Genomic DNA, 57,671 nt, shown 5'->3' with positions numbered 1-57,671 from the left:
TTCGTTTTGCGAAACTGAAAATATGTGTGTTTTGGAAACTCCCATATATATAATGAAACGACAATTATAATATTATATTGCAATATTACGATAAAACCTTTAAATAAAAAAGCTAAGAAACATTTTCCTAGCTTTTTGATAACCTTTTTATAATCCTTTGAACCAGTTCTGGAACAAATCTCCAACAAGAAATATGGGCTTTTGAGATCCATTTATGGCATTTATCAAACTAACAATCCAAAGCACAAAGCAGAAAAGTCCAACCAAAATACCGAGAAGGGGGATGACGGATAAAATTCCAATTAAGAAAATTCCCAGGGTCTGTCTAATATAGAATGAACCCAGTTCCGATTTATTGCTGCTGTTCATGATAATGGCAATAATCCATCCCAAGAAGGTAATGTGGGCAAGAATGGCTACGGTCTTTCCGCTTTCCGGATTGTTCGCATCAAAGGCCTCTTTGACATCTTCCTTGAATTCTTGAGCGGCTTCCTTTACATCCTCTGCAGCTTCTTTGGCTGCTTCCTTTGCGTTGTCAAAAGCTTCTTCAGCTTTATCTCCCAAATCTTTGTTTTCTTCAGACATTGTTTTAATGTGTTGGTTAATTGTGTTTTAAATGTAACAAATAAATCAATATCTATAGAAAAGCTTTATCAACAGGCTCCCAGAGTTCCAATTTGTTGCCCTCAGGATCCAGAATCCATCCAAATTTACCATAGTCGTACTCTTCCACCTCTCCTACAATGGTTACCCCTTCTTCTTTCAAGACCGCCAGCAATTTCACTAGATTTTCTACCCTAAAATTCATCATAAACTGCTTTTCACTGGGTTGAAAATAGGTGGTGTCTTCTTTGAATGGACCCCATTGGGTGGAGCAGTCCTTGCCCTCTTTGTCCTTCCACCAAAAAGTGCACCCATATTGGTCGGTGTTCAATCCTAAATGGGTTTTGTACCATTCCTTTATTTGGTTGGGATCCTTGGTCTTAAAGAAAAAGCCCCCAATTCCTGTAACTCTGTTTTTCATATTACCTTTTTACGTTTTTTTCATACAATTGAATCCAAGCTTCCGGACTCATTTTTTGACATAATTCCTTAATCAAATCATAGGGAATGGTATCCATCTTTTTGAATCGGATACAGCTCTTGCCCATGTCCAGTTTGGTCTTCACATATTTTGGATATTCCCCCACAAACCAATCCAACAATGCTTTATCGGCATAAATCCCGGAATGATAGAGCGCAACAAAGTGTTTTTGCGATGCGATATTGATAAAGGGCAATGGCAATTTTGGGTCGCAATGGTATCCACCAGGATATAGCGAATGTGGAACCACATAGCCAATCATTTTATAGCTTATGCACTCCTCAAATCCCTTAGGGAGGTTGTCCCTTACAGTTTCCCTTAATTTGGATACTGCCGCTTTTCGTTCTTCTGGGAGTTTACTGATGTATTCATCAGGGGTTTTGGCATCTATTGTCATAATTTCAATTAACAATTAACAATTAACAATTGACAAAGGTTAAGGTTATCTAAAACTTGGAATGCAAACCTATTTTTGTTGCAAGATCAGCGCGGAGATCAGCGAAATGATAAATCCAATTACAAAAACGGTCATGGCCATGAGTCCAAAAGAAAATATGGGATTTGAAAACATTTCCTTTTGCGATTCGATTGCTGCAAGCTGTGCTTCAAATTCATCAGGCGGGAGTGAATCCCTCATACTTTTGACTGTGGCTTCGTAGTATTCTTCCATAAATTCAGGTTCCAACACTTCGGTGAACAAAACGTCCAATAAGCCAAAGGCCACGGCCGTGATCAAACTGATCAGCACACCTACGGTCAAGGCCTTTTTAAAATTCAGCTTTCCGTGGTTCTCCTTATCCCTAAAATGCTTGATCCCAAAATAGACAAAGCCCAGGGAAATGACCATGGAAGCATATCCAATTACTTCCTGTGTGGAAAAGGACAAATCACGAAATCCGTACCAACTTATCAAGAAGAGCAGACAAATGGTTAGTGCTCCATAAAATCCATAGCGGAATACTGTTTTTTTCATAGATGTTGCTTTAATTGGTTGAGCTAAAAGTAGGTTAGGAGGCCAATAAGGTGCTCATACTAAAGTACCAAAAAGCTGATAATTGAATAAAAATTCAACTAGGCGGCCAAAATCTTTAGATTCTTGGCATTTTGAATGGCCTGTGTTCTCCGTTTGGCATCGAGTTTTACCAAGAGGTTGGAGACATGCGTTTTGATAGTACTTTCGGAAACGAAAAGTTGGTCGGCAATTTCCTTGTTGGACAGCCCTTTGGAAATGCAAACCAATACCTCGTACTCTCTTTTGCTTATCCCCAATTTTTCTATCTTCTCGGAATCAATTGGGTTGGCGGTCTGCCTTTCTTGGTTCAAGGTCCTTTTGTTAATGTAAATTCCGATAATAAAAAAAACCACGGCCACAACGGCGATGCCAATTTCTATAGAGAGGTTACCGGAAACGTAAGAATACTTGCCAAGCTGAAATAATACGAGCAAGGCAACAATTAATGCGGAAAAAACAAAGATGGTTTTCTTCACCCACTAAAATTAACAAAATCTGTCTTTGACTTTGTCAACAATGGTCTGTGCCAGCTTTATTTTACTTTCCACGGTCCAACCGGCAACATGTGGAGTCAAGAGTACATTTTTGGCCTTTCGGAGATATTTAAGGGCTTTGGGCTTTTGGGCGAACATGTTCTCGAAGGATTTTTTTTCGTACTCCAAAACGTCCAATCCCGCACCCAGTACTTTTCCAGATTTTAAGCCTTCCACCAAGTCCTTCGTAACCACGCATTTTCCCCGGGCCGTATTGATCAGCCAAAAGGGATTGTGGAAACCTTCAATAAATTCAGAATTGACCATGCCTAAGGTAAGCTCGGTCTGGGGAACGTGCAGGCTTACTACATCTGATTTTTGTTGAAACTCCATAATGCCGACTTGTCTCGCATTTTCATCACCAACTCCCCCAATTATGTCGTAGCAAATAACCTCTACGTCAAAACCCTTTAGCTTTCTGGCAAAGGCCTTCCCCATATTTCCGTATCCTATGATTCCTACGGTCTTGCCTTCCAATTCTACACCTCGGTTGCCCTCACGGTCCCATTTACCTTTCTTCACCTGCCTATTGGCCTTGTTCATCTTGTTCATCAGGGATAGGAGCATTCCAAGTGCGTGTTCGCCAACGGCATTACGGTTACCTTCTGGGGCAGAGGCTAGGAAAACACCCTTTTGTTTGGCGTAAGCGGTATCAATATTTTCCAGTCCGGCACCCACACGACCAATGAACTTTAGGTTGGTTGCCTTGTCCAAAAACTGTTGGTCTATGGTGAACCTGCTGCGGATAACGATACCATCGTATAAATGGATTTTCTTTTCAACTTGTTCCTTGGTGGATTGGTAATCCTCGTCATTTTCAAAACCCAATTCTGAAAATTGCTCTAATAACAAGGGATGGTTGGTATCAAGGTGAAGAACTTTCATCAGTCAATTATGGTTTCCTAAATTTTTGGATAAACAGTTTGGGTTTTTTCGTGTTGCACACTGCCCGTATGTGCGGTACTCAATTTTTCAAAAAGGAGTACTTGCACTTCTTCACCATCCTTGGTTTTGGGATTGTGCTCCACTCCTTTGGGGACCACAATAATCTCCCCTTCCTGCACAATCTCGGTTCGATCCCTGAACTGCATGTATAAAGTACCCTTTATTACTTGGAACAATTCATCTTCATGTTCATGGGCATGCCAAACAAACTCGCCCTGCAATTTGGCGAGGAGTACCTGCATGTCGTCCACCACCGCAATTTGATGGGGGTGCCACTGCTTGGTAAACTCTGCATGTTTTTCTCTAAGGTTAATGGGTTTCATAGATGTTGGCCTAGATTCCAAGAATTAGTTTGGCTATCCAAAAGTAAATAAGGATGCCAAAGATATCGTTGCTTGTGGTTATAAATGGGCCAGTGGCAATGGCTGGATCAATTCCGCGCTGATCTAAAAACAGCGGCGTAAAAGTACCGATGAATCCAGCAACCATGATGACCGCTATTAATGATACGGAGATGGCCAAGGCTGTTGTGAAATCACCTTGCCAGATCCACGTAAAGATCAAAAGCAATGCCGCCAGAATAAGTCCATTCAAAAGAGCCAAGAGCATTTCTTTGACCAGTCTGTTACTAATGCTTCCCTTGAGGTCGTTATTGGCAAGACCTTGAACGATAATTGCGCTGGACTGCACCCCAACATTTCCGGCCATAGCCGCAATAAGCGGTGTGAAAAAGAAGAGAATGGCATGTTTGGCCAACATTTCCTCAAAACCACCCATGATTCCCGCAGCACCCAGTCCACCAAGCAATCCGAGAATCAACCATGGTAAGCGAGCACGGGTAAGTTCCCAAATGCTGTCATCGGCCTCCACATCCTGCGATATACCCGCAGCCAATTGATAATCTTTGTCCGCTTCTTCCTTGATCACATCCACAATATCATCAATGGTAATACGCCCTACCAATCTTCCAATCTCATCCACCACTGGAATGGCTTCCAAATCGTATTTGGACATGATCTTGGCAACTTCTTCAGATTTCTCATTGACGGTCACATAATCCACTTTGGGGATATACACATCTTTGATGTGGGTTTTGGTAGAGGTGGTCAACAGGTCCTTCAATGAAAGTCGACCCTTCAATTTTTGCTCCTCATCCACCACATAAATGGAATGTACCCGTGTTACATTTTCAGCTTGTGCCCTCATTTCTTTTACACAGGTGAGTACGTTCCAATTTTCATTGACTTTGACCAATTCCTTGGCCATAAGACCCCCTGCTGAATCCTCATCATAACGAAGCAGGTCAACAATGTCTGCAGCATGCTCCTTGTCCTCAATTTCCGAAATTACATCCTGGATGATTTCCCTAGGGAGTTCTCCAACAATATCTGCGGCATCATCGGTGTCCAATTCCTCCAATTCCTCCGCAATTTCCTTGATGGATAGATTGTTAAGGACCGATTCCCGAATGTCCTCATCCATCTCGGCCAGAATATCCGAGGTCTTTTCACTATCCAGAAGTTTGATCAGATAGGTAGCCTCCCCCACTTTAAGCTCCTCTGCTATCTCGGCAATATCTGCATAGTGGAATTCCTGCATCATCAACCTGAGCTCGGAGTTTTTCTTGTCCCCAATCAGTTGTTGAATTTCTGCAATTAGCTCGTCTGTGAGTTTAAACGGGGTCATTGGAAATCTTCTGTGTTAACCCAATAAAATCAGCTACACTAAGCTGCTCAGGGCGCTGGTCAAATATAGTGCCTTCTTTTAGATTATCAGAGAGGTTAAAGGATTTAAGGCTATTGCGAATGGTCTTTCGCCGTTGGTTGAATGCGGTCTTGACCACTTTAAAAAACAGATGCTCGTCACAGGGGAGATTTAGATTCTCCCTACGGGTCAATCGCAGTACTCCCGAATGTACCTTAGGAGGGGGGTCAAACACCTGAGGAGGAACACTAAACAGATATTCTGCCTCATAAAAAGCCTGCACCAAAACAGAAAGGATGCCATAGGTTTTACTACCAGGTTTTTCGCAAATACGTTGGGCAACCTCTTTTTGGAACATTCCTGAGAACTCAGGTATCTGTTGGCGCATTTCCAACATTTTAAAAACGATTTGGCTGGAAATATTGTAAGGGAAATTGCCGGTAATGGCAAACTGCTCGTTCCCATACAACTGTTTTAGGTCGAATTTGAGGAAGTCAGCCTCCAAGATATTGAGCCGATTATTTTTCTGAAACACTTCCGGGTGCTCCAACCTAAAACTGTGGTTTAGATAAACGATGGATTCCTCATCAAGATCCATGGCCACCAACTCCAAATCACGTTGCAGCAAATACTTTGTAAGCACTCCCATTCCAGGACCTATTTCCAGGACATTGGAGTATGCATCAAGAGAGAGGGTTTGGGCAATTTTTTCTGCTATGCTTTCATCGGTTAAAAAGTGCTGCCCCAAATGTTTTTTGGCCTTTACCGCACCTTCATTGTGTCCATTCCTACGCTGCTTTGGCTTGCCATTGCCAAGTTTCTTTCTATTTTTTTTGGACACGGGACGTTTTTTTGCAAGTTAGTTTGAATTTTTGACATACAGCCAGGCTTCAATGCCAGATTCCAACACCACTTTTTCACGTATGTAAGCACTGGTTTCGTAGACGTCGGACTTGGCCAAATCCAATGAGGTTACCTCATATACCATACCTTGAACGGTGTCTTTTGGATTTCCACTTCGTATTACAAGGGGATAGCGACCATAGACCGCATTTTCCATTTTTTTAAACCCTGGTAAAAAATCGGAATTACCTGTTAGGATGCGACCAAATATATACTGTTGCACCTGCAAGTCCTGCAGTGTTCCGTAGGTGAAAAGGTATTCCAAGGGTTACGGAATTTGTTGACTGATGATTTCCAATTCTGTTCTAAAGGCAACAAACTTGTTTGGAAATAGTTTTTGCCCATCGGACCTAAGGCGTTCTGCATCTTCCTTATAGTAAGCCTCCAATGTTTTGCGATCTTTTGTGGTGTATTGCACGGAATAAGTGACACCGCCCATTTCTTCTTCCACCAATACCTTGGCCATCTTGGCATGGGAAAACTTTCCAGTGGCCAACATATCCGGAACGTGTTTATCGCGCATCCAGGTCAACCATTCATCATGCACGGTTTCATCTATATTGATGGTTACGTTGTAAATCAGCATAGTCCAACTTTTGATTGGCTCAAAAGTAGGGAAGAATCAATTAATGGCATCGCCCCGCAAACGCCTAAATTGCTTTCTGGCCTTGGGAAAGTAATAACTGTCCTGATGGTTATAAATAATTTTCTCGTATTGTGCCATGGCCTTTTCAGGTTCGTCCAGTACAGTTCTATATAGCTCCCCTAGGGCAAAGAGCGCATCGTCCGCCAAAATATCGTGGGCATAGAATTCAGCTATTTTCTGGTAATTGAACTCTGCATCCTTATATCTTTTTTGGCCCTCCAAAAGCTGTCCCTGCTTTAACAATGCCTCATCCTCGATTTTTTCACCTTTGTGGTTCTGTAAAATATCTTCCAAGGCTTCAATGGCCTGGATATTCTTATTTTGATAAGCCAGCAGATCGGCCCTGGCAAATTTTTTAAGCGCTGTTTGGGTCGAATCTTCCAAGGAATTATCGGATATCAACAAACTCAATTGCATGGCGTCATTGGCAATTAGCTGCGAGGTGGAACCCCTTAACACTTTAAGTTGGGTAAGCGCCCAATCAAAATCCCCTTTGTAAAAACTGGTCTGTGCTACCTTAAAGCGCGCATCTTGACCCAACACATCATTTTTTAATCGCTTTTGTACCTGGGTAAAGTAAATCAAGGCCTGGTTAAATTGTTGATTGTACACCAAAATATCACCTAGGGCCATTTTCACGTAGGCTGTACCCCTGTTGCTCAAAGGAAGCTCCAAGCTCTCTTTTAGCATGCCAATGGCTGGGGCTGGCCGCTCCCTTTTGAAGGTTAGGAAATTGGCGTAGGCAATTTGAAGCTGCAAGGTCTGGCTTTGGTTTCCATACTCCAGCACCAAGGCTTCAAACTTTTTTTCCACAGCATTCAAGGTGCTTTTGTCAGGCGTCTCCAAATCAATATCAATCAGGTGCAATTGCGCATTGAGTTTGGAAACAGGATTGCCGCTATGGTCCACGATGTATTCAAAAATCTTGCTGGCATTGGAAAAATCCTTGTCTTCCAGCGCAATCTGGCCTAGGTTTTCCAACCGATCTAAAGAAACTTCATCCGTACGCTTATAAATGGCCTTTTCTTGACTGAATGCACTACTGTACTGTTTTTGTTGTATGAAAAGCCAGCTTAGCAATTCGTTCCATAAGATATCTGGATTCTTCTGGGCATTTTTTAAGAGTACCTTTCTAAGGAGCACATTGTTCTCGTTGGATGGATCTTCCGAAATAAAATCGTCAATATTCCTTAAAATATTGGAGCGCGAAGTACGGCCTTCCTTGATAAGATTGAGGTAGCTCTGGTACATTTTTTCCACCTGTCCCTGTTCCCCATAAATCCTAGCCAATTGAAAATCATAGTTTAATTCGGGCTTAAGTATCATGGCCTTTTGATAGGCCTGGATGGCTTCGTCAAGCAGAGCATACTTTTGAAAACGGTACCCTACACTATACCCAAAATTGGGGTTTTCCTCTATTTTCTGGATGGCCCTTTGATAATACTCGGCGGCCTTATCGGATTGGTTTTGCAGGGTGTAGTTATATCCCAATTCTATGAAGAAAGTGGGAAAGGCATAAGCATCCTCAACTTTTTTCAGTAAAAACTGCTCCGCATCACCATAGCGTTCCAATTGTTGATAGCAAGCAACTAAACCTTCGGAATAGTCCGTGCGTCTTGGATTTTTTTTCACCAATTTTTCATAAAACACCAAGGCCTTGTCGTAATCCCCATCATTGAAATATTGCTTGGCCAAAAAGTCCTCTTGGCCATAGGAGGAATTGCTAATGGTAAGACACGCTATAAGAAATAAAAAGTATCGCAATAGCTCGTTTTATTTCAAATATAACGTAGAAAAACCCCAATTCCTGTTAAGTGAATCTAAATTAGGAGCAACAAATCTTAATTGATCATATCAAATCCGCAGTAGGGAACCAATACTTCGGGGACTTTAATACCGTCCTTGGTTTGGTAATTTTCCAAAATGCCAGCCAAAACTCTAGGCAAGGCCAGGGAGCTTCCATTTAAGGTATGGGCCAATTGCTTTTTCCCATTTTCATCCTTAAAACGAAGTTTTAATCGGTTGGCCTGGAAGGTCTCAAAATTGGACACGGAGCTTATTTCCAACCAACGATCCTGTGCCGTGGAGAAGACTTCAAAATCAAAGGTTAGGGCAGAGGTAAAGCCCAAATCCCCACCACAAAGACGAAGAATTCTATAGGGAAGTTTTAACTCAACAAGAATCTCTTTAACATGTTCCACCATTTCATCCAGCGCCTGGTAAGAGGCATCTGGGCGTTCAATACGAACCACTTCTACCTTGTCAAATTGATGCAATCGGTTAAGCCCCCTAACATGGGCGCCATAACTTCCGGCTTCTCTTCTAAAACAGGGAGTATAGCCCGTGTACTTGATCGGTAATTCCGAAGCGGTAAGCATGTCGTCCCTATGTAGATTGGTTATTGGAACTTCAGCTGTTGGAATCAGATATAGATCATCAGCTTGAACATGGTACATCTGACCCTCTTTATCCGGTAATTGACCTGTGCCGTAACCAGAAGCTTCATTGATCATGTGCGGTACTTGCAACTCCGTATAACCTGCTGCCGTATTCTTATCCAAAAAATAGGAGATCAATGCACGTTGAAGTCGTGCTCCTTTGCCCTTATATACGGGAAACCCAGCTCCCGTAATCTTTACGCCGGATTCAAAATCGATGATGTCATACTTTTTGGCCAACTCCCAATGCGGTAAAGCACCTTCCATCAGCTCTGGGATATCTCCTTGACGAAAAACTTCCTCGTTGTCCTCATCTGTGTTACCTGCGGGAACAGATTCGTGGGGTATATTGGGAATCAGATACAACTGCTCCTGTAATGCTTCTGCAGTAGCATTGAGTTCTTCACCCAGCTGTTTTGAGGCTTCTTTTAAACCTGCAGTCTGCTCTTTTAAGGTGTTCGCCTCTGCTGCTTTTCCTGATTTAAAAAGTATGCCAATTTCTTTGGAAAGCTTGTTGGATTCGGCCAATGTTGCGTCCAATTCGGTTTGAATGGAACGTCGTTTTTCATCTAAATCAAGCACAGCGGAAAGGATTGGCTCAATATCCAAGTTCCTCTTTTTTAGTGCGGTGATGATCCCTTCCTTGTTCTCCCTAATGGTCTGTAATTGAAGCATGGCCTTGTTTTGAGCCGCAAATTTAATTCAATCTAGGCAAGATGCACAACTATTCTTCAGCTTGTGAGGGCAAAATCCATTCATTATGGCCAAAATGTTTCCACGGCACGCTGGCCAGGTCCACTTCGGGATCAATAAATTCATGAAATTTTCCCTGATTGACTTTTACCTTGTTTTCCACAAAGACCTGAATGTCCTCTCCCTTTTTGGCATATTCCTTTTTAAGGTATTGCGCAAACTGCCAAGTAAAATCTGGATAGCAAGATACTTTGCGGCGTTGCTTTTTGGTAAGATGATCGCCCAATTTTATGACCTCCATTTTGCCAGTTTCCTTGTTTACCGCTTTGACCCGAATAGATCCGGCACGGCTGCGCAACATCATCCGCCAACTCAAGCGATGTCCTTCCTCTGTCCAAAGCACATCATCTTGAAACGTATGGTGGCGTAAGGGAAGCAATAATTGTGTGATGAAATAGATGCTTAATACGGATACGATCAAATTCCTGTTTTCGGGAATGGCCGGGGTATTATCGGTTTTTGCACTTTTTCGTTTTAGGAAAATGTTCCTAATGGTTTCTGGAGGGAAAAAGAACACGATAAATGCCAAGGAGAGGTATGGAAAAATCCCAATTTGGAATACTATGCTGTTGAAGATATGGAAGAAGATGGAAAACGCAAAGGCCACTTTACGGGTGGGTTTCCAAAGCAAGGCGGGAACCACCAACAGATCATAAAAAATCCCGAAAAATGCTACAATTTTGTGCACCCATTTTTGCTGAAGGAAATCCCCAATAATGTAATAATCAGATTTGGATTTCATTAAAATCTCAATAATGCTGAAATCCAACCAGTCTCCGTAGAGTTTGGCTACCGAGGCATATGTGTAGACAATGAAAAGCTGCAGAATTATGGCCCAACGTATCCAGTTGTGCATGGTAGTGGAACGGATACTGGGATTTTGTTTGGCGTCCATGGAAAAATCACGGTTGGCGGGAAAAAATGCCATGATATAGGACAGCAACATCAACAAATAATAATGGTTGTTGTAGGATGTTTTTTGCATGAGGTAGACCCCGGTCCATAGAATGGCAAATGCAAAGGCACTGAATCTATACCGATAGCCCAAAGTGATCAATACCCCAAGGGTGCCCATAATGGCAAAGTAGATATACATTCCACTTCCGGGAAGGGGTTGTAACCATTCAAACCCGATGAAACTGAATGTAAATTTGGGCTCCACCAAGGTTCGCCGTACCCAACCGGTAGCAATGGCGCCATAACATTCCGCGCTGACCAGTAAGCCATAGAATACCCTGAAAACTGTAAGCTGGGCATTATCTATTTTTTTAAAAAGAAACTGGTTCACTTTAGCTCGAGATTAAGTCTAATGAAGTCTGTCTGTCCTTTTTGAGCTGCTCTTGAAGCTCCTGTACGGAATCAAACTTGTGTTCATCCCGAATTCGATGAAGCAGGTCCACTTGGATTTTTTTGTCATAGAGATTCCCATCAAATTCAAAGAAGTTGATTTCGATACTCTTTTTATTGCCTGAAACTGTGGGATTGTAACCAATGTTCATCATTCCAAAATAATCCTTGTCATCCCAACGGCTCTTTACCACATATACCCCATTTTTGGGAATCTGTTTGTATTTCTCAGCAATGTCCAAATTGGCCGTAGGAAAGCCAAATTGTTTACCAAGACCCTTACCCTTTTTTACCGTCCCCGTAAGCATATACGGATAGTTAAGGTAGTTGTTGGCCGTAACGATATCACCCTCCTGGAGCGCATTTCTAATCTTGGTGGAACTTACGGAAACATCGTTGATCTCTTGGGCTGGAATTTCTTCCACTTCAAAATCGAGCGCATTTCCAATGGAAATAAGGTCCTGGATATTGGCATTTCTGTTGCGTCCAAAACGGTGGTCGTACCCAATGATGATCTTTTTGGTTTTAATGCTGTTCACCAAGATGTCCCGCACAAACTCGGTCGCTGAAAGTCTGGAAAACTCTTTGGTAAAGGGATGGACAATGAGGTAATCCAGTCCCATGGCCTCCAAAATCTTGGTTTTCTCCTCCAAGGTATTCAACAGTTTAATGTCCGTATCTTTTTGAAGTACCATCCGTGGATGCGGGAAAAAAGTAAGTACTACGGATTTTAGTCCCGCATTTTTGGCATTATTTATGAGGCGTTCCAGTATCTTGCCGTGCCCAATGTGCACCCCATCAAAGGTTCCAATGGTTACCGCGGTATTGAATGATGTATCTGTAAACTGAGAAATGCCTTGGATTGTTTCCACCTAAACAAGAAATAAAAAAGGCTTATTTTTGAAATTGACCGACGCCCCTTTAGTATGAAAGCTAAATTACATCTTGTTTTATCAATTACCATATTTTTTATCTCATTTTCGATCTACGGTCAACGTTCTTATTGGAAATCGATACCGGTAAAGAGCTCTTTCAAAAGTGCATCCCTGAAAAACAACATGGACAAGGCCAATGCAGTCTATACTTTGGACAAGGGGCAAATATTGGATGATTTGCTTCCTGCGTCCAAAACCAGTAGGGACAAGCGTACGGTATATCTTCCAAACGGTCATGGCGAAATCATCGGATTTGAATTGAAAGAGACCTCGGTACTTCATCCAGACCTGGCCAAGAAATATCCAGGTATTAAGTCATTTACGGGGGTAAGTCAAAATGGGCAGTACAAGGTGAAGTTGAGCAATTCCCATAAAGGGATGGACGGGATGCTGGTAAACCTGAAGAACCAACAGACAACCTTCATAGAACAAGTATCCAATGAAGCGGATACCTACGTGGTATATGAAAAAGGAGCGGAATCTTCCGAAAAAGGCAGCTTTGTTTGTAAAACGGGAGACATTCAAAAGTTGGTTGCCAAAACAATCACTCCTTTGGTGGATGACCAATTGTTGCGCAAATATCGGATTGCGGTTTCCGCCTCGGGGGAATATACCCAGCACCATGGCGGCACGGTTGCAGATGCCCTTGCGGCCATAAATACAACTTTGACCAGGGTCAATGAAGTTTTTGAAACCGATTTGGGAGTGACCCTCGAGTTGATTCCCAATAATGACCTGATAATTTTTACAAATTCCGGTACGGATCCCTATAATGGGAATCTTAATTCTGAGGTACAGAACACTTTGACGTCAACCATAGGAGAGGAAAATTATGATGTTGGACATTTGTTTCATAAGGTAAGTCAAGGCCAGGATAATGGTAACGCAGGGTTTATTGGGTCTGTTTGTTCAGATAATAGAAAGGGGAGCGCATTTTCCGCTGCTTTCAATCCGCAGGGAGATGTTTTTGATTTGGATTTTGTATCGCATGAACTTGGACATCAATTTGGTGCCAACCACACCTGGTCTTTTGAAAGTGAAGGAACAGGAGTACAAGCTGAACCAGCCAGCGGGACTACCATAATGGGCTATGCGGGGATAGTCGGTGGCAATAATGTAGCTCCCAATGGCAGTGATTATTTTCATTTCTATAGCATTCAGCAGATATCCACATATTTGCAGTCCGTTGCCTGTGCAGAGGAAACAGGACTTACCAACAATCCACCGGTACTAACCCCAGTGGGGGATTACGTAATTCCCAAAGGGACTGCATTTGTCTTGGAGGGAATCGCAACGGATAGTGACGTTGGAGACGTACTTACCTATACCTGGGAACAGATTGATAATGGGGTGGTGACCACCGCGACTTTTGGGCCGGATAATCCAAGTGGGGCCAACTTTAGGTCCTTGCCGCCAACTACTGATCCCGCCAGGTATTTTCCTAAGCTATCCAGTGTAATCCAAGGTGAGCTTACCCAAACCGAACCGCAAATTAATGAGGCTTGGGAAACTGTTTCCAATGTGGCCAGAAATTTTGAATTTGCACTTACAGTTCGGGATAATGCTGCTGGAGGGGGTCAAGTTGTTTCTGATTTGCTCAACGTGGAGGTGGTGAGTTCTGCCGGACCTTTTACGGTCACTTCCCAAGGCACCAATGAAGTATACGAAGCGGGTTCTACCCAACAAGTTACTTGGGATGTATCCAATACCAATATTCTACCTGTTAATGCCCAAACCGTTGACATTATGCTTTCTTTGGATGGAGGCGTGACATTTCCCATAACCTTGGCGGATGATACCTTAAATGATGGTGAGGAGGAAATTTTAATTCCCGGGGATGCCACCACAACGGCGAGAATCATGATCAAAGCAAGTGATAATGTGTTCTTTGCGGTAAACGCTTCGGATTTTACCATACAAGAATCCCAAGTGGTTTTGAGCTTTCAGGATTTGGTTTATGAGGTTTGCCAACCCGATGATTTGATCATCCCGTTCACCTACCAAACCTTTGGTGGTTTTGGTGAAACATCCACCTTTTCTGCCAATCTACCAGTAGGTCTTACAGGTGTTTTCGCCCCAACCCAGGCAAGCGCAGATGATACTTCCGTACAACTGACTATTTCCAATACAAATGGGGTGGCTGCTGGGGAATATAATATTACCGTTACCTCTAATGCGGCTTCAGTAACCAAAAATGTGCCCTTGACTCTGATTGTAAAGGATAATGGCTTTTCAAATGTTGTCCTTCAATCTCCTTCGGACTCAGAGGGTAATGTTTCCATTCGCACCCAATTGAACTGGGAAGACAATGTACTCAATTCCAATTACGATGTGGAGGTGGCTACGGATGTAGGATTTACCAATATTGTGGAATCAGCTACAATACCTTTTAATTTCTATCAAACCACAAGCTTGGCCGCTCAAACGGAATATTTTTGGCGTGTAAGACCCAACAATGCGTGTGGAGCGGGAACGTTTGGAACACCTTTTAGTTTTACAACCATACAGGTGGATTGCAAAACTTTGGAACCCGCTGGCTTACCCTTGGAAATATCGCCTGTAGGAACATCCGCTGTGAGCAGCACGGTAAACATATTTGAAGATCTTTCCATTTCAGATGTCAATGTAAGTTTGGAATTGAATCATACCTACCTGGAGGATTTGATCATTAATTTGACTTCTCCCTCGGGGACAAAGGTTACCTTGATTTCCAATACCTGTGGGGATGCCAATAATATCAATGCCACTTTTGATGATGATGGGTCAACAATAGTTTGTGCGATCAATCCCGCCATATCGGGAACTGTAAAGCCTTTGGGAGCGTTAAGTTCATTTATTGGTGAATCTGCTCTTGGGGAATGGACTTTGGAGATTTTGGATACGGCAACAGGTGATGGAGGTTCCCTGATCGGGTTTACGTTGGAGGTTTGTGCCGAAGGAGCATTTAGACCTGATGAGGACGAGGATGGGGTGTTTGATGACGGTGATGACCTCTGCTTAGGTACACCGAAAGGAATCGAAGTGGATACAAACGGTTGCCCGATCAACCGCTTCCCTACAGATAATTTTACGGTGGAAGTTCAGAGTGAGAGTTGCAGAAACAACAACGATGGAACAATCAGCATAACAGCGGTTGACAATTCAATAACATATACGGCAGTTTTGGATGGAGGCGGGACAACCTCCAATATGGACTTTACCAATTCCCATTCCTTTGGGAACCTGGAAGCTGGAACTTATTCGCTATGTGTTACCGGAACCAATGGTACGGTGACGTTTAGAGAGATTTGTTTCAATCTGGAACTGATCCAACCGGAACTGCTTTCGGTTTTTGCGGAGGTGGAAGGTCAAGCCTTGGCGCTTTCCATGTCAGGGGGTAGTTTATATACTATCGAACTCAACGGTTTGGTTACCCAGACATTGGATAATGAAATTCAATTGAACCTGAAGGAAGGAAGGAACACGCTAAAGGTTTCGACAGGTTTGGATTGCCAAGGAATTTATGAGGAGTCCTTTTTTGTATCTTCCAAACCCATATTGTATCCCAATGCGGTGAACCATACGGCCAAAGTATTTTTAAGTGGATATAACGGCTTGGTCAAGGTTCAGGTGTTTGCTTCCAATGGCCAATTGGTACTGACCAAGGATGAAACGTTGAACGGAAACGATTTGGAGCTTGGAGTTTCTCTGTTGCCCAAGGGAACTTATTACATGAGGATTGAAACCTTGGATACCAAGCAAGTATTTAAAATGATTAAGGAATGAAGCGGTTTTTAGCAATTTTAGGCATTTTTGTTTTGTTGTATTCCTGCAGCAAAAGTGATGATACACCCCCTGCACCGGAAGGAGCCAATTTGATTTTTCCCAATGAAAATTCGGAATGCACCACTGGGGTAAGCATAAACAATGCACTGAGTCAGGTTACTTTTGAGTGGAGCGCTTCTGCCAATACCGATACGTATACCTTGAGTGTGGTTAACCTGGATACCAATATTCCACAGACCATTTCCACCGCTGCAACTTCGGCCAGTTTATCCATAGAAAAGGGAACCCCTTTTTCATGGACCGTGACTTCAAGAAACTCCAATACGGATCAAACAGCAACAAGTGACACCTGGTTGTTTTACAATGCAGGTTCCCAAACCAACTACGCTCCTTTTCCGGCTCAAGTGGTGAACCCCGTTTCGGGATCTACGGTTCAGAAAAGTTTGTCCAATGAGGTTACCTTGGAGTGGTCCGGTTCTGATGTGGAAGATGACATTGAGTCGTTTGAAGTCTTTTTCTCCGATCAAAACCCTCCTGCAACTTCCTTGGGAACCTTGGATGCTACAACCAACACTATTGATGTGGGAGTTTTGTCAGATACTGTTTATTATTGGAGGATTACCACAACGGATGCCCAGGGCAATACTTCAGACTCCGGGATTTTCGATTTTAGGGTATTCTAAGAAGTACTAGGTCCCGTTAAATTGGTTCATGGTGTTTTTGGTGCCGGCAAAAACATAGGAACGCACGAGGTCCGCAGATTTTTTGAGTCGTTCTGGCAAAGCCGCCCGTTCGTCCTCATTCCATTTTCCCAAAACATACTCCACCTGCCTGCCTTTGCTAAATTCAGCCCCAACCCCAAATCTAAATCGGGGATATTGCGAGGTCTGCAAGGTGTTTTGGATGTGTTTTAGTCCATTGTGCCCGCCATCGCTTCCCTTGGTTTTAAGGCGTAGTGTCCCAAAAGTGAGGTTGATGTCATCCGTAATGATAAGGACATTTTCCAATGGAATTTTTTCCTTCTCCATCCAGTATTTCACAGCGTTACCGCTGAGATTCATATAGGTTGAAGGTTTTAGGCATAAGATGCTTCTTCCCTTATGTTTGAAGGTGCCCACTGCGCCCAATTTGCCACTTTCAAAGGCAAAACTTTCTTGTTCGGCCAAAAAATCCAAGATTTGGAAACCAATGTTGTGTCGGGTTTCCTCGTATTCTGATCCAATGTTACCAAGGCCAACAATCAGAAATTTTTTCATGGTATCAAGTTCTTCAATCAAGGGTTTTGTAATGCCGAAAAGGGATTTTAGCAACTGCAACATCCTATATATGGGTTTTGCCCAAAAATAAGAAAGCATCCCCAAACTTTACTTTAGTGTAAAACGGGGATGCAATTATTTTGATGATTTAAAACCTACTCGGTAGCTTCTGCAGCTGGGGCTTCAGCACTTTCTGCTGCTCCTTCAGCTCCTTCAGCACCACCTTCAGCTCCTTCAGTTTCTTCCTCTTCCTCTTCAGAATCATCCACAGATGTTCTAGAGGCTTTTACCTGTACAACCGCGGTACTATCCGGGTGTAGAATGGTGAAATCATCGCTCAACAAGGTTTCTACGGCAATGGTTCCCCCAATTCTCAATTTGGAGATATCCACGGTGATAAAATCAGGAAGTAGATTTGGCAATGCCTTAATGGAAAGCTTTCTTTTCCTGAACAACAAACGTCCACCGTTTCGAACTCCAGGGGAGTTTCCTTCCAAACGAACAGGGATGTTCATGGTCACTGGCTTGTCCTCGAACAACTGATAAAAATCGATGTGCAAGATTTGGTCAGTTACAGGATGAAATTGGATATCCTGTAATACAGCATCAAACTTTTGTCCGTCTTCCAACTCAATCACAGCCGTGTGCGCGTTGGGGGTGTACACTAAATGTCTGAACGCTAGCTCATCTGCTGAAAAGTGCAATGGCTTATCCCCTCCGTACAGCACGCAAGGGACCTTTCCAGCATTACGTAAGGCCTTGGTAGATACCTTGCCCACGCTTTCTCTTTGGGATCCTTTGATAGTAATTGACTTCATAACTTCTGTTATCTATAAAATATTTAATTTATTCTCATTCATTTTCGAATTGTCAGACATATCGGCCTGAACGTAGTCGAAGGCTACATTAAGAATTTTGAGGATATTGAGGTGTTGTGGTGAACCCGATGCATAACATCTGCAAATAGGTCGGCACAACTCAATACCTTTATTTTATCCTTGTCCTCTTTTATGGGAATTGAATCGGTTACAATCAATTCCGTCAAAGTTGACTTTTCTATTTTTTCATATGCATTGCCGGACAACAGACCATGAGTGGTAATGGCACGTACGCTCAAGGCTCCCCTTTCCATCATAAGGTCGGCAGCTTTGGTAAGGGTTCCGGCAGTGTCCACCATATCATCCACCAAAACAACATTCTTCCCTGTCACCTCGCCAATAAGTTCCATATGGGAAATTACATTGGCCTTAGCACGCTGCTTGTAGCAGATCACAACATCACTTTCAAGGGCTTTGGAGTATGCATAGGCACGTTTGGAACCTCCCATATCAGGAGAAGCGATGCACAAATTGTCCAATTTCAAGCCTTTTAGATAGGGTAAGAACAGGGTAGAGGCAAACAGATGATCCACTGGCTTTTCAAAGAACCCTTGAATCTGATCGGCATGAAGATCCATGGTGATGATTCGCGTGGCCCCCGCAGTTTCCAACATTTTGGCAATCAACTTTGCAGCAATGGGAACCCTGGGTTTGTCCTTTCTATCCTGTCTGGCCCAACCAAAGTAGGGCATTACGGCGGTGATATGCCTTGCTGAAGCTCTTTTGGCCGCATCAAGCATAAGCAACATCTCCATCAGATTTTCTGAACTGGGATTGGTGGATCCAATGATAAAAATCCTTGCTCCACGGATGGATTCTTCAAACGATGGCTGAAATTCCCCGTCGCTATATCTTGAAAAAAGTACCTTGCCAAGGTTTGCCCCATAGGACGCAGCAATTTTCTCACCAAGCGCTGTACTTTGGGTACAGGCAAAAATTTTGGGTTCTGGAACTTGGTACGGCATTGTAATCTGTTGTCGACTAGATTATTAAATCTTCTTTTTTTCAAAAGAGGTGCAAATTTATAAATTAATTCGGGTTGCTAAAGGATATTTCAAGGTATTTTTGGTTGTAAATGAAATTATTTTTTAGCTTTGCAGTCCCATTTCAAAAAGGGGATACAAATTAAGCCTTGGTGGCGGAATTGGTAGACCTGTCTGCCGACAGGCAGGCGCGCTGAAATATTGTGTTGATTATTGTCTATGTCATATCAAGCTTGGATTCCAACTACATTTATGTTGGAATGACCAAGAATCTTGAGGAAAGGTTAAGACGGCATAATAGAGGTTGGGAAAAGACAACCAAACCTTATGCTCCTTTCATCTTGATTTATCAAGAATCATGCAAGGATAGGCACGAAGCAAGGAAAAGGGAAAAATATTGGAAGTCGGGAGTTGGTAAAGAAAAACTCCGTAAACTTAGAGATAAGTTAACATAATGCCTTGGTGGCGGAATTGGTAGACGCGCTGGATTCAAAATCCAGTTCTTTCGGGAGTGTGGGTTCGATTCCCACCCAAGGTACTTTAAAAGCCGAGATTTTGATCTCGGCTTTTTTATGTTTTTAGCAAAGGTCCTTTGCTTCAAGCTACATGGATATTTGGAAATTAACATTGGTTAGCGGCAACTGTAACTCACTTCAACCTGCTTAGTCCAAGTGGGATATAAAATACCACTACTGTAATTTCATTATCTTGTTCTTGACTATGGGAAGCGTTTCTACCACAAATAGAGTGTTTAGGCAGCTGTTGTGTTTTGTACTTTTTTGGAGTTCCACGATGGGTTTTGCCCAATCGGAGAGGAATGCAGAATTGGAAAGGCAATTAAAATCATTGTCGGGGGAAGCGTATTTCTCAAAAGCCAATGACATTGCCGAAACCTACTACGCAAACTCTACAACTCATGCCCAAGATTTTATAGAAGAGCAAGGGTTGGAAGCAGGGATACAGGAATTCCCCCTGCAACATGCCAGATACCTAAACTTAAAAGGGAAATTGCTCACCCTGCAAGGTAACTACGAGGAAGGTCAATCCGTATTTAATCAATCCATAACCATTTTACAAAATGGTGAAAATGTAGGCTTCTTGGCAAAAGCGTATTCAGGAATGGGAGGCCTCCTTATCAGAAAGGGAGATTACAAGGATGCCCGAACAAATCTTGAAAATGGGCAGGCTCTCTATCAAACTGATGAAGTCAACAATACCCTTGCCAATATTCATTTGCTATTTGGTAGGCTGGAGAATATTGAGGACGATCTTGATGCTGCCTTGAATCATTATGAAAAAAGTATCCAGATCAATAAACAATTGGACAATAAAAAGGGAATTTCGGATGTGTACTACCGTATTGCGGTACTATATCTGGATAAGAACAATGAAGAAAAGGCGTTGCAGTATTTTCAGGATGGAAGGGCGATCAAGGAAGAAATCAAAGATGAAAGGGGCTTGGCAAATTTTAATTTGTCACTGGGCGTTTTGCATGAAGAAAAGGGACTTTTTGAAACTGCATTGGATTACTATGCGCAAAGTTTAAAGGGTTATCAGCGTATAGGAGATAAGGCCAATCTGGCCAAGACCTACAATAACATAGGAGTGGCCTATGTGGATTGGCAAAAATACGATAGTGCCCAAGTCTATCACGAAAGGTCGGTGAAACTTCATAACGAACTCAAATCTCCACTGGGGATGATTAGGGCATTGTCCAATCTTGGAGAGGTGCACTATTTGAAGGAGGAATACCCAGAAGCGCTTAAAAACCATTGGGCTGCCAAAAAAGTAAGCGAAACAACCAATAGGAAAATCATGTTGGGTTGGGTCACCAATAACATAGGGCAGGTGCATTTGGCTACCGGGCGTTTGGATAGTGCCGGCATTTACTTGAATCGCTCCCTAAAAATCAAAAAACAACAGGATAATTACTTAACGCTACGCCAAACCTACAAGAATCTTTCAGAATTGAAAGAAAAGCAGGGGGAAATGGCAGAAGCCTTGGCCTATTTTAAACTGTACAAAGAAGTTCAGGACAGTCTTTTTAGAAAGACCAAGACCAGGGAATTGGCAGAAATGCAAGCGAGGTATGACAACGTACGGCAAGAAAAGGAAATTGACCAATTGCAGCAAAAGAATAAAACCCAGCGCTTATGGCAGAACATTTATGCCATTGGTGCACTCCTGGCCTTGATAGCTGTGGGATTTGTTTTTCAATTCTTCAAGTATAAAAACAAAAAGAACAAGGAGCTTTTGGCCGTTGAAGCCCAGCAACGCCAGCAACTGGAGGAGATTGACCGTTTAAAATCCCGTTTTTTCAGCAATATTTCCCATGAATTTCGAACACCGCTAACCCTCATCTTGGGCCCCTTGGATAAATTGAGAAAGGGAGTAGATGACACTTTGCGTCCCACCATCGACATCATTGACCGCAATGGTAAAAGGTTGTTGAAGTTGATTAATCAGCTATTGGAGTTGTCCAAAATCGAGGCGGGAAAGACTTCGTTAAAAACGGCATTTGTGGATATAGTTCCTTTGCTCAAGGGCTGGGTTTTATCTTTTCAATCCATGGCGGAAATGAAGAATGTTGACCTGTCTATCCAAACTGAAAAAGAGTCCTATTTTCTCTACATCGATAAGAGCAAAATGGAAGAGGTGCTGATCAATCTATTGTCCAATGCACTAAAATACACCCCTTCCGGAGGCCATGTTACGGTGAGCTTACATCAGATACATACTGATGGTAATGATGCTTTATCCATTAAGGTTTCAGATACGGGCAAGGGAATTGCCAAGGAAGAACAACCCTATATCTTTGATCGCTTTTATCAAGCGGCCAATGCAGAGGCAGACAATGTTGTTGGGACGGGTATTGGGCTTTCCCTCATTAAAGAGTTGGTGGATTTACATAAGGGATCCATTTCGGTGAAGAGTGGACTTGGGGTTGGGAGTACTTTTGAAGTGCAGCTTCCCTTCGGGAAAGAACACCTGTCTGAAGAAGAAGTTCAGATGATACCTGCTGCACCTCATGCTACCCCTATGGATATACCTGTTGGGGATTCCAAGTCTCCTGAGGTGGCCGAAACGGATATTGACAACGAGGAATTGCCACTGCTCTTACTTATTGAGGACAATGAAGACCTTAGGAATTATATCAGAGAGGTGCTAAACGACCAGTATAGCATACTGGAAGCCAAAGATGGTGAAGTGGGCATACAACACGCCTTGGAACATATTCCGGATATCATAGTCAGCGATTTGATGATGCCCAAGGTGGATGGATTGGAGGTGTGCAAAACCTTAAAAGAGGACGTTCGAACCAGTCATATCCCCATTATTTTACTGACGGCAAGGTCATCCAAAGAGGATAGGATAGAAGGTTTAAAAAGTCTGGCAGATGACTATCTTACTAAGCCGTTTGACAATGAGGAACTACTGGTAAGGGTGAAAAATTTGATCGCCACAAGGAAAAAAATGCAGGAGCATTTTTCCGCCGGGGATATACTTAAACCTAAAAAACTCAAACTCAGTTCCATTGATCAAGAGTTTATAAAGAAGGTTACCGAAATATTGGAACTTGAAATAGATAATGAAAATTATGGGGTCGTTGAGCTGGCAGATACAGTGGCACTTAGCCGATCTCAACTATTCCGTAAAATTAAGGCGATTACCGATCAAACGCCCATAGAATTTATTAGGTCTTTCCGTTTACATAGGGCTATGGACATGTTGCAACAGCAAAGTGGTACGGTGGCAGAAATTGCGTACAGTGTTGGCTTCCAAAATCCCTCCTATTTCTCCAAATGTTTTCAAGAACAATTTGGAATGTCTCCGAGTGCTGTTTCCCGGCGTTAAACACCTTTGAGGTACTCTGATTTTTGTAATGTGTTCCTAGACTCAATTTAACACTTTGCAACATTTGTTACAGACTATGCAACATTTCTTCGATTTGCTGTAACAAATAGAATTTCAGCGATTTACATTCAACATTTTTAATTGATTTTGGCACATCCCAGGTTGTCCTCAGGGATGCTCCACAGATACATTTGCCCCATGATTTTGAAATACTTGAAAGAAAAGAAAACAGTGTTTCAGTAGATAACGAATTAGTAACAAACAAAAAGTAAAATCATGAAAAATGTATTAATGGGCCTATTATTTATAGGTATGACAAGTATGGGTTATTCACAATATGACCCGATGAACGGTAACATCGAGAATGACGGATTCGATTTTGTATTTGCAAATCTTGACTATCTGGATGGGGTACAAGGCAAGGCAACACCTGATCAGGTTAGATTTCTGGAAGGAATCGCTGCGGATTGGGACGTGAGCAAAGTATCACAATTTGATGGACGTAGTGAGCTCTTTAGGGTAGTTTTTAAATCCAATAAAGGTCAAATAAACGTGGCTTTTGATGGAGAGGGTAAAATTAAATTGGCCACGGAGAAGTTCAAAAATGTGAAAATGCCAGCGCATATCCAGCAATTGATCAAGGAAAAATACCCACAGTGGAAACCCGTAGAGAATTTGTATTTGGTTACCTATAGAGATGGGAGAAAAACCACAAAAACGCTCAAGGTAAAACTTGAAAAAGGCAATAATACAAAGCATTTAAAGGTAACGGACAGCGGACTTCTGCTTTAAGCCAACCCTTTGACTTGGCTCAAGTTGGCGGTTTAAGACCCGCCAACTACCCACTTAAATTCATTAAAAATAGTTGTTGAACAAAAAAATATCTATCATGCCAACACCATTGGAAATTTTATTGGACCCTGTATCATTGGCAGTTTTGGCCATCTATGCGATACTTATGATTTGGGAAGGATTGTTTCCCGCAAGAAAACTGCCAAAAGTAAAATTTTGGAAATTGAGAGGGTTGGGTGCTTTTGCATTCTTCTTTTACCTATCATCCTACTTACCATTGTTTATTGATCCTTATCTGGAACCTTACCGATTGTTGGACCTTACGGATTTAACAACCGTTATTGGCGGTCTTGTTGGCGTAGTGGTTTATGAATTTGGGGTGTATGTATGGCACAGAGCTTTGCACAGTTCAGATTTTTTATGGCGCACTTTTCACCAGATGCATCATAGTGCCGAACGTTTGGACACCTATGGAGCCTTCTATTTCAGTCCCATGGACATGATCGGATGGACCGTTTTGGGGAGTATCTGTTTTGCCCTTTTGGTGGGATTGAATCCACAGGCCATCACTTTTACCTTGTTGGTGACCAACTTTTTGGGAATGTTCCAGCATGCCAATATTAAAACACCTACTTGGTTGGGATACATTGTGCAACGTCCAGAGAGCCATACAGTTCATCATGCTAAGGGCATTCACAAGCATAATTATTCCGATCTACCGGTTTTTGATATTCTTTTTGGGACGTTCAAGAATCCAAAAAATTATCAGCACGAAACAGGATTTTACCACGGGGCTTCGGCCAAAGTATGGCAAATGCTGACGTTTAAAGATTTGAGCAAAAAATCAAAAACTATTTCAAAATCAGCATCTATGGTAATAATAGGGCTATCAATCTTTGGTTGTAGTAGCGATAATTCAGAAACAGTAATTGAAACACAGGAACCAGTGCAAATTGTCACAGAAAGTACAATTACGGGTAATGGAAACATTGGAGCTAACGATGGTCATTGCAATGATTTTAATCAATAAAAATGAAAAATTTAGTTATAAAAGTCGGTTTGTCGACCCTATTGATATTTGTGCTAATAGGGTGCAGTAAAGAGGAAATTGAAGGGCCAATAGGACCGGTGGGTGAACAAGGGCCACAGGGAGAACAGGGGGAAAAAGGAGAACCGGGTCAGGATGGTGAAGACGGTCAAGATGGCAATGCAGAGGTGATCTATAGTTCTTGGATTCCTGCAAATTTTACAGGCTCGTCTGCCTCGGTAAAGTATATGAATATAGATTTTCCTTCAGAATTACCTCCAGCCTTTAGCATAAAAAGTACCCATACCATCCTGGTGTTTTTTAATGGCTTTGGAGATGGGAGTACTTACCTATTGCCTGTACTGGATTTTAGGGGAGCCCAATTTACCTATGGTTATGGGAGCGGTACTGTAACGGTTGGTGATATTTTAATTAAGGCAAAGGCACTATCTGGAGATTTAACGGAGTTTCAAATATCGCCTTCTCGAGGCAATAGATTCAGGTATGTCATTATTCCTCCGAGTGTACACGTGCAAGGGAAATCCTCTTTGGACCATAGCGATTATGAAGCCGTAAAGGCATTTTACAACATTCCGGATTAGTGTTGAAATGGTTTTGATAAAGTAAATACAATGAAACAAAAAACAAAAAATACAATACTAACAGATGGTGGATTGGAAACCGATTTGATTTTCAACCATCAAATTGAACTGGAACATTTTGCTGCTTTTCCGTTATTGGAAAACACAGATCAGGTACAAACATTGGAGAATTATTATCGGGAGTATCTGGAACTGGCAAAATTGAATGGAACAGGTTTCATTTTGGAAAGCCCAACCTGGAGAGCCAATTTGGATTGGGGCAAGGCATTGGGCTATGATGAAAAGAACCTCAAGCGTGTCAATAAACTGGCCATTCAAAAAATGCAGCAGCTAAAGCAAGAGTACAAAACGTGTATTGAAAATGTAATGGTTAGTGGACAAATTGGTCCGAGAGGCGACGGCTACAGGGTAGAAACCGCGATGGATGCAGCTGAGGCCCAAGCTTACCATAACCTCCAGGTGCAGGTATTTATGGCAGCTAAAGTTGATATGGTCACGGCCATTACCATGACCTATATTGATGAAGCGCTAGGCATAGTTGAATCAGCAAAAATGCACAAGATTCCCGTAGTCATATCCTTTACATTGGAATTGGACGGGAGTTTGCCCAGTGGGGAAACTTTGGAGCAAGCTATTACGACTATTGACGAGGCCACGGAGAATTATCCAAAATATTATATGATCAACTGTGCCCATCCTACCCATTTTATGTACCTACTTGAAGGAGCAAAATGCTGGAAAAACCGAATTCAAGGATTAAGGGCCAATGCCTCATGTAAAAGTCACGCAGAATTGGACGAATCAACCGAGTTGGATGTTGGCAATAAAATAGAACTGGGTCAACTGCACAAAGAACTACAGCAGTTGTTGCCCAATTTGGAAGTGTTTGGCGGTTGCTGCGGAACGGATGCCTCACACATCAAGGCCATTTGTGATCACATTTCTTTGGTATAACTGTTTTTGAGCTGCCAATTATTTGGTTGAATTTTGGAAGGCCGGGAATTTTATCCCGGCTTTTTTGGTTAGCAAAGAATCTACTGTGGTTTGTGCACTGTAAGGTTTTGGTCGTTTTTATGGCTAAGGGGGAGATGAAGAACACTGCCTATTTTATGGAACGATGTGAAGCATTGGCCAGTAAGGCCACCTCAAAGGGCAACAGTGCCGTTGGAAGTTTGATTGTTGTTGATGATAAAATTATTGCGGAGGCCGAGGAAGCCGCCACCTCCAAACAAGATGTGAGCCGTCATGCAGAGATGGAGGTGCTAAGAAAGGCCAGGGCCATTCTTGGTAAGGATATGTCCAGCGCTATCCTGTACTCCAACAAGGAGCCTTGCGTAATGTGCAGTTATGCCATACGGGTACATCGTATTGGAACAGTAATATATAAAGAGAAATCGGGGGAGATGGGTGGAGCCAACGGAACATTTGATGTGCTTACCACAGAAAAGGTGCCTGAAGGATGGGGACCTCCTGTCCATTGTATTCAATTGGAACAAAATTAAGATGAACTATTCAAGATTAGCATTTACAGACACGATTAAGGAAATTCAGAAGGAGCAGGGGAGCAGGCATGCCTATGAACGCATGGAGCGCATGGAATTGCCGGATGGTCTTTCCTTTAGGGAGATGAGTTTTATCAAGGAGCGCGATAGTTTTTATATGGCTTCTTTTGGCGAAAATGGTTTCCCGTACATACAGCATAGGGGAGGCCCAAAAGGCTTTTTGAAGATGATAGATGTGAAAACCTTGGCCTTTCTGGACTTTACAGGGAACAAGCAATACATTTCAACTGGGAATGTGAAAACACATAAAAAAGTTTCCCTTATACTTATGGATTATGTCAATCGTGCCCGTTTAAAAATTTATGCAGAAGCTGAAATTGTGTCTTTGGAAGAAAACCCAGAGCTGGTTGAAAAATTGGAATTGGATTACGATTACAAGGCAGAGCGCATTTTTCTTTTCCATATCAAGGCCTTTGACTGGAACTGCCCGCAGCATATTATCCAACGATATACGTTTGAGGACATCTCAAAGCTAAACAAGGAACGGGAGGATTATATCCAAGACTTGGAGCAGCAAATAGAAGGACTCAAAAAGCAGATTAAAGACAATTCTGCAGGACATTAGAATAAGTCACTTCCAAATGTCTATCCTGGCCTTAGCTTGCTTCTACGTCGTAACCTTAGGGTTTCTTCAAGTTTGTCCTATATTTAGGGTTGGGTATTTGAACGAAGTCAATTTCCCTTGATTTTCCCAAATATGGGTCACCTCTGTTTATGAATCTATGGACATACTAAACCTACACCACGAATTCTTTTCAACCCAAAAAAGTAAGGATGTCTCCTTTAGAAAGAAGGCCTTGAAACGCTTGGAAAAGGAAATCGTTAAGCGCGAAGATGAGATTTGTGAAGCCCTTTATACGGATTTCAAAAAACCCAGGTTTGAAACTTTGGTTGCGGAGACCCAGTTTGTGTTGGCTGAAATAAAAACAGCGCTAAACAACTTGGAACTATGGGCACGCCCGGAACGGGTTTCGTCCATTCTGGCCAATTGGCCTTCAACTGATTATCTATATCGGGAGCCTTATGGCACTGTGCTGCTCATTGCCCCTTGGAATTACCCATTTCAGCTGGTTTTTGCTCCCTTGGTCGGTGCGGTGGCAGCTGGAAATACGGTCGTAATAAAACCTTCCGAATTAACGCCCAATACGTCTAAAATTTGTGCTGAAATTGTTGCTGCAGTATTTGAACCTGGGCATGTTTCCGTGGTAGAAGGCGGGGTGGAAATCTCGCAGAAATTGTTGGATCAAAAGTGGGATTACATTTTTTTCACCGGAAGCACCAAGGTTGGACGGATTGTATATGAAAGTGCGGCCAAACACTTAACGCCCGTGACTTTGGAGCTGGGCGGCAAAAACCCTTGTATTGTGGATAGTTCGGCTTCCATTAAACTGGCAGCCAAACGCATTGCTTGGGGCAAATTCCTGAATGCCGGGCAGACCTGTATCGCACCGGATTATGTGTTGGTGCACATAAGTGTCAAGGCCAAACTTATAACTGCTTTGCAAAAATGCATTGAGCAAGGGTTTGGAAATTTTGAACATCCTTCGAATGATTTAGCTAGGATTGTCAACGAAAAAAATTACACTAGATTAAAAAACTTGCTACACGAGCAAGAAGTAATTTTTGGCGGGTTTTTTAAGGATGGAGATAATTATCTATCTCCAACTTTGATAAATGAACCCGCTCTGGATAGCCCCATCATGCAGGACGAAATTTTTGGTCCTATTTTACCTATCCTTGGTTATGAAACGGATGATGACATAGCTGAGGTTTTGAAACGCTACGAAAAACCTTTAGCTACCTATATGTTTTCCAATAAAAAATCTTTTCAGAAGAAAATGTTGAAGAAATATAGCTTTGGAGGTGGTGCCATCAACGATACCGTCATCCAAATAACCAATAAAAAACTTCCTTTCGGGGGTGTTGGGGCAAGTGGACTTGGAGGTTATCATGGGAAAGCCTCATTCGAGATTTTTTCCAATGCAAAAGGAATCATCAAAAAGGCCAATTGGTTGGATATCCCCTTGCGTTATCCACCGTATAAACTTCCCATGGGAATTGTGAAAAAAATCAAGCACTTGTTTTAAAACTTCCACCTTTGCGAATTGAAGGTTTTGATACTACATTTTCTTCGCAATTTCATAATTCCAAACCCTTAACTCGATTGTCCTTCAAATTAGTGCTAAAACACTAGTATTCAATAGCTACTGGGGCATTTTTTATCCTACAAAAACACAATTAGCACGTATAATCCTACAACCTGCTTTAGAGTTCAGCCAAAACACCCATCGATTATCTGATGTTTCACAACAAATGATCGATGAAATACAACATATATTCTATTTAACCGATGCTAGTAGATATGTTTGAATATTCTTACATGCTAAGAAAAACCTCATTTTTTTGATTATGAAAAGACCGCTAACCCCCCAAAAAAAAGGAGCTTCTTATTTCTTTTTTTTGTTTTTGCTCGCTTCATTGCAGTGGAGTTATGCACAAAATTGTTCAGTAAATGCGGGGATTCCTGAAACCATATGTGAGAACATCGGAACGTACAACCTTTCAGGTTCCACTTCAGGATTGGTACAAAGTGGTCCAACATGGTCGCAAGTAGGTGGGCCATCCGTCATCATCGATGACCCATCCAACCCAACCACTTCCATTTCCGGTCTTGTGGGTGGAAACACCTACACATTTAGATTAAGTGCGGTTTGCACGGATGGAACACCACAATTTCAAGATGTAGGTATAACGGTACAACCTATTACTGTGTCAAATGCGGGAAGCGATATTGCCTCATGTCCAGATAATACCGGGAGTGTGAGTACAAACGCAAACACCCCATTGAATGCCGGTGAAACTGGACTATGGAGTATTGTGGGAGCCAATAATGCAGGAGTAACCATTAATGCTCCCAGCTCTCCTACAACAACCTTGACATTAGCCGAAACCAGTGCTGGAACCACAACTTTACAATGGACGATATCAGGTCCTGATTTTGCTCCAGGCCAAGCTTGCGAATCCAGTTCTACCATTACCGTAACCAACTACGGTGGCGAAAGTGTAGTGGATGCAGGACCCGATCAAAATTTGGACAACTGTTATTCACTGACGCAATCGACCAACTTGGCCGGTAGTTTTGGTGGAAACAACATCAATGGTCAAGTAGGTACCTGGAGTTTTGTAAGCGGACCAAATACCCCGGTCATTGCAAACCCAAATAGTAATAATTCCAATGTATCCAACCTCGTAGCAGGGGTCTATACGTTTCGTTGGTCCGTAAGTGGATCATGTGCGAGTGGTCAGGACACCATGACCATAACGGTAGCTGGGGCAACCCAGGATATATCCACGGCAACCATTCAAAATAATGATATTCGCTTTTGTGATGCCAGTATTACAACCGTGACCCTGGTAGGTTCACTACCCTTATTCACTAATGAAACTGCAACTTGGACCCAGACATCAGGGCCTGTAGCAGGGGTTAATATCATCAGCCCAAATTCCAGTACCACACAGATTACAGGATTGGATGGGAGTAGTACATATGAGTTTGCCTACACGATTGAAAATGGAACAACGCTATGCAGTGATTCAGATACCGCTACCATTAATTATTCAACTACTCCGGTCACTATCTTGGCAAACGGGGGTAGCGACCTAACCGCGGTTTGCGGTGTAACAAGTGTTGACATTCCGTTCACCACCACGGGAAATGGTACCAATACCTATAGTATTATTAGCGGGCCAAGCAGTTCTACTTTGGTGGATCCTTCCACTTTTTCCAATGCGGGGGGCACACCTTTAACGATAAACTTTGATGCTGAAGGAACATATACCGTTCTTTTTAGAAGAGCCCTTAGTGGCTCCATCCAAACCGGATGTGATGTAGGTACCAGTACTATCAATGTTAATGTGGCTTTGACACCAACAGCGGCCAACGCTGGAACAGACCAGACTTTGGCCTGTAATGTTACCGATACGGATATAACCGGAAACGCAGCCACCGTTGGCAATTCGCTTTGGTCGCAGATCAGCGGACCCAATACAGCTACCATTGCATCTCCCTACGCCCAAACTACAAACGTTTCCAATTTGGTTCCTGGAACCTATGTGTTCCAATATGCCATTTCTGGAGGAAATGCTTGTGCACCCTCTGAGGAAGATACCGTTCAGATTGTCGTGTCTTCTGATGCGGCAGTACCGACAGATGCTGGATTGGATCAATCCATCTGTTTTGGGGCACCTACGCAATTGGCGGGGAATGCTCCGCCAACCACAAACTTGGTTGGAACATGGACTGTTGATTCTGCTCCTGGCGGAGCTAGTATTGTTTTCGCTGACGAAAATGACCCCAACACTTTGGTTTCCGGTTTGGATGATGCAAATGAAACTTATATTTTCCGATGGACGATAGCCAATCCCAATGATGCTACCTGTCCAACCCCTGGAACGGACACGGTTACCATAACAACAGGTGCAACCCAAGGCCCTACTTTGGCCGCGGCAGGTACTGACCAATGTTTGGGAACTGGTGTGACTACTACAACTTTAGCCGGGAATCAACCTGCCGTTGACGAGATAGGAACCTGGACTGCTTCGCCTGCTGTTGGCATTGCTTTTGATGATGCCAATCAATTTGATACGGATGTAACTATTTCGGTTGAACAAAGCTATGTTTTGACCTGGACCATTTCGAAAATTGCTCCAGGTTGTCAAGATACTTCAGATGAAATGGAACTTACGGTAGGGCCGGACGCTGTTGCTAATGCAGGACCCGATCAAACCGAATGCCAGTCCGTGTTTACCATGGATGCCACAGGTTCTGCGGGAAGTGGTGGGTTTTGGACCCAGATTTCGGGGCCAGGAGGCTACGTCATTGATGATTCCACCAGCCCAACAGCACAGCTTACGTTTTCATTTTCAGGACAATATATTTTTGAATGGACTGCAACCAATGGTAGCTGCTCCTCGGATACCGATCAAGTGACCCTTAACGTTGGAATTCCACCAACGACTGCAGTAGTGACCACTCCTGCCGAAACCATTTGTTCATCCACTACGGTAATCCTGGATGGCAACGCATTTGACCCCAATATTGAAAACGGTTTTTGGACCCTATTGTCCGGAGCACCAAATACACCCACCTTTTCAGATGTAAATGATCCAAATGCCACGGTAACCGGAATGGTATCCGGTTCCTACACCTTTAGATGGACCATTGCTGGGGATAGTAACTGTCCCAGCAGTTTTGCAGATAAGACCGTGGATGTTTATGTCCCTGCCAATGCTGGCCCGGATATGGAACTCTGTAACGTACAAAACTTTATGTTGGAAGCTACTTTTGGTTCTACAGGAACCTGGACCCAGACCTTTGGCCCGGGCGTAGGTGGTGCACCTGGAACTCCCGCGACCATTACCCAAAATCCTGCGGGCAGTAATGTTGCTGAAGTAAGTGATATTGTTCTTGGGAGTTTTTACATCTTTGAATTTACCACGAATTATCCTGGTGCAACAGGATGCGGAAATACATCCGATCAAGTTCAGGTGGAATCCAGTGGCTTGCCATCGGTTTTACCGGACGCCGGCCCAGACCAACTACTGTGTTTGGGAGATTTGGTGGTGCCTAATCAGACAACCTTGGCAGGGAACATGCCACCTGACGATGTAGATGAGGCTACATGGAGCTTTACAGAACAGCCTGCTGGAAGCACGGCAGTGATTACAAACCCCAATGACCCAACATCCACGCTTACAGGATTGACGGTTCCCGGTATTTATATTTTGGAATGGAATTTTGAGGCCGGATTTTGTTTTAATACCTCGGATGTGGTTCGGATTGAAGTGTATGAAACTCCGTCTACTGCGGATGCAGGTCCTGATCAAGTTAATGCCTGTCAGTTAAGTGCTCAATTGAACGCGGTTCCGCCAACGGTGGGCACGGGAACATGGACATTTACCGCTGATCCATCTGGGGGAGCGGCCGTTATCGATAATCCCAATTCACCCACTTCCACCATTTCGAATATTACAACTACAGGCACCTATACATTAACCTGGACCGTGGCCCATAACGGGGTAACTTTTGTGGACAGCCCTTCGGCTTGTGACCCTTCGTCCGATACGGTGGACATTACCTTCCCGGATGATGCTCCGTCAACGGCAGATGCGGGTCCAGATCAAGAATTTTGTGCGGCTACCCAAACTAATATGGCCGCTACAGCTTTGGTTATTGGAACAGGAACTTGGACCCAAACCGCGGGACCAGGTGTGGGAGGAACCCCTGGAACACCAGCTAATATTGTTGCTCCAAATAGTGAAACAACATTAATCGACACCTTGGAACCGGGCACTTACGAATTTACCTGGACGGTAATCAATGGAGGATGTACATTTGACGATACCGTTGAGGTGATCATCTATGCCGATCCCGGTAGCGCCAATGCAGGTCCGGACCAATCATTGGATCAATTTTCTTCAATTGTTTTGGCTGCTGATGCTCCCACTGTTGGTACAGGTATTTGGACTCAGGTTTCTGGTCCTACCACAGTTGGCTTTGTCAACGATAATGACCCAACTACGGAAGTTTTTGGAGCCTCTTCGGGTACATATGTATTTGAATGGACCATTAGCAATGGCAGCTGTACTCCAGTATCCGATACCGTTGAAGTATCCCTATTGGGAGTGGACTTGGAATTGACCAAATCGGTTTCTCCAACTACGGCCAATCCAGGAGATACGGTAACTTTTACCTTGGACGTCTTTAATGATGACGCTTCCAGCGCTTCGGATGCCACTGGGGTTTCTGTACGTGATGTAATTCCGTCGGGATATACTTTGGTGCCTGGAACAGTAAGCAATGGAGGGCTTTATAACATTGGTGATTTTTCCATCACTTGGTCCAATTTATCAATAAGCAATGGAGCCACTTTAAGTTTGACATTTGATGCTACCATAAACGCTTCCGGTTCTTATCAGAATACTGCAGAAATTACAGCCAACGACCTTTTTGATATCGATTCCACAGAAGGCAATGGTATAGCAGGGGAAGATGATCAAGATTCAGCCCAAGTAACTATCCTTGCATCTGATTTAAGCCTGACAAAGGATGTTAGTGCTGGTTCCAGTGCTACACCCAATGTTGGAGATACTGTTGTTTTTGAACTCACGGTGACCAACGCTGGACCTGATGTGGCTACCAATGTAAGCGTAGAGGATGTCGTTCCATCCGGATTGACCATAGGAACCATAAACAATGGAGGCATAAATACTTCAGGTACCATTGCATGGACAATTGCGAACCTAGCAGTTGGTTCCACCACCCTAAGCTATGAGACTACGGTTAACGCTCCTACAGGAGCTTCCAATGAATACCGAAATACAGCGGAGATAACCGCTTCCGATCAATATGATTCAGATAGTGATCCAGGGAATGATGATGGGGATCAAAGTGAGGATGACGAAGCCTTTTATGTCATTACACCTCAAGTTGCGGATTTGGAAATATCGATGCAAGCAAGCAATCCAACTCCGGATGTTGGGGAAGTGGTGACTTTTACCATTAATGTCAGCAACCAAGGAACATCAGCAGCAACGGGAGTATCCCTGGAAAATCTAGTGCCAGCTGGATATGCAACTATCACAGGAATCAGCAACGGTGGCACGTTTAGTTTCATAACTGATATTATTACCTGGACGGGACTGAATGTTCCCATTGGAACCAATACCTTGTCCTTAACATTTAATGCAACTGTTCAAAATCCTACTGGAGCTGTTGGGGAATTTACCCATATAGCCGAGGTCACTTTCGCCGACCAATATGATTCCGATAGTACCCCTAACAATGATGACGGAGATCAAAGTGAAGATGATGAAACTTCCGTAGCCGCTGCCCCGTTACAATCTGATCTTTCTTTGACCAAAATTGTGGTGGACAATGACATAAACCCCAACGTTGGTGAGGAGATTAGTTTTGAAATTACAGTTTCCAATAGCGGTCCTGATGATGCCACAAATGTAGTGGTACAGGATCTGTTGCCTACGGGCTTCAACTATGTGCTTTACAGTGCTACCGCTGGAACCTATGATGATACCACAGGACTTTGGCAAGTGGGCACGTTGGCCAATGGAACCAATGAGACTTTGATTATAGATGTGTTGGTAAATACTACTGGCGATTATACCAATGTGGCTCAAATTACTGCCTCTGATGGTTTTGATATTGATTCTACTCCTAGTAATGGAGTGGGCGCGGAGGACGATCAGGATGAGGTGACCGTAGCTCCTGTCGCCGTAGCAGATTTGTCCCTGACCAAGGATGTGGATAACGCCAACCCAGATGTAAATACCAATGTCGTATTTACCATAACCGTTTCCAATTCAGGACCGAGTGATGCTACCAATATTGTCGTAACGGATCTATTGCCTTCGGGTTATACCTATGTTTCGGATGATGCGGCTGGGGCATATACCAGCGGAACAGGAATCTGGAATGTGGGACCCATTGCCAACGGTGGAACATCTTCTTTGAATATTACTGCAACGGTAAACCCTACAGGAGCTTACACCAATATTGCTGAGATTACGGCGGTAGATCAACCCGATAGCGATTCAACACCGAACAATGCCCTTGCTGCTGAAGATGATCAGGATGATGCTGTGACAAACCCCAATCCTTTGGTGGATATTTCCGTGACTAAAACTGCGGATGACCTTACACCCAACGTGGGCGATCAGATTGTTTTCACCGTGTCCGTTTTTAATGATGGACCCAATGATGCAACCAATGTGGTGGTAACCGATTTCTTGGCTTCCGGATATGAATTTGTCAGCGCTGTGCCTTCAACTGGAGCATACGAACCTTTGAATGGTTCATGGACCATTGGAAATTTGGCCAATGCAGCTACGGAAACTTTGGTAATCACCGCCAACGTTCTGGCCACTGGTGATTATACCAATATTGCAGAACTTACGGGCTTGGATGAGACCGACGTGGATTCGGTTCCAGCTAATAATGATGATACCGAAGATGATCAGCAGACCGTAGAGCCTGTTCCGGTATTGGTTTCCGATTTGATTCTTCGTAAATCCGTTGATATTCTAAGTCCTTTGGTGGGAGAAGAAGTGATATTCAATATCAGTATTTCCAATCTTGGACCAAGTGATGTAACAGGAGTTCAGGTTATGGACCTTTTACCCTCTGGGTACACCTATATTTCCAATAATAGAACAGCTGGGGTGTATACGCCAGCAACCGGAATTTGGGACTTGAACGGTATCATTCCAAATGGGACCACGGAAACTTTAAACATTGTTGCGACGGTTAATGCTACGGGGGATTACTTCAATGTTACGGAAGTGATAGCTTCCGATAATTTGGATCCGAATTCCACACCTAATAACGGGAACGTTTTTGAAAACGATCAAGACAGTGCCGGGACTACACCTATTCCAAGTTCGGATCTAAGTCTGACCAAGATAATAGACAATCCAAGCCCTGATGTGGGATCAAATGTTGTATTCACCCTTACTTTGACCAACGATGGACCAAGCGATGCCACAGGAGTAGTGGTGTCGGATGCTTTACCCTCCGGGTATTCCTATGTTTCCGATGATTCTGGTGGGACATATAGCGATGCCAGTGGATTATGGAGTGTTGGTACGCTGGCCTCTGGATCAAGCATCGATTTAAATATTACGGCCCAAGTGAACGCCACTGGGGATTATAACAATGTGGCAGAAGTGGTCGCGGTAATTCAATTGGATCCTGATTCAACCCCGGGGAATAACGATCCCAATGAAGATGATCAAGCGGAACAATCCATTGCGCCAAGAACAGTAACAGATATTTCCGTCACCAAAACGGCCGATACCCTTAGCCCATCCGTGGGTGAGGAAATTGTATTTACCATCACCGTAAATAATGCAGGACCCAATGATGCCACAGGGATTGTGGTAGAGGACTTGTTGGCCTCTGGCTATAGTCTGGTTTCCGTATTGCCGTCCACAGGAATTTACTATGGACTTACCGGTTCTTGGGATATTGGAAATCTGGCCAATGGCGCTACTGCTACCTTGCAGATTACCGCCCAAGTTCAGGCTAGCGGGGATTATAGAAACACCGCAGAGTTGATTGCCCTGGATACTTTCGACCCAGATTCGACACCAAACAACAATCTGGCTACTGAAGATGATCAGGATACCATAGAGGCAATACCTAATGGGCAAGCTGATTTGGAACTGACCAAAACAGTGGATAATGCTACGCCCAATGTGGGAGATGTAGTTGAGTTTACCTTGAATTTGACCAACAATGGATTTAGTGATGCCACTGGGGTGGTGGTAACCGATCTACTTCCATCTGGATATACCTATCAATCCCATATTACTACAGCAGGTATTTATAATGAATCAAGTGGATTATGGACTCTGAATGGACCAGTTTTTAACCAAAGCACAGAAACCCTGGTGATTCTGGCCACGGTGAATACCCCAACCGGAACGATGGATGAATATTTGAACGTTGCCGAAATAACCGCCAGTGATTTTAATGATCCGGATAGCAACCCTAATCAAGGAATTTCCGAAGATGATCTTTCAGATGGTAATGTGGACGATGACGAGGCCATTACATCTGTTACCCCACAGACTACCGATATAAGTATCAGTAAGACCGTGGATAATACTGCTCCCAACATTGGTGATCAGGTAGTCTTTACCATTACGGTTTCCAATCAAGGAAGTGTGGAAGCGACCAACATCGGCATTGAAGAAATAATGCCTTCTGGATATCGGTTGATCACGACCCAAGCATCAGAAGGAACCTATGATGAGGTTTCAGGATTCTGGGAATTGGATCAATTGGCGTCACTTGGCACGGCCAACCTACAACTTACCGTAGAGATACTGGATGTAAATGATTATTTGAATACAGCAAGTTTGGCGTATGTAGATCAGTTGGATACCGATAGTTCCAACGATTCGGATCAAGCAGAAGTAACCCCATCTTGCTTAACGGTGTACAACGAGTTTTCGCCCAATGGTGATGGTGTAAACGAATTCTTTAAGATTGACTGTATTTCCAGATACCCTAACAATGTGCTTCAGGTGTACAACCGATGGGGCAATATTGTGTATGAACAACGCTCCTATAACAATGATTGGGATGGTACTTCCAACGGAAGGGCCACAGTGCAAAAAGGAGATCAATTGCCAGTGGGCACGTATTATTATGTCTTAGATCTGGGTGATGGCTCGGAACCTCGAACAGATTGGCTATACATAAACAGATAGGAAGATGGGTATCAGAATAAATAGAAAAGCGCAACGAATGAAAAGGCAAGTCCGAATCTGCTGTTTTGTAGCCCTGTTGATGGGTGTCTTATCCACATCCGCACAGCAAGACCCGCAGTTCACCCAATATATGTACAACACGCTCAACGTGAATCCAGCCTATGCAGGCTCCAGGGGACATTTGACCGCCTTGTTGCTACATCGTTCGCAATGGGTAGGGGTAAATGGTGCTCCAACCACCCAGGTTTTGGCCGTGGATGGGCCTATGGGGAACAATGTGGGACTTGGATTGGTACTTTCACATGATGCCTTGGGCCCCGCTTCCGAGGTTTTTGTGGATGCCAATTTTTCCTATACGATTAAACTGGATGATAAGGATAAACAACTTTCGTTTGGATTAAAAGGAGGAGGAAGGATGTTCAATGTGGATTTCTCCAAAGGATTGGTTGAAAATCCCGATGTGGCATTTCAGAACAACATTAAAAACAAGTTTTTCCCAACCGTAGGTGCTGGGATTTATTATCACAATAAAAAGAGTTATTTAGGTTTGGCTGTACCCAATTTCTTTGCCCAAGATCACTATGATGGTGAAGAACAGGAAATAGCGGCCGAACGCTTACATTATTATCTGATAGGAGGTAAGATTATGGATCTTACCCCTGATATCAAGTTCAAACCGGCCTTCTTTGTAAAGTGGGTTCCTGGAGCTCCCGTCATAGCGGATATTTCTGCCAATGCCATGCTTATGGAAACCTTCACGGCAGGCTTGGCATACCGCTGGGACGATTCCTTTTCAGCTTTATTGGGATTGCAAATATCTCCTGACCTAAGCATGGGTTATTCCTATGATCTGACCACTTCTGATTTGAGAAGTTACACGAGTGGAACTCACGAAGTCTTTCTTCGGTATGAGTTCAAGACCGTGGAAAAACGCCTAAAATCCCCTAGATTTTATTAGATGATGAGTATTAAAACCAACATATCCGTTCTTTTTTTATTGGTGGGCGGTTGCTTGCACGCTCAACTAAAGTATAACGACGCCGACATCAATTTTGATAATTTGCTGTATGTAAAAGCAGCCAAACAATACGAAACCCTGGTTAGGAAAGGTGAGGACTCCCAACGGGTACTACAACGTTTGGGAGATGCCTATTTCTACAATACCGATATGGAAAATGCCGTAAAATGGTACGGAGTGTTGTTTTCCAAATACGAAAAGGTTCTGGAGCCAGAATACGCCTTTAAATATGTACATGCCCTCAAAGGGGTTGGAAACTATAAAATGGCCAAGGGCATCATGAAAATTTATACCGAGAAATTGGATGTATCCAAATTTCAGGTGGCGCAAATGCAAAATAATGATGAGGCCTTGGATGAATTGTTGAACAGACAGCCACAATACTACGTAAGCAACTTGGGAATAAATACGCCCGTAGCCGATTTTGGCCCCATGTACTACAAGGATAAGATTGTGTTTTCTTCCAGCCGTGATTCCTTGCGGTTTGAGACTCGGGTATATGAATGGAACCGACAGCCGTATCTGGACTTTTTTATGGCGGATACCACGGGGTCAGGTTCAGATTTGGCCAATGTGAGGTCCTTTTCTTCCATTTTGAATACCCGTTACCATGAAGCAGCCGCTACTTTTATTCCCGAAGGGAATGTGATTTATTTCACCCGAAACAACTACACCCATCAAACTTTGGGAAGGGACGGTGAAGGTACCAACCACCTGAAAATATATACCTCCGAATTAAGGGGAGGGGAATGGACGGAAGCCGAGGAAGTACCCTTCAACAGCGAGGATTATTCGGTTGGGCAACCCGCCCTAAGTCCGGACGGCCGTAAGCTGTACTTTGTTTCCGATATGCCGGGAAGCATTGGGGAAACGGACATATTTGTGGTTGATGTTTTGCAGAATGGCGGATTTTCCGAACCTAGAAACTTGGGCCCAACGATCAATACAAGCGGGAGGGAAATGTTCCCTTTTGTAACCGAAGGGAAGCTCTACTTTGCCTCCGACGGCCATTTGGGTCTTGGTGGCCTGGATGTATTTGAAAGCGAATGGGGCAGTGCTGGATTCGAAACTCCAAATAATCTTGGCAGGCCGTTGAACAGCAATCGCGACGACTTCGGATATATTGTGAAGGAAACCACCCAACGCGGTTATTTTTCTTCCAATAGAGAAGGGGGCAAGGGAGATGATGATATCTATTCGTTCCAACGTATGGAAGAAACCTGCGAGCAGACCGTAAAAGGTAGTGTCATTCGAAAATCCAATGCCCAGCCCATAGTAAATGTAGTGGTGGAATTGCTGGATGCCGAAGGAAATTCCTTGGGAAGAACGGCCACAGACCCTTATGGTTCCTTTGAGTTTGAAAATGTGCTGGAGTGCGAAGCAGGGTATGAAATCAAAATCAGCAAGCAAGGCTTTTTACCCAATGATGCCACTTTTAGTACCACTAAACAAAAGGACTTTGTAAACGATGTGCCCTTGGAAATTACCAAAGAGCTCAACAAGTTGATTGTTCGTGAGAACGGGGTGCTCAAGATCAAGATTGACAATATTTATTTTGATTTGAACAAAGCGGAAATTCGTGAGGATGCCTCTCAGGAATTAAATAAGATTGTGGAAGTGATGAAGGAATATCCCAAAATGGTCATTAAAATTGAGGCGCACACGGATTCTAGGGGAAGCGACCGCTATAACGAACAGCTTTCAGATAAACGGGCCAAGTCAACTGGAAACTATATAGTTTCACAGGGCATTGAGGCCAACCGGATTGAAAGTGCCATAGGATATGGAGAAAAACAGCTGCTCAATCAATGCAGCAATGGCGTAAGATGCAGCAATGAGGAACATGATGTGAACCGTAGATCGGAATTTATTATTGTAAACCTAAATTAACCCAACCATCAATAAACACTACCCTAAAACCTTCAACTTAAGTTGAAGGTTTTTTTATTTAAATAAGGATTGGTGCAACCCTTGAAATTTTGATCTGTCTTTGGGTTAGATGAATAAGGATTATTTTTAGCCGTCATTGAATAATCGTCCAGGATTTTTGGAAGCAAACGTACGTTTTACGCACCAGGCATTGGTGGAACAGAGCAAGGCAGGAGATCGGAACGCCCAATATCAATTGTATGGGCTGTACGTAGATGCCATGTTCAATGTAGCCATGCGCTTGTTGACCATCAGGGAAGATGCTGAGGACGTATTGCAGGAAAGTTTTGTGGAAGCTTTCAGAAAAATGGACACGTTTAGGTTTGAAAGCACTTTTGGTGCCTGGTTGAAACGCATTGTGATCAATAGGAGTATCAACCATCTCAAATCCAAGCGCTTGTTGTTGTCATCTCTGGAAAATGAAGGGGAACCACTTGAAGAGGATGAATTCCAAGAGGTGGACCAATTGGAGATTGATAAGGTGAAAACAGGACTAAGTCAGTTGCCGGAAGGGTATCGGCAAATAATAACTCTTTATCTCATCGAAGGTTATGATCATGTGGAAATTGGAGAAATATTGGGGATATCCACCTCAACCTCCAAATCACAATACCATAGGGCAAAAAAGAAATTGATTCAAATTGTAAATGAACTGTGATGGACAATTTTGAAAAGTATATCAAGGAAAACAAAGAGGCGTTCAATGTCCACAAAGTGGACAAGGACAAATTGTGGCAAGGTATTGCCGGCGCCTTGGACGAAAAAGAAACTCCAAAGGTCATTCCGTTGTGGAAATCTGGCAAATTCAGGATAGCGGCATCCGTTGTCTTTTTGGTTGGCCTGTCATTAGTTGCCTTCCTTATGCTGGGCAATCCCAATGCGCAGGAAATTGATGGCTATGCCAGCGAGGAGCTTTTTGAAATAGACCTGCACTATAAAAATCTGGTGTATCAGCAGGTGCAATTGGTCAAAAACCATCCAAAACTATCCGCTGAGGACAAAGATGAGTTTCTATCCTTTATGGATGAACTGGACGAGGAATACGAACAGCTGAAACTGGAAATGAAGAACAACCTGGACAATGAGCGGGTTTTGGAAGCCATTGTCAACAACTATAAAAAGCGCATTGAACTGATTGAGAATTTGCTGAAACAAATCAATGCATCTAAAAATGAAATGGATTATGAAGGGTATATTTTATAAACATATTGTACTTACCGCTTTTTGCTGTTTAATTGCTGCTGGGGCAACAGCTCAAAGTGAGCGGACTAAGGCCTGGTCAAAAAGTTATGACCTTCCGGCTACGGGATCGGTTCAGATTGAGAACAAATACGGCAATGTGGTGGTCAATGGCTGGGATCAAGAGGAGTTAAAAGTGTCTATAGACATCAAGGTGGTACACCGAAAGGATGAGAATGCCAAGAAGTTGATAGACCGAATCCAGCCCAAGGTGACCCAGGCCGGGGATTTTATTCGCATTACCTCAGAAATTGTGGATAGGAGCTCCAGTCTGTTCAGTAGATATTTCAACAAAGCCAATCCCTTCGACTTTGATAAATCCAATATTCAAATTGATTTTGAGATATACATGCCCCAGAACGCAGAACTGAACGTGATCAACAAGTTTGGGGATTTGGTGATCGGAGCTTGGCATGGCGATTTGGATGCCAACGTACAGCATGGGGATATCTGGGTAAATGATGGGATATCCACGGCCAAAATTGACATGAAATTTGGCAAGCTCAATTTAGGGGAGATAGATTATGGAAGCATTAAAATGAGCAATGGGGCCATAGATGTTGAAAATGGGCAAAAACTAAAAATAATCAGTAGCGGGAGCGATCTTAATTTGGACAATGTCTCAAACCTTGAACTGTATTCCAGCAAAGATGAGGTGATACTTGAAGCTATTGGAACGCTCCGGGGCGATTTCAAATTCTCCAATGTGGATATTGCCAGTGTGGATTCGGAAATGTTCTTGACCCTTAGAATAGCGGAGGTGGAAGTCCGTAAGATTCTTTCGCCAAGTCCGGAAATTGACATTGTACAGGAATCTTCAGAGATAAAATTGGACGTATCCGGACTTTCCTTTGACTTTAGGGCCACTTTGGAACAAGGTTTGTTGCGTGTTCCCAAGACATTCACCAACATAAAGACCAATGTGACCAATGCCGGGAAGAAAACCAGGGAGATCACTGCCAAATATGGCTCAGGGACTGCTGGGGACTTTACCATCAACGGAATTAAAGGCGCCATAGTGATCACCGATTAAGACCATCAATTCAACAATCAAAAAATAATTCAAAAAAAAATCAAAAAACATGCAACCTTCCAAAAAAAGCATTGTCCTTAAAGAGACAACCATTACCAAAATCATGACTCAGCGAATATTGCTACTCGCATTCTTATTGGTAAGTTCTCTTTCTTGGGCACAAGATCAAGATGATGCCGATTACATTGAATTCAATGATCGCAAAAACGTGGTACATGGGGTCTACCTTGGTCTCACCACCTATTTCGGGGAAATAGACGGCAAGGACACTTATATAGGAGGAATTAAAGTGGCCTATGTGGCCAACAGAAAGTTTGAAGTAGGCTTTGTGGGCAATTTCCTGTATTCAGAACAAGACAATCCCAGAACGATCAATGAAGATCTGATTGCCGCCTATGGAGGCTTGCATATTGAGCCTATTCTATTCAGTGAATCCTTGGTTAATCTTTCATTTCCCGTGCTCATTGGAGCAGGTGGGGTAGGCTATTTTGGCAACAACTTTGATGACCCCATTGACGACCACATAGATGAGGATGAAATCGATGCAATTTTTGTGCTGGAACCGGGAATGAGCGTTTTGTTCAATGTATCCAGATATGTACAGTTGGAGGCGGGGATCAAATATCGCTTTTCCAACAAACTGGATTTGGATTTAAACCCCTTGGACAGGATCAACGGTTTTTCTGGAGGTGTTGGGGTCAAGATTGGGGTTTTCAATATGGGTAGAAATCGATACAAAAAACATTTGGACGATGAACAATAACAAATCAAAAAACGAACAGTCAATCAATCAAGGCTTGGTGGCCAAACACGTATTTTCCGAAAACGGATCGGTCTTTGTAAGGAGCTCCCAAAATCTGGAAAAGGATGAATGGTCGGTCATCAACTTCTTCTGGATGCCAGTTTTAAATCTGGAAAAGGAATTGCGTTAGAATCAACCCATTAAAATCATGAAAACACTAAAATTACGTATCTCCATTACCCTGGGGCTGGTTTTTGCATCCATATTTTTAGGTTTCGGGCAAGATTTAAGACAAACTGTAAAAGGAAGGGTAACGGACATTGTTACTGGAAGTCCCCTGATGGGTGCCACCATTGTACTTCTCAATGTGGAGCCGCAACTTGGGGTGGTGACCGATATGCAAGGTTTCTTTTCCATGGAGAATGTTCCCGTGGGGAGGCAATCTTTCAGTTGTAGTTATCTAGGTTATGAGGACGCATTGATTTCCGAAGTTTTGGTGGGATCCGCCAAGGAAATCAATTTAACCATAAGGCTCACGGAATCGTTGAACCAACTGGAAGAAGTAGTGATATCTGCCCGCAAAGATCAGATAAAACCCAACAACAAATTGGCCACGGTCAGTGCCCGTTCCTTTGGAGTGGAAGAGACCAAGCGCTTTCCAGCAAGTATCAGTGACCCAGGACGGATGGCCTTGTCCTTTGCCGGGGTTACCAATACAGATGATACCACCAATGAAATTGTGATTCGAGGGAATGCCCCCAACCAGTTGTTATGGAAGATTGAAGGGGTGGAAGTGCCAGAACCCAATCACTTTTCGGAGGAGGGGTATTCCCCAGGAGCGGTCAGCTTGCTGAGTACCAACATGCTGGGGAATTCCGATTTTTTCACTGGGGCGTTTCCAGCGGAATATGGCAATGCCACTTCCGGGGTTTTTGATATCCGATTGCGCAATGGGAATGCGGAGAACACAGAATATGCCTTTCAATTTGGAGTGTTGGGGACCGACTTGGCCATTGAGGGACCATTCTCCAAAAACTACAAAGGGTCCTACCTTGTCAATTATAGATATTCAACCCTTACCATCCTCAATAACATCATTGAAGTTTCCGAAGGGTCGGTGCCTACATTTCAAGACCTTTCCTTTAAGGTGAATTTGCCTTTGGGCGACAAAACCAATTTATCCGCATGGGGTATAGGCGGGGTAAGCGAGGACAACCAGGATAATGTGGAACAGGTGGTACCTGATGTTTTTGAAGACGAGCAATTCGATTCCAAAACCTATATGGGCGGAATCAACATTAAACATTTCTTTAGTCCCAACACCTCCTTGGATGGGGTGCTTTCCTACTCCGGGAATCGAAGTGATTATGATTTTTCAGTGGACAATAGAAACAACAATCGTTTTTTCAGGGAAAGGGATATTCTCAGGAACAGTGCCTTCAGATTGAGCGCTAACCTCAATCAAAAGTTTAACGCCAAGACCACCCTAAAAACCGGGATTGTATATAGTCGCTTGGATTATGATGTGCTTTCGGATGAAACAATTGATGCAGCAACAGAAACTTTGGTAAATGCAGATGGCAATGGCACCTTCCTGCAATTTTTCTCACAGGCCAAATACCGATTTACGGAAAAACTCTCAACTACCTTTGGTCTGCATGCCTCAACATTTTCCGTAAATGATGATTTTGTATTGGAACCCAGGGGCGGCTTTGAGTACCGAATTGCTCCCAAGCATACCCTTAGTGCAGGGTTTGGATTGCACTCCAGACGAATGCCGTTAAACCAGTATTTTATTGAGGTGGAGGATACACAGGGGAATGTTACCACCCCCAATAAAGAACTGGATTTGATGCGGGCCACACATTATGTGTTGGGTTATGACTGGAGAGTCATTAAAAATGGGCATTTAAAAGTGGAAGTGTATTATCAAGATTTAAATAAAGTGGCGGTTTCGGCCAATCCAAACAACACGGACTCTTTTTTAAACGGACAATTTATAAGTGCAGGATTGGTAGATTCAGGGAAGGCCAGAAACTACGGTTTGGAACTCACTTTGGAAAAATTCTTTTCCAACCAATATTATTTCTTGGTGACCAGTTCCCTTTTCGATTCCCAGTATCGTGCAGCTGACGGCAATTGGTACGACAGTCGTTACAATGCGCAATACACTTTTAATGTGGTTGGGGGCAAGGAATTCAAGGCAGGAAGAAACAGCAATAACATCTTTGGGGTAAATGCCAAATTGCTATGGAACGGGGGCAAAAGGGGAACCCCGGTGGACTTGGATTATTTTGACCAGACAGGTAACGTACGCATCCTTCAAGATCAAAGGAATACTTTGGAGTTTGACGACTACTGGAGACTGGACACCAGCTTCTCTTATCGGATAAACAGACCTAAAGTGGCGCACATCATTTCGTTGGACATTCAAAACCTGACCAACCGTCAGAATATTGACGAAATGTTTTTCAGTACGCGCACCCGGGCTATGGTTCCAGAGTATCAACTGGAGCTATTGCCGCTGCTGAATTACCGTATAGAATTTTAATCAAAAACGAACATTATGAGAACAATCAAAACAACTTTGCTAGCCATAGGTATGGCCAGTTTTATCAGCTCTTGTAGCTATGAAACCATTCGGGTTTCCGATGAAATATCAACTCGGGAATACGATTTTGACAACATTACGGCCCTCACCGTGGCCACCGACTTTAAGGCCTACGTGAATTTTTCAGAAACCGAGGAAGAGGTTCGGATAAAGGCCAATGACAATTTGTTTGGAAAAATAGATATCTACCAAGATGGTGGAAGACTTACGGTAAAACTCAAGAACAACATCAACATCAAGGGAAAGGAAACCTTACAACTTTTTATAACCACCACCCAAATCAGGGATTTTAGGGCATCTTCAGATGCAGCTATTTATTTGGACAGCCCGCTGGATGCACCAAATGTCTCTATTGATTTGAGTTCTGATGCCTATTTTGAAGGGGATATTACCACTGAAAGATTTGATTTTGAAGCCTCTTCGGACGCCAATGCAGATGTGTTTGTGGATGCGAATAGAGCCCATTTAAATCTTTCGTCCAGCGCAAAAATTGTTGGAGAGTTTCAGGTTAATGAAGTAAATGCCAGACTTTCTTCGGATAGCCATGTAGATTTGTTTGGAAATGTCGGGGATTTAGAGGCTACCCTAAGTTCTGACAGTAGATTTGAAGATTACGGCCTTGTCGTGGATGATCTTGAGATTTCCCTTTCGTCCGATAGTGATGCCTATCTCACCGTAAACAATACCATAGATGTGGAAGCCAATTCCGATAGCCGTTTGTTCTATAAAGGAGATGCCGAAATCATCCGTCAAGTGCTCTCCAGTGATGGTAGGGTGATAAAAAAGTAAGGTATTGATGAATGAGGGATTTGGTTTAGACATACCTTTGTAAGATAAAGTATAACAACCTGTCAACAAAGACTTGAACCATGGAACGGAATGAACTCTATCCCATTTTTTTAAAGGTAAACAACCTTAAGGTGCTCATAGTTGGTGGTGGTAATGTTGGTTTGGAAAAGCTTACATTCCTGCTAAAGTCAAGCCCCAATGCCCAAGTGCAAATGGTGGCACCTGAATTCTTGGATACCACACGACAGTTGGCAGAAAAACACCAGGTGAAACTGACCCAGGAAGCTTATGATGTAAAGTTCTTGAACGGCAAGCATATGGTTGTGGCCTGCACGGACAAGCCCGAGGTAAATGAGCAGGTATACCATGATTGCCGTGAACGGAGCATTTTGGTAAACGTGGCCGATAATCCGCCTTTCTGTGATTTTTATATGGGCGGAATTGTGACCAAGGGCAATGTAAAAGTGGCCATTTCCACCAACGGGAAATCCCCGACGACCGCTAAAAGACTCCGACAATTTTTTGAGGATGTGATTCCCGATAATATTGATGATTTGGTCAAAAATCTGAATACCTATAGGGACACCTTAAAAGGAGATTTTGAGCAAAAAGTGGAAGCCCTGAACGAATTCACCAAAGGCTTGGTAAAAAAATCTGGTGACGAAAATCCAGATTAAGTAAAAGCGGGCTATAGCTTTTTCAAAGCATCGATCAGCTCATCTTTTTTTCTTGGGGACAAACTCACATGCATATCGTTGCTCATGATGATATAACCCCCATCTGCCTTGATGTACTTTTTTACTTCCCTCAGGTTGATTACAAAACTATTGTGTACCCTCATAAACTGATGCTCGGCCAAAAGATGCTCATACTCCTTTAGGTGTTTGCTCACCATGAGCTTGCTTTTGTTTTTCAAAATAAAGGAGGTATACGATCCATCGGCTTTACAGAGGACAATGTCCTCGATCTTTATAAACTCCATGCCAATAGTGGTAGCCAAACAAATTTTTTCCTGCCGATAGGTTTCTTTAGACAGGTTTTGCATCAAGGTGTCTATTTGTTCCCTGTACACGTTGGTATCCATACGGTTTCTGGCTTTTTCAACTGCCTGCTTCAGCTCGTCCAGATCAATGGGTTTTAGCAAATAGTCCAAAGAGCTGAATTTTATGGCTTTGATAGCATACTTTTCAAAAGCGGTGGTAAATATCACTTCAAAGTTGGGGTCTTTGATTTGGTTGAGTACATCAAAACCCTGCCCGGTCTGAAGCTCTATATCCAAAAAGACCACATCCGGACTTACTACGGACAGTACCTTCACTGCTTCAGAAACATTACTGGCTGTGGCAATGACCTTTACATCCTTGCAAAACTCCTCCAGCATGGCTTTAAGGGTTTCTCTACTTTTCTTTTCGTCTTCTACAATTACAACTTTTAGGATCATACTGCTGTTTTTAATGCGTCAAAAATTCGTATTACCACCTTGGTCCCTGAGGGATGGCCTTTAGAGTCAAATTTGTCTGTGATTTCTACGGAGTTCCTGCCCAGTTCTGACTGGCCCAAAAGCTCCAACCTTTTGCCGGTAATTTCCATGCCCCTGGATTTCTTTTCCCTCTTGGAATAGGTACTTGTCCGCTGGGCAGCTGCTCTTCCAACCCCATTATCTTCGATGCTACAAATTATGTTGTTTTTTTCTCTTTCAAAACTAATTGTGAGTAACTTTTCATCCTTTTCCTTGGGTAAAAGGCCGTGCAAAATGGCGTTTTCCACATAGGGCTGTACCAAGAGCAAGGGAATTTCCACATTGTTGGTGTCCAAATCCTCATCCACATGTATTTCGTACTTAAAAACCCCTTCAAAACGGAGCGATTCCAGTTCCAGATAGGACTTTAGCAATTCAATTTCTTTCCGCAAAACAGATTGGGTCTCTATAGAACTCTCAAGCACATTTCGGGTGAGTTTTCCAAATTTGGAAAGATACTTTAAGGCCATCACCCTATCGTTGTTCAGGATAAGGTGTTGGATGGAATTGAGGGAATTGAAAATAAAATGAGGATTCATTTGCGCACGTAAAGCACTCACCTCTTTGATGGAAACTTCATTCTGAAGCACAATCTTTTCTTCAAATTCTTGCTTGATCTTATAGGCCAATCCCAGGGTAAAGACCAAAATCTCTAAAATGGAACCGACAATCATATAAAAGCGGTTGTCCAGGAACAAATAGGCCAGTGCTCCGGACATATAAAGGAAAGAGCCGGCTACCACAAAGTAGGCAAGCTTGTCCTTGGCTTTATAAATCAAATAAATCATGGCCAAAAGCCCCCAAATTGTCATTAAAAGACGTTGAAAACTGAGCACATCCATATGCAAGGGGTAGTATCCTTTTAGGAAAACATAGCCGTCAACCACAAATATTCCTACCAAAAGGGAGACTATCACCACTATGGATTTATGTAAAATGGGGTACTCTTTCTTAGTGTTCAGGTAGTAGACCACAAAACAGACATAGAAAAGATTGATCAGCACCTGACAGATGCTTGTAAGCCAATGACCCAGAAATGTACTGGTAATTCTTGCGGCCTCCGCACTGTTGATATAGGGGTAGGTCAAATAGGTGACCGAGGTAATAATGTACAGGGCATAGAACAGGAATTGCAGTTTACGGGTATACAAGAAAATGGCAAAAAATGCAAGGAACAGGATTAGGCAAGCTCCTAGATACAGATAGTCATTGGAAAGGATTTGTACGTCTTGCTTGGTGTAATAATGGGTGTAATACTTATTGGAGGCATCTGATAAATATCCCAGTTTCCAGTTGCGAATGTTGGAGTAATAATTAAATATGCAGGTTCTTAGATAGAGGTACCTGCCATTAATAAGATTGTCCTTGGTAAAGGATACCCCCGGATGGTACAACATGGAACTGAAGTCTTCAGACATATTAAAGGTGCCAAAGGTGGCTTGCGAAACGGAGTCCAGATCTTGATAGAAAAGATCGGCATAGCCAAAGGTGGGTGTTCGCAACCGCCAAAGCGTTTCTGTGGATAGGGTGTCTACTTCGTCCTTAAAATCCACCTGAATCCAAAAGGACTCATCCGGCCCCATAAATTTACCGATCTCATCGGGGGTTTTAAACAATCCATCCGTGGCTAAAATGGAGTCAATATCCACTGAAAAGTTATAATCCTTGAATACCTTGTACGAAAGCGGTTTTACTTTTCTTTCTTCAAAGATTTGGGTTTGGAGCTGGTTGGGAACAAGAAGCAAAAAAAGGAGCCCACTTACCAAAAACTTATAACAAGCAGGAAACGCGGGATTGCATATGATTCCAATACGGAATCTTAACGGTTTTCTTTTTTGGGTTGGTCTGGTTTCCACGAACTTTTAGAATTGCCCACCTTCACGGAGCTTTTGTGATGGTTAAAAAGCTCTTACAAGAGACGGTAAAACGGTTTTGCACTTCAATCACGGGAAGAAATTGGAGATTATCCCCAGTTTTTCTAAGGTTTTTGTACAATCAATACACAAGATAAACCATAAAAAACAATTATTTATCTGCAATAACTGAAAATTGGGGCAAGAATTTGAACACATAATGTTATAGGGATGTAAGCACATTTATTGGGCAGCCAATGGTACTTGTGGAAAAAGATAAGGTTGATTTTGATAAAGAAGCATGCAGATTAATGGGTTATGTTCGAATGCAAACAGCTAATGGCCTTTGGGAGAAGAAAATGGTAGATACCATATTTTAAACTCACCACGTTCCTTTGATAAAACGACCAAAACGCAGCATAACCCCATACCCGTGCTTAGCAATGTTCTATCTGGTACTTGTGGTGAGTTTGTTAACCATTCTACTATAATGTGGACTAAAAGTAGGGGAGGCTGGCCATTTTTAGTGCCCGGATTTGACGCATGCCCGTTTTGAATTGACCAATGGCCCTTTTGCATCCATGGATTTTGAAATTGCTAAAATCTGCCGCCAAACCGGCTTGGAAAAAACCGCCTTGGCACCCAATTCCCGATACACAAATCTGGAATGCCAAAGCGGTCATAAAAAAACCTGCAGCCATGGGTAACTACAGGTTTCTGGTTAGCAGCCCTAGCGGGCTAAGGGAAATCTTAATTTTTAGCGGCCATAAAACGGTATAGCGGTGCCATTTTTTCTTCATAGCTCATACTGTCCCAATCTTGCTCTTTGGTGTCGGCAACAGCAGCCTTAGTTGTTTGGCTGGGTTCTATTTTCTCGGTTTCGATGACCAATAGGGGGCGTAGGTCTTCAACTGGGTTTTCACTTGAAAAGAACTCTACGAATGTGCCATTGTTCGAAGGTGGGCCTGATAAACGAATTCTTATGCCGTTATTCGTAGCGGATTGGCAAATCCAATTTTCCACAACGCTTCTTGGTAAGTGAATTGGAAACCATCCCGGATCAGAACTCGATAATGATAATTGTGCGCCAAATTTTACGGAGTAAGAATCATTCGAAAAAGGACCAGCCCAGGAGGAACTTTCAGCTCCTTTCGCTGCCCATGGAGTTTCTCCAAAAGCATTGTCCCATGTAACACTGGATTCATCAAAAGAAGGGTCATTTTCATTATAAAAGCCAATATTAAAGTATAAAGGATATACATCACTTATGGATGTTGAAATGTATAAGTAAAGTATGGCTTGGTTCATATAAAATGAATCTGCACAATTTTGACCTTCTTCCACCAATAGACTATTAATTTCATCAGAAATACCATCAAATTTCATTACGGTATATTCGGTTTCAACTCCATACTGGATCGCAGAGAGGCTACTATTGGTTTCTCCTCCTTCTTTAATAGAAGCATCCTGTGTCCCATCATACCCCTTAAATCCATCTTGGAAATAAAAGTCCACATTGGGTTTGTCTTTTCCGTCTTCTCCATCTTCACCGTTGGTTCCGTTCGTACCATTGGTTCCGTTTGTGCCATTCGTACCTGGACTTCCATCTGCGCCATCTTCTGCAGAACAACCAATAAACACTAGGGCCATAATGGCACAGCCCAACATACATAATTTACTTAATTTCATTTTACTCTTTTTTTAATGGGTTATTAAGGCCTCAAAATTAGTGGTGGCTCCCTCCTTTTTTTTCTCCCAATTGATCGTTACCCCATATGAATTGACGGTTGCCCCTTTTGGGTTCACCAATGCCCAAAACGGGCCTTTTTTAAGATGCTGCAGAAGAGAGCTGCGTTTTAGGAGCTGCAACCAGCCCTTTTGTTGTGCGGAGTGGCTGATCAATATTTGTCATGGGGTTAAAATGGGCCAGCACTTCCTCAAACTGGGAAAGGTTGATCTTGGCCTTTTTTAGTTCTTTGTACACCTGTACTTTATAGGAATCCTGATCATGATCCAGGGCACCAACATGCCTGGGCTTTATGATCAAAATTTTAAGCTGGTTGGCATGCCAGGCGGGCACATGAAAGTTGGAAACACTGTCCTTTAGGCATTTAAAAGTGAGGTAAACCTTGCCCGTATTTTTGTAAACGTTGGCCGTGTAGCCCAAAGCTTCATTGTTCAGGGGCATTTTAAGATGGGATTCCTCTGTTTCAAGATAAAAAAGAATAGGGTTGTTGCAGAGGACTTCTTCGGTAATCTGGGGCACATCCAGGGAAATGGACCAACTGGGCAGCTGCCCCCGCAGATCAAAGGATAACAGCTCTACCATATTATTGGCTTTGACGACACTGCTCTTCTTGGATTTTTGCAAGAGAACCATGGATCGGTGATAGAGGTAAATGGGATATCCCACAATTACGGAAGCACAGAAAAGTGCCCAGAGGATGGTTAAATTATGCATAGGTGCAGGTTTAGGTTAAAACTTGGAACGTGATTAACTATAGGCAAGTAACCATTTTCTAGGGTGGGATGGGGGGTACAATGTACCAACACCCCATATCAATTGACGGATGCGGTTTCATCGATAAAATGCAGGTTTATGGGATGAATGGCAGGGCAAAAGACCCAAATCAGCCACCCACCTTGGGGTTTTCCATGCCTTCCAGGCTGCCCAGCTCGTCCACTACTTTGTCCACATCATAATTTGCAATCCGCCGGCAACTGTAATTCCGCTTTATGTCGTTTATATAGGTGTGTATTTCCAGGGTGTAGTAATTTTCCAACTCAAATACCGGGTCGTTGGCCATGGGAAAGCGTTCGTCCACGGCATGCTTGCCATACGATCGGGCGCTATAAACTATTTTAAACCCGTTTTCCTGGGCATCGGTCCATTCAATGGTCACTTCTATAAAATTGTCCATTCTTTCTTTTAGTTTGTAGGTTGCCCTTCTTGGGATATTGCCATATTCAAATTCGGATTTGACAAGATCTAAAATCCATTTTTCAAGAAAATTCTCCTTCATTTTTCAATTGATTTAGGTGTTCTGATTTTCCCCGCAGGGATTTTTGTTGGAGGTTGGGGGTGTTCCCATTTGGTGATTTCTATACAGGGGGACATGGAACCGATGGTTCCAAAGTGGTTCTGGGGAACATGGGGTTGGGAAGGTCGAAAGAAGTACTTGGGTTAGGGGGTAGGAAGTACGTAGGTTAGGTCCGTGTACAGATTTGGGTGTGCTTTTAGTCTACTTCATTTAAGTATTTTTTAAAAAAGTTCATGGTATCCTCTCTTGCCTCTTCACTTTGTTTGAGGCCGTCATCGTCAAAACCGTGTCCAACGTCTTTATAAATCTTGGTTTCCACGGGAAAGCCTTTGGCTTTTAATAGTTCGTATAGGCAAATGGTATTCTCTGCCAGATAACCGTCTTCTGCAATGTTGTGCCGTAATGGGGCATAGGGGCCATAAATAATCTCGTCCATGGCATCATCACTACAGGGATCACCGCCCCAATACCCATGGGCCACTGAACCTCCATAATAGATGACTCCGGCGGCGAAACCTCCATCTTCTGGTTTATTTGCTGGCGCCCTTACTCCAGAAGAGGTATCGTAATCCTTGCCGTCAAAACTTTGGGTCCATTTCCAGTCCTTAGGGGTCAAGGAGGTATCATAGAGGGTTGCGGCCACGGCATTGCCTCCATGGGAGAATCCAAGAATGCCAGCGTCTTTGCCTCTAACCACCTTGCTGCCATCGGGATTGTGCAATCCCCGGAGCATTTCCAGAGTGGCATAGGCATCACGGGGGCGTACAAATTCCCCGCTAATTCTGAAAGCATAGGGAGGGTCTTTGTACTTGCCCTTTCTTTCAGGGGTGCCTCTAGGGACATAACTGCCAACTAAGGCACATACAAAACCATTTTGCGTGAGGATTTGGCACCATTCCTCAAATTGTCTTGAGGGTTCCCCGGTATTGGGATCATCATCTTTCCATAAACCTCCGGATCCGTGCATGACCACTACTGCGGGCATGGGTTCAGCCGATTCGGGAATGGATAAAATCACGGGAACCTGATCGTTGTCCACATTTACATAAACAATGGTATCCCTGGTATTGGCGGAAACTTGGATTTCCTTGTTTTGCCCGGGAACGTCATCCTTATTGCAGGAACATAAATGGACAATGGCAATCAATGGAGCCAGTAACTTTAAAAGATTGGAATGTTTTGTTTTCATTTTCATTGTTTAATAAGTGCATGTGCAATTTGAAATTCCTTGCATTAGATCCACCCCAACTGTAAGCTGATGTGTCCCATAGGAATATCCGATAATCTTGTTCATAATGATTTGAGTGGAATACCCAAAGTAAAAATCGCCGGTTTTAAACCCAACCATTGGTGCTATGTATAAAGGTTTCCCTAATTGATCGTTTAAAAATCGAGCTGTTAGTCCTGCACTTAGAAAATCCCCAGGGAACCCATGCCATCTGAACATAATGTTCGTATCGGTCATAGAGCGTTTGTCGCTCTCGAAGTATTGTAGAAAAATAGAAGGTTCCACCTCAAAGGAATCTCGTCTGTGCCTTCTAAAACTATAACCGGAATAGAGGTAGTAGTTTCTTAAGATGTTTGGTTCGTATAAGGAATTGAAGGCCTCAAAATCCTTGTTCAAGAGATTGGATGCGTTCATGCTCAGATAAAACCGTTCTTTTCTATATAAAAAACCTAGATCAAAGTTGGGATTGCTGGAAGCTTTGTCTCCCACAATGGCCAAATCGTCGTTCGGGTCAAAATTCTCAATATGGATACGGAACTGGTTCAGATTAAAGGAAAACGCAAGTGATAGAAATTGGTCTTTATGCCTATCAAGGGTCAAGTGATGGGCAAAGGAAACCTTGCCCCCACGTTGTTGGGTCTCTCCGTTGGAGTCATTATAAAGGATCATCCCAATACCCGATCGGTTTCCTAGCCGAACATCAGCCGAGAGGGATTGGGTATTGGGTGCATCTTTGATTCCCACCCACTGCGAAAGTCCATTGGCCCTAACCTTAACCAGGTTTCCTATACCAGCATAGGCAGGAGACATCAAAAAAGGACTGTCAGATAGATATTGAGACAGTTGGGGAATGGTTAATTCTTGACTTCTTGCTTCTAGAAATGGGAAGGCCAATAATATAAGTAGGGTTATTTTTTTCATTCTTGCTTTTTATCGGTAGAGGGTAAAGTGCCCCACCTTTTCCTGTTCGTTCAACACTTTTATATTCAAAATTTGAGCGACGTACCAATAGTCTCCTGAAGGAAGTTCACTTTTGGTTTGGAGATATTTTCCATCCCAACGGGTAAAACCGTCTATAGTTTCCAATAATCTTCCATTTCTGTCATGGATGAATATTCGTATTTCCCTAAGGATTTCGGGGTCGATTTCATGGGTATTGTTTAGCCCCCAAGTATCATTGTTCCCATCTCCATTTGGAGTGAAAAAATTTGGAAGTTCCAAATCAACAAAATCGACAATGGTAATGTTGTCGATAGCTTCACAACCATTACTGTCTACTACCCTTACCGTGAAGTTTCCACTTGAAGTTATTTCAAATACATTTTCTGATGAACCAGAATTGCTTTCAAAGAAATAGGTATAGGGCGGGCTGCCTCCAACTACATGTGCCACGATTTGATTAAGGTTGGTCATGGTCAAATTCAAACCTATTGGATTTACTTCTTCATTATCAAATGGCACTATTTGCGAGCAACCGCTTGAATGGAGTATGGAAATAAAATGGCTTCCAGAACTTACATTTTGAAACTGAGGGTTTGATGTATAGTCTTGAGGATGGGTTGAATCAAGTGCAAATAATACTTCTGAGGATACTTGACCATCTTCAAGAATCACTTCAATTACGTAATTCCCTGTTCCATCATTACAGTTAAATGCAGACTTTATTTCTGCATTCAGATTGGGGCTATTGGCTTGAATTTCAAAAACCTCTTGAATTTCACAACCGTTGCTATCCCAAATCTGAAGATTATGCGTTCCTGAAGATAATCCAGTTAGATTGATTTGGTTATTTGGAAAAATCTTATCTTCTGAAGTGTTTAGGTTAATCGCATATGGTGCAGTTCCAGTTTCGATGGTTATGTGGATTATCCCATCATTAGCCCCTAGGCATGTTTCGTTTTCCACTACAATTTGTACGCTCAATAATTGGTTGACGGTTATGGTCTGTTGGACGTTTATGGAGTTGTTGGCCGCATCGGTCACGGAGTAGGTACGCGTTATGGTCTCGGGGTTTGAGAGCCCGTCGGAGACATCCGAGACGAATGTCACTGTCGGCGCTCCGCAGTTGTCGGCCTCGTCGGTGACCACGCTTGTGTCGGGCAGGGGCACATCACCTGTGCACTGAACGTTCATGGGGGCGGGATCGGAGGCGGTCGGTGCCGTTATATCGTTAACTGTTATAGTCTGTTGGACATTGATGGAATTCCCTGCCCCATCGGTGACGGAGTAGGTGCGCGTTATGGTCTCGGGGTTTGAGAGCCCGTCGGAGACGTCCGAGATGAACGCGACCGTTGGCACCCCGCAGTTGTCGGCCTCGTCGGTAACGACAAGGATATCAGGCAGGGGCACATCACCTG

General features: G+C 43.1%; 50 protein-coding genes and 1 tRNA gene (1 of these 51 running past the window's edge). 23 read left to right on the top strand and 28 right to left on the bottom strand.

Annotation, left to right across the window (positions count from 1 at the left end):
- The 16 genes from ACRHOZ_RS18590 to ACRHOZ_RS18515 all read right to left on the bottom strand — a co-directional run.
- On the bottom strand, positions 1–45 hold the 5' portion of the coding sequence (locus ACRHOZ_RS18590; RefSeq protein ID WP_431128947.1) for an ArsR/SmtB family transcription factor. Its footprint begins 285 nt before the window's first position; only the first 45 of its 330 coding nucleotides appear in the window; the start codon lies at positions 43–45; its stop codon lies beyond the left edge, outside the window.
- A gap of 102 nt (positions 46–147) precedes the next feature.
- Positions 148–585: a DUF4870 domain-containing protein gene (locus ACRHOZ_RS18585; protein ID WP_431128944.1), complete on the bottom strand. Its 438-nt coding sequence runs from the start codon at positions 583–585 to the stop codon at positions 148–150.
- A gap of 52 nt (positions 586–637) precedes the next feature.
- The gene (locus tag ACRHOZ_RS18580; protein ID WP_431128942.1) at positions 638–1,024 is read right to left on the bottom strand and encodes a VOC family protein; all 387 of its coding nucleotides are present in this window, start codon (positions 1,022–1,024) and stop codon (positions 638–640) included.
- Between the two features lies 1 nt (position 1,025).
- Positions 1,026–1,481: a DUF1801 domain-containing protein gene (locus ACRHOZ_RS18575; protein WP_431128939.1), complete on the bottom strand. Its 456-nt coding sequence runs from the start codon at positions 1,479–1,481 to the stop codon at positions 1,026–1,028.
- Between the two features lie 69 nt (positions 1,482–1,550).
- Positions 1,551–2,057 (bottom strand): DUF4199 domain-containing protein, encoded by a 507-nt coding sequence (locus ACRHOZ_RS18570; RefSeq protein WP_431128936.1) that lies wholly within the window; start codon positions 2,055–2,057, stop codon positions 1,551–1,553.
- 98 nt (positions 2,058–2,155) lie between these two features.
- Positions 2,156–2,572: a response regulator transcription factor gene (locus ACRHOZ_RS18565; RefSeq protein WP_431128933.1), complete on the bottom strand. Its 417-nt coding sequence runs from the start codon at positions 2,570–2,572 to the stop codon at positions 2,156–2,158.
- Between the two features lie 9 nt (positions 2,573–2,581).
- Entirely contained in the window at positions 2,582–3,514 is a 933-nt protein-coding gene (locus ACRHOZ_RS18560) for a 2-hydroxyacid dehydrogenase (protein WP_431128930.1), read from the bottom strand.
- A 17-nt stretch (positions 3,515–3,531) separates the two neighbouring features.
- Positions 3,532–3,897 carry a cupin domain-containing protein gene (locus ACRHOZ_RS18555; protein ID WP_420401809.1) on the bottom strand — a complete coding sequence of 122 codons (366 nt, stop codon included), beginning with the start codon at positions 3,895–3,897 and terminating at the stop codon, positions 3,532–3,534.
- A gap of 10 nt (positions 3,898–3,907) precedes the next feature.
- Complete coding sequence (gene mgtE, locus ACRHOZ_RS18550) at positions 3,908–5,260, bottom strand: magnesium transporter (protein WP_431128926.1); 1,353 nt, start codon at positions 5,258–5,260, stop codon at positions 3,908–3,910.
- Positions 5,247–6,119, bottom strand: a complete 873-nt coding sequence (rsmA, locus tag ACRHOZ_RS18545; RefSeq protein ID WP_431128923.1) for a 16S rRNA (adenine(1518)-N(6)/adenine(1519)-N(6))-dimethyltransferase RsmA — start codon at positions 6,117–6,119, stop codon at positions 5,247–5,249. The genes mgtE and rsmA overlap by 14 nt, the downstream gene beginning before the upstream one ends.
- Before the next feature lie 18 nt (positions 6,120–6,137).
- A complete protein-coding gene (locus tag ACRHOZ_RS18540; protein ID WP_431128920.1) occupies positions 6,138–6,446 on the bottom strand; it encodes a gamma-glutamylcyclotransferase family protein in 309 nt (102 codons plus the stop codon).
- 3 nt (positions 6,447–6,449) lie between these two features.
- Positions 6,450–6,767 (bottom strand): DUF4286 family protein, encoded by a 318-nt coding sequence (locus tag ACRHOZ_RS18535; protein WP_420401813.1) that lies wholly within the window; start codon positions 6,765–6,767, stop codon positions 6,450–6,452.
- A gap of 36 nt (positions 6,768–6,803) precedes the next feature.
- Positions 6,804–8,591, bottom strand: a complete 1,788-nt coding sequence (locus ACRHOZ_RS18530; RefSeq protein ID WP_431128917.1) for a tetratricopeptide repeat protein — start codon at positions 8,589–8,591, stop codon at positions 6,804–6,806.
- 77 nt (positions 8,592–8,668) lie between these two features.
- Complete coding sequence (gene serS, locus ACRHOZ_RS18525) at positions 8,669–9,940, bottom strand: serine--tRNA ligase (protein WP_431128914.1); 1,272 nt, start codon at positions 9,938–9,940, stop codon at positions 8,669–8,671.
- 49 nt (positions 9,941–9,989) lie between these two features.
- Positions 9,990–11,306 carry an HTTM domain-containing protein gene (locus tag ACRHOZ_RS18520; RefSeq protein WP_431128911.1) on the bottom strand — a complete coding sequence of 439 codons (1,317 nt, stop codon included), beginning with the start codon at positions 11,304–11,306 and terminating at the stop codon, positions 9,990–9,992.
- Position 11,307: 1 nt separating this feature from the next.
- Positions 11,308–12,237 (bottom strand): bifunctional riboflavin kinase/FAD synthetase, encoded by a 930-nt coding sequence (locus ACRHOZ_RS18515; RefSeq protein ID WP_431128908.1) that lies wholly within the window; start codon positions 12,235–12,237, stop codon positions 11,308–11,310.
- 186 nt (positions 12,238–12,423) lie between these two features.
- On the opposite strand from ACRHOZ_RS18515, the gene ACRHOZ_RS18510 reads away from it, so the two are divergent.
- The gene (locus ACRHOZ_RS18510; RefSeq protein WP_431128905.1) at positions 12,424–16,065 is read left to right on the top strand and encodes a reprolysin-like metallopeptidase; all 3,642 of its coding nucleotides are present in this window, start codon (positions 12,424–12,426) and stop codon (positions 16,063–16,065) included.
- The gene (locus ACRHOZ_RS18505) at positions 16,062–16,748 is read left to right on the top strand and encodes a hypothetical protein (RefSeq protein ID WP_431128902.1); all 687 of its coding nucleotides are present in this window, start codon (positions 16,062–16,064) and stop codon (positions 16,746–16,748) included. The genes ACRHOZ_RS18510 and ACRHOZ_RS18505 overlap by 4 nt, the downstream gene beginning before the upstream one ends.
- A 6-nt stretch (positions 16,749–16,754) precedes the next feature.
- Here the strand turns inward: ACRHOZ_RS18505 and pth are convergent, their stop codons facing one another.
- The 3 genes from pth to ACRHOZ_RS18490 all read right to left on the bottom strand — a co-directional run bounded on the left by pth (position 16,755) and on the right by ACRHOZ_RS18490 (position 19,164).
- Complete coding sequence (gene pth / locus ACRHOZ_RS18500; RefSeq protein WP_431128899.1) at positions 16,755–17,384, bottom strand: aminoacyl-tRNA hydrolase; 630 nt, start codon at positions 17,382–17,384, stop codon at positions 16,755–16,757.
- A gap of 92 nt (positions 17,385–17,476) precedes the next feature.
- On the bottom strand, positions 17,477–18,139 hold the full coding sequence (locus tag ACRHOZ_RS18495; protein ID WP_431128896.1) for a 50S ribosomal protein L25/general stress protein Ctc: 663 nt from the start codon (positions 18,137–18,139) through the stop codon (positions 17,477–17,479).
- A gap of 83 nt (positions 18,140–18,222) precedes the next feature.
- On the bottom strand, positions 18,223–19,164 hold the full coding sequence (locus tag ACRHOZ_RS18490; protein ID WP_431128893.1) for a ribose-phosphate pyrophosphokinase: 942 nt from the start codon (positions 19,162–19,164) through the stop codon (positions 18,223–18,225).
- A 221-nt stretch (positions 19,165–19,385) separates the two neighbouring features.
- Here ACRHOZ_RS18490 and ACRHOZ_RS18485 point away from each other — a divergent pair, with 221 nt between their 5' ends.
- The 21 genes from ACRHOZ_RS18485 to ACRHOZ_RS18385 all read left to right on the top strand — a co-directional run bounded on the left by ACRHOZ_RS18485 (position 19,386) and on the right by ACRHOZ_RS18385 (position 48,350).
- The gene (locus ACRHOZ_RS18485; RefSeq protein ID WP_431128890.1) at positions 19,386–19,637 is read left to right on the top strand and encodes a GIY-YIG nuclease family protein; all 252 of its coding nucleotides are present in this window, start codon (positions 19,386–19,388) and stop codon (positions 19,635–19,637) included.
- A gap of 1 nt (position 19,638) precedes the next feature.
- Positions 19,639–19,720 (top strand) — tRNA-Leu (locus tag ACRHOZ_RS18480).
- Between the two features lie 182 nt (positions 19,721–19,902).
- Positions 19,903–23,037 carry a hybrid sensor histidine kinase/response regulator transcription factor gene (locus ACRHOZ_RS18475; protein ID WP_431128886.1) on the top strand — a complete coding sequence of 1,045 codons (3,135 nt, stop codon included), beginning with the start codon at positions 19,903–19,905 and terminating at the stop codon, positions 23,035–23,037.
- 276 nt (positions 23,038–23,313) lie between these two features.
- Positions 23,314–23,829: a hypothetical protein gene (locus ACRHOZ_RS18470; protein WP_431128883.1), complete on the top strand. Its 516-nt coding sequence runs from the start codon at positions 23,314–23,316 to the stop codon at positions 23,827–23,829.
- A gap of 97 nt (positions 23,830–23,926) precedes the next feature.
- Positions 23,927–24,859 carry a sterol desaturase family protein gene (locus tag ACRHOZ_RS18465; RefSeq protein WP_431128880.1) on the top strand — a complete coding sequence of 311 codons (933 nt, stop codon included), beginning with the start codon at positions 23,927–23,929 and terminating at the stop codon, positions 24,857–24,859.
- Positions 24,860–24,861: 2 nt separating this feature from the next.
- A complete protein-coding gene (locus tag ACRHOZ_RS18460) occupies positions 24,862–25,458 on the top strand; it encodes a hypothetical protein (RefSeq protein WP_431128877.1) in 597 nt (198 codons plus the stop codon).
- A gap of 30 nt (positions 25,459–25,488) precedes the next feature.
- Positions 25,489–26,412, top strand: a complete 924-nt coding sequence (locus tag ACRHOZ_RS18455) for a homocysteine S-methyltransferase family protein (protein ID WP_431128874.1) — start codon at positions 25,489–25,491, stop codon at positions 26,410–26,412.
- Positions 26,413–26,531: 119 nt separating this feature from the next.
- Positions 26,532–26,960: a nucleoside deaminase gene (locus ACRHOZ_RS18450; protein WP_431128871.1), complete on the top strand. Its 429-nt coding sequence runs from the start codon at positions 26,532–26,534 to the stop codon at positions 26,958–26,960.
- A gap of 1 nt (position 26,961) precedes the next feature.
- Positions 26,962–27,585, top strand: coding sequence for a pyridoxamine 5'-phosphate oxidase family protein (locus tag ACRHOZ_RS18445; protein WP_431128868.1), 624 nt, complete (start codon positions 26,962–26,964; stop codon positions 27,583–27,585).
- A gap of 157 nt (positions 27,586–27,742) precedes the next feature.
- Positions 27,743–29,107, top strand: coding sequence for an aldehyde dehydrogenase (locus ACRHOZ_RS18440; RefSeq protein WP_431128865.1), 1,365 nt, complete (start codon positions 27,743–27,745; stop codon positions 29,105–29,107).
- A gap of 322 nt (positions 29,108–29,429) precedes the next feature.
- The gene (locus ACRHOZ_RS18435; RefSeq protein ID WP_431128862.1) at positions 29,430–38,312 is read left to right on the top strand and encodes a PKD domain-containing protein; all 8,883 of its coding nucleotides are present in this window, start codon (positions 29,430–29,432) and stop codon (positions 38,310–38,312) included.
- 37 nt (positions 38,313–38,349) lie between these two features.
- A complete protein-coding gene (locus tag ACRHOZ_RS18430; protein WP_431128858.1) occupies positions 38,350–39,270 on the top strand; it encodes a PorP/SprF family type IX secretion system membrane protein in 921 nt (306 codons plus the stop codon).
- Positions 39,271–41,220 (top strand): OmpA family protein, encoded by a 1,950-nt coding sequence (locus ACRHOZ_RS18425; protein ID WP_431128855.1) that lies wholly within the window; start codon positions 39,271–39,273, stop codon positions 41,218–41,220.
- Between the two features lie 157 nt (positions 41,221–41,377).
- A complete protein-coding gene (locus tag ACRHOZ_RS18420) occupies positions 41,378–41,917 on the top strand; it encodes an RNA polymerase sigma factor (protein WP_420401870.1) in 540 nt (179 codons plus the stop codon).
- Positions 41,917–42,462, top strand: a complete 546-nt coding sequence (locus ACRHOZ_RS18415) for a hypothetical protein (protein WP_431128852.1) — start codon at positions 41,917–41,919, stop codon at positions 42,460–42,462. Before ACRHOZ_RS18420 ends, ACRHOZ_RS18415 begins: the two co-directional genes overlap by 1 nt.
- A complete protein-coding gene (locus ACRHOZ_RS18410) occupies positions 42,443–43,531 on the top strand; it encodes a hypothetical protein (RefSeq protein WP_431128849.1) in 1,089 nt (362 codons plus the stop codon). The genes ACRHOZ_RS18415 and ACRHOZ_RS18410 overlap by 20 nt, the downstream gene beginning before the upstream one ends.
- A 49-nt stretch (positions 43,532–43,580) precedes the next feature.
- Positions 43,581–44,294 carry a hypothetical protein gene (locus tag ACRHOZ_RS18405; protein WP_431128846.1) on the top strand — a complete coding sequence of 238 codons (714 nt, stop codon included), beginning with the start codon at positions 43,581–43,583 and terminating at the stop codon, positions 44,292–44,294.
- A complete protein-coding gene (locus ACRHOZ_RS18400) occupies positions 44,284–44,463 on the top strand; it encodes a hypothetical protein (protein WP_420401874.1) in 180 nt (59 codons plus the stop codon). Before ACRHOZ_RS18405 ends, ACRHOZ_RS18400 begins: the two co-directional genes overlap by 11 nt.
- An 18-nt stretch (positions 44,464–44,481) precedes the next feature.
- Positions 44,482–46,824, top strand: coding sequence for a TonB-dependent receptor (locus ACRHOZ_RS18395; RefSeq protein WP_431128843.1), 2,343 nt, complete (start codon positions 44,482–44,484; stop codon positions 46,822–46,824).
- A 15-nt stretch (positions 46,825–46,839) separates the two neighbouring features.
- Positions 46,840–47,673, top strand: coding sequence for a GIN domain-containing protein (locus ACRHOZ_RS18390; RefSeq protein ID WP_431128840.1), 834 nt, complete (start codon positions 46,840–46,842; stop codon positions 47,671–47,673).
- Between the two features lie 80 nt (positions 47,674–47,753).
- Positions 47,754–48,350: a precorrin-2 dehydrogenase/sirohydrochlorin ferrochelatase family protein gene (locus ACRHOZ_RS18385; protein ID WP_431128837.1), complete on the top strand. Its 597-nt coding sequence runs from the start codon at positions 47,754–47,756 to the stop codon at positions 48,348–48,350.
- Between the two features lie 11 nt (positions 48,351–48,361).
- Here ACRHOZ_RS18385 and ACRHOZ_RS18380 read toward each other — a convergent pair whose 3' ends face one another.
- From ACRHOZ_RS18380 to ACRHOZ_RS18340, 9 genes are all read right to left on the bottom strand, one after another.
- The gene (locus ACRHOZ_RS18380; RefSeq protein WP_431128834.1) at positions 48,362–49,114 is read right to left on the bottom strand and encodes a LytR/AlgR family response regulator transcription factor; all 753 of its coding nucleotides are present in this window, start codon (positions 49,112–49,114) and stop codon (positions 48,362–48,364) included.
- Positions 49,111–51,048 (bottom strand): sensor histidine kinase, encoded by a 1,938-nt coding sequence (locus ACRHOZ_RS18375; RefSeq protein ID WP_431128831.1) that lies wholly within the window; start codon positions 51,046–51,048, stop codon positions 49,111–49,113. The genes ACRHOZ_RS18380 and ACRHOZ_RS18375 overlap by 4 nt, the downstream gene beginning before the upstream one ends.
- A 494-nt stretch (positions 51,049–51,542) precedes the next feature.
- Positions 51,543–51,746 (bottom strand): hypothetical protein, encoded by a 204-nt coding sequence (locus ACRHOZ_RS18370; protein WP_431128828.1) that lies wholly within the window; start codon positions 51,744–51,746, stop codon positions 51,543–51,545.
- 49 nt (positions 51,747–51,795) lie between these two features.
- Complete coding sequence (locus tag ACRHOZ_RS18365) at positions 51,796–52,734, bottom strand: DNRLRE domain-containing protein (protein ID WP_431128825.1); 939 nt, start codon at positions 52,732–52,734, stop codon at positions 51,796–51,798.
- Positions 52,735–52,873: 139 nt separating this feature from the next.
- Positions 52,874–53,506 (bottom strand): hypothetical protein, encoded by a 633-nt coding sequence (locus ACRHOZ_RS18360; protein WP_431128822.1) that lies wholly within the window; start codon positions 53,504–53,506, stop codon positions 52,874–52,876.
- 169 nt (positions 53,507–53,675) lie between these two features.
- Positions 53,676–54,068 (bottom strand): hypothetical protein, encoded by a 393-nt coding sequence (locus ACRHOZ_RS18355; RefSeq protein WP_431128819.1) that lies wholly within the window; start codon positions 54,066–54,068, stop codon positions 53,676–53,678.
- Between the two features lie 214 nt (positions 54,069–54,282).
- Positions 54,283–55,275, bottom strand: coding sequence for a dienelactone hydrolase family protein (locus ACRHOZ_RS18350; protein ID WP_431128816.1), 993 nt, complete (start codon positions 55,273–55,275; stop codon positions 54,283–54,285).
- A gap of 9 nt (positions 55,276–55,284) precedes the next feature.
- The gene (locus ACRHOZ_RS18345; protein WP_431128813.1) at positions 55,285–56,235 is read right to left on the bottom strand and encodes a PorP/SprF family type IX secretion system membrane protein; all 951 of its coding nucleotides are present in this window, start codon (positions 56,233–56,235) and stop codon (positions 55,285–55,287) included.
- Positions 56,236–56,244: 9 nt separating this feature from the next.
- A partial coding sequence (locus ACRHOZ_RS18340; RefSeq protein ID WP_431128809.1) for a T9SS type B sorting domain-containing protein occupies positions 56,245–57,671 on the bottom strand: 1,427 nt, incomplete at its 5' end.

This window comes from Flagellimonas flava (assembly GCF_050617915.1).
Taxonomy (GTDB): Bacteria; Bacteroidota; Bacteroidia; order Flavobacteriales; family Flavobacteriaceae; genus Flagellimonas; species Flagellimonas flava_A.
This window is presented reverse-complemented; position numbering and strand designations above follow the sequence as displayed.

Bases quoted from the DNA above. Each gene is read 5' to 3' on its own strand.
- ACRHOZ_RS18365 (WP_431128825.1), bottom strand. From the start codon at position 52,734: ATGAAATTAAGTAAATTATGTATGTTGGGCTGTGCCATTATGGCCCTA.
- ACRHOZ_RS18555 (WP_420401809.1), bottom strand. From the start codon at position 3,897: ATGAAACCCATTAACCTTAGAGAAAAACATGCAGAGTTTACCAAGCAG.
- ACRHOZ_RS18495 (WP_431128896.1), bottom strand. From the start codon at position 18,139: ATGAAGTCAATTACTATCAAAGGATCCCAAAGAGAAAGCGTGGGCAAG.
- ACRHOZ_RS18535 (WP_420401813.1), bottom strand. From the start codon at position 6,767: ATGCTGATTTACAACGTAACCATCAATATAGATGAAACCGTGCATGAT.
- ACRHOZ_RS18415 (WP_431128852.1), top strand. From the start codon at position 41,917: ATGGACAATTTTGAAAAGTATATCAAGGAAAACAAAGAGGCGTTCAAT.
- ACRHOZ_RS18570 (WP_431128936.1), bottom strand. From the start codon at position 2,057: ATGAAAAAAACAGTATTCCGCTATGGATTTTATGGAGCACTAACCATT.
- ACRHOZ_RS18445 (WP_431128868.1), top strand. From the start codon at position 26,962: ATGAACTATTCAAGATTAGCATTTACAGACACGATTAAGGAAATTCAG.
- ACRHOZ_RS18435 (WP_431128862.1), top strand. From the start codon at position 29,430: ATGAAAAGACCGCTAACCCCCCAAAAAAAAGGAGCTTCTTATTTCTTT.
- ACRHOZ_RS18430 (WP_431128858.1), top strand. From the start codon at position 38,350: ATGAAAAGGCAAGTCCGAATCTGCTGTTTTGTAGCCCTGTTGATGGGT.
- ACRHOZ_RS18575 (WP_431128939.1), bottom strand. From the start codon at position 1,481: ATGACAATAGATGCCAAAACCCCTGATGAATACATCAGTAAACTCCCA.
- ACRHOZ_RS18510 (WP_431128905.1), top strand. From the start codon at position 12,424: ATGGACAAGGCCAATGCAGTCTATACTTTGGACAAGGGGCAAATATTG.
- ACRHOZ_RS18345 (WP_431128813.1), bottom strand. From the start codon at position 56,235: ATGAAAAAAATAACCCTACTTATATTATTGGCCTTCCCATTTCTAGAA.
- ACRHOZ_RS18350 (WP_431128816.1), bottom strand. From the start codon at position 55,275: ATGAAAACAAAACATTCCAATCTTTTAAAGTTACTGGCTCCATTGATT.
- pth (WP_431128899.1), bottom strand. From the start codon at position 17,384: ATGTTGCAGTTGCTAAAATCCCTTTTCGGCATTACAAAACCCTTGATT.
- ACRHOZ_RS18360 (WP_431128822.1), bottom strand. From the start codon at position 53,506: ATGCATAATTTAACCATCCTCTGGGCACTTTTCTGTGCTTCCGTAATT.
- ACRHOZ_RS18490 (WP_431128893.1), bottom strand. From the start codon at position 19,164: ATGCCGTACCAAGTTCCAGAACCCAAAATTTTTGCCTGTACCCAAAGT.
- ACRHOZ_RS18465 (WP_431128880.1), top strand. From the start codon at position 23,927: ATGCCAACACCATTGGAAATTTTATTGGACCCTGTATCATTGGCAGTT.
- ACRHOZ_RS18395 (WP_431128843.1), top strand. From the start codon at position 44,482: ATGAAAACACTAAAATTACGTATCTCCATTACCCTGGGGCTGGTTTTT.
- ACRHOZ_RS18560 (WP_431128930.1), bottom strand. From the start codon at position 3,514: ATGAAAGTTCTTCACCTTGATACCAACCATCCCTTGTTATTAGAGCAA.
- ACRHOZ_RS18505 (WP_431128902.1), top strand. From the start codon at position 16,062: ATGAAGCGGTTTTTAGCAATTTTAGGCATTTTTGTTTTGTTGTATTCC.
- ACRHOZ_RS18355 (WP_431128819.1), bottom strand. From the start codon at position 54,068: ATGAAGGAGAATTTTCTTGAAAAATGGATTTTAGATCTTGTCAAATCC.
- ACRHOZ_RS18385 (WP_431128837.1), top strand. From the start codon at position 47,754: ATGGAACGGAATGAACTCTATCCCATTTTTTTAAAGGTAAACAACCTT.
- ACRHOZ_RS18460 (WP_431128877.1), top strand. From the start codon at position 24,862: ATGAAAAATTTAGTTATAAAAGTCGGTTTGTCGACCCTATTGATATTT.
- ACRHOZ_RS18370 (WP_431128828.1), bottom strand. From the start codon at position 51,746: ATGGCTGCAGGTTTTTTTATGACCGCTTTGGCATTCCAGATTTGTGTA.
- ACRHOZ_RS18450 (WP_431128871.1), top strand. From the start codon at position 26,532: ATGGCTAAGGGGGAGATGAAGAACACTGCCTATTTTATGGAACGATGT.
- ACRHOZ_RS18390 (WP_431128840.1), top strand. From the start codon at position 46,840: ATGAGAACAATCAAAACAACTTTGCTAGCCATAGGTATGGCCAGTTTT.
- ACRHOZ_RS18440 (WP_431128865.1), top strand. From the start codon at position 27,743: ATGGACATACTAAACCTACACCACGAATTCTTTTCAACCCAAAAAAGT.
- ACRHOZ_RS18455 (WP_431128874.1), top strand. From the start codon at position 25,489: ATGAAACAAAAAACAAAAAATACAATACTAACAGATGGTGGATTGGAA.
- ACRHOZ_RS18425 (WP_431128855.1), top strand. From the start codon at position 39,271: ATGATGAGTATTAAAACCAACATATCCGTTCTTTTTTTATTGGTGGGC.
- ACRHOZ_RS18585 (WP_431128944.1), bottom strand. From the start codon at position 585: ATGTCTGAAGAAAACAAAGATTTGGGAGATAAAGCTGAAGAAGCTTTT.
- ACRHOZ_RS18470 (WP_431128883.1), top strand. From the start codon at position 23,314: ATGAAAAATGTATTAATGGGCCTATTATTTATAGGTATGACAAGTATG.
- ACRHOZ_RS18475 (WP_431128886.1), top strand. From the start codon at position 19,903: ATGGGAAGCGTTTCTACCACAAATAGAGTGTTTAGGCAGCTGTTGTGT.
- ACRHOZ_RS18410 (WP_431128849.1), top strand. From the start codon at position 42,443: ATGAAGGGTATATTTTATAAACATATTGTACTTACCGCTTTTTGCTGT.
- ACRHOZ_RS18405 (WP_431128846.1), top strand. From the start codon at position 43,581: ATGCAACCTTCCAAAAAAAGCATTGTCCTTAAAGAGACAACCATTACC.
- serS (WP_431128914.1), bottom strand. From the start codon at position 9,940: ATGCTTCAATTACAGACCATTAGGGAGAACAAGGAAGGGATCATCACC.
- mgtE (WP_431128926.1), bottom strand. From the start codon at position 5,260: ATGACCCCGTTTAAACTCACAGACGAGCTAATTGCAGAAATTCAACAA.
- ACRHOZ_RS18380 (WP_431128834.1), bottom strand. From the start codon at position 49,114: ATGATCCTAAAAGTTGTAATTGTAGAAGACGAAAAGAAAAGTAGAGAA.
- ACRHOZ_RS18400 (WP_420401874.1), top strand. From the start codon at position 44,284: ATGAACAATAACAAATCAAAAAACGAACAGTCAATCAATCAAGGCTTG.
- ACRHOZ_RS18580 (WP_431128942.1), bottom strand. From the start codon at position 1,024: ATGAAAAACAGAGTTACAGGAATTGGGGGCTTTTTCTTTAAGACCAAG.